At 64.0% G+C, this 57,671-nt stretch carries 54 protein-coding genes and 1 tRNA gene (1 of these 55 cut by a window edge); 2 read left to right on the top strand and 53 right to left on the bottom strand.

Annotated features, from left to right (window positions below):
• From COLINT_RS01385 to COLINT_RS01260, 26 genes are all read right to left on the bottom strand, one after another.
• Positions 1 to 1,010: the 5' portion of a DnaJ domain-containing protein gene (locus COLINT_RS01385; protein ID WP_006722516.1), read on the bottom strand. 94 nt of this gene lie to the left of the window's left edge; only the first 1,010 of its 1,104 coding nucleotides appear in the window; the start codon lies at positions 1,008 to 1,010; the stop codon falls past the left edge of the window.
• Between the two features lie 212 nt (positions 1,011 to 1,222).
• The gene (locus COLINT_RS01380; RefSeq protein WP_006722515.1) at positions 1,223 to 1,693 is read right to left on the bottom strand and encodes a deoxycytidylate deaminase; all 471 of its coding nucleotides are present in this window, start codon (positions 1,691 to 1,693) and stop codon (positions 1,223 to 1,225) included.
• An 85-nt stretch (positions 1,694 to 1,778) separates the two neighbouring features.
• Positions 1,779 to 2,975 carry a radical SAM family heme chaperone HemW gene (gene hemW / locus COLINT_RS01375; protein ID WP_039910235.1) on the bottom strand — a complete coding sequence of 399 codons (1,197 nt, stop codon included), beginning with the start codon at positions 2,973 to 2,975 and terminating at the stop codon, positions 1,779 to 1,781.
• A 265-nt stretch (positions 2,976 to 3,240) separates the two neighbouring features.
• Complete coding sequence (dusB, locus tag COLINT_RS01370; RefSeq protein WP_050750553.1) at positions 3,241 to 4,191, bottom strand: tRNA dihydrouridine synthase DusB; 951 nt, start codon at positions 4,189 to 4,191, stop codon at positions 3,241 to 3,243.
• A gap of 38 nt (positions 4,192 to 4,229) precedes the next feature.
• Positions 4,230 to 6,038 (bottom strand): translation elongation factor 4, encoded by a 1,809-nt coding sequence (gene lepA / locus COLINT_RS01365; protein WP_039910233.1) that lies wholly within the window; start codon positions 6,036 to 6,038, stop codon positions 4,230 to 4,232.
• 328 nt (positions 6,039 to 6,366) lie between these two features.
• Positions 6,367 to 8,001, bottom strand: coding sequence for a DNA repair protein RecN (gene recN, locus COLINT_RS01360; RefSeq protein WP_006722511.1), 1,635 nt, complete (start codon positions 7,999 to 8,001; stop codon positions 6,367 to 6,369).
• Positions 7,991 to 8,851, bottom strand: a complete 861-nt coding sequence (locus COLINT_RS01355) for an NAD(+)/NADH kinase (protein ID WP_006722510.1) — start codon at positions 8,849 to 8,851, stop codon at positions 7,991 to 7,993. The genes recN and COLINT_RS01355 overlap by 11 nt, the downstream gene beginning before the upstream one ends.
• Complete coding sequence (locus COLINT_RS01350) at positions 8,848 to 9,663, bottom strand: TlyA family RNA methyltransferase (protein WP_039910231.1); 816 nt, start codon at positions 9,661 to 9,663, stop codon at positions 8,848 to 8,850. Before COLINT_RS01350 ends, COLINT_RS01355 begins: the two co-directional genes overlap by 4 nt.
• Before the next feature lie 12 nt (positions 9,664 to 9,675).
• The gene (locus COLINT_RS01345; protein ID WP_006722508.1) at positions 9,676 to 9,939 is read right to left on the bottom strand and encodes an exodeoxyribonuclease VII small subunit; all 264 of its coding nucleotides are present in this window, start codon (positions 9,937 to 9,939) and stop codon (positions 9,676 to 9,678) included.
• A gap of 3 nt (positions 9,940 to 9,942) precedes the next feature.
• The gene (nusB, locus tag COLINT_RS01340; RefSeq protein ID WP_006722507.1) at positions 9,943 to 10,593 is read right to left on the bottom strand and encodes a transcription antitermination factor NusB; all 651 of its coding nucleotides are present in this window, start codon (positions 10,591 to 10,593) and stop codon (positions 9,943 to 9,945) included.
• Positions 10,594 to 10,596: 3 nt separating this feature from the next.
• Positions 10,597 to 10,956, bottom strand: coding sequence for an Asp23/Gls24 family envelope stress response protein (locus tag COLINT_RS01335; protein WP_006722506.1), 360 nt, complete (start codon positions 10,954 to 10,956; stop codon positions 10,597 to 10,599).
• Positions 10,957 to 11,028: 72 nt separating this feature from the next.
• Complete coding sequence (gene efp, locus COLINT_RS01330; RefSeq protein WP_006722505.1) at positions 11,029 to 11,592, bottom strand: elongation factor P; 564 nt, start codon at positions 11,590 to 11,592, stop codon at positions 11,029 to 11,031.
• A 53-nt stretch (positions 11,593 to 11,645) separates the two neighbouring features.
• Positions 11,646 to 12,776, bottom strand: coding sequence for a M24 family metallopeptidase (locus COLINT_RS01325; RefSeq protein ID WP_006722504.1), 1,131 nt, complete (start codon positions 12,774 to 12,776; stop codon positions 11,646 to 11,648).
• 36 nt (positions 12,777 to 12,812) lie between these two features.
• Positions 12,813 to 13,904 (bottom strand): dehydroquinate synthase/iron-containing alcohol dehydrogenase family protein, encoded by a 1,092-nt coding sequence (locus COLINT_RS01320; RefSeq protein ID WP_006722503.1) that lies wholly within the window; start codon positions 13,902 to 13,904, stop codon positions 12,813 to 12,815.
• On the bottom strand, positions 13,901 to 14,434 hold the full coding sequence (locus tag COLINT_RS01315; protein WP_006722502.1) for a shikimate kinase: 534 nt from the start codon (positions 14,432 to 14,434) through the stop codon (positions 13,901 to 13,903). The genes COLINT_RS01320 and COLINT_RS01315 overlap by 4 nt, the downstream gene beginning before the upstream one ends.
• A 7-nt stretch (positions 14,435 to 14,441) precedes the next feature.
• Positions 14,442 to 14,939 carry a YqeG family HAD IIIA-type phosphatase gene (locus COLINT_RS01310; protein ID WP_006722501.1) on the bottom strand — a complete coding sequence of 166 codons (498 nt, stop codon included), beginning with the start codon at positions 14,937 to 14,939 and terminating at the stop codon, positions 14,442 to 14,444.
• Between the two features lie 5 nt (positions 14,940 to 14,944).
• A complete protein-coding gene (mltG, locus tag COLINT_RS01305) occupies positions 14,945 to 15,955 on the bottom strand; it encodes an endolytic transglycosylase MltG (protein WP_006722500.1) in 1,011 nt (336 codons plus the stop codon).
• A 245-nt stretch (positions 15,956 to 16,200) separates the two neighbouring features.
• On the bottom strand, positions 16,201 to 16,629 hold the full coding sequence (ruvX, locus tag COLINT_RS01300) for a Holliday junction resolvase RuvX (RefSeq protein ID WP_006722499.1): 429 nt from the start codon (positions 16,627 to 16,629) through the stop codon (positions 16,201 to 16,203).
• 21 nt (positions 16,630 to 16,650) lie between these two features.
• Positions 16,651 to 19,305, bottom strand: a complete 2,655-nt coding sequence (gene alaS, locus COLINT_RS01295; RefSeq protein WP_006722498.1) for an alanine--tRNA ligase — start codon at positions 19,303 to 19,305, stop codon at positions 16,651 to 16,653.
• A 70-nt stretch (positions 19,306 to 19,375) separates the two neighbouring features.
• Positions 19,376 to 20,743 (bottom strand): AI-2E family transporter, encoded by a 1,368-nt coding sequence (locus tag COLINT_RS01290; protein ID WP_006722497.1) that lies wholly within the window; start codon positions 20,741 to 20,743, stop codon positions 19,376 to 19,378.
• Between the two features lie 51 nt (positions 20,744 to 20,794).
• A complete protein-coding gene (locus tag COLINT_RS01285; RefSeq protein ID WP_006722496.1) occupies positions 20,795 to 21,580 on the bottom strand; it encodes an RNA polymerase sigma factor SigF in 786 nt (261 codons plus the stop codon).
• Positions 21,570 to 21,956 carry an ATP-binding protein gene (locus tag COLINT_RS01280; RefSeq protein WP_006722495.1) on the bottom strand — a complete coding sequence of 129 codons (387 nt, stop codon included), beginning with the start codon at positions 21,954 to 21,956 and terminating at the stop codon, positions 21,570 to 21,572. Before COLINT_RS01280 ends, COLINT_RS01285 begins: the two co-directional genes overlap by 11 nt.
• Positions 21,949 to 22,512: a hypothetical protein gene (locus COLINT_RS01275; RefSeq protein ID WP_039910229.1), complete on the bottom strand. Its 564-nt coding sequence runs from the start codon at positions 22,510 to 22,512 to the stop codon at positions 21,949 to 21,951. The genes COLINT_RS01280 and COLINT_RS01275 overlap by 8 nt, the downstream gene beginning before the upstream one ends.
• Before the next feature lie 80 nt (positions 22,513 to 22,592).
• A complete protein-coding gene (locus COLINT_RS01270) occupies positions 22,593 to 23,918 on the bottom strand; it encodes a replication-associated recombination protein A (protein ID WP_006722493.1) in 1,326 nt (441 codons plus the stop codon).
• A 75-nt stretch (positions 23,919 to 23,993) separates the two neighbouring features.
• Positions 23,994 to 25,232: a deoxyguanosinetriphosphate triphosphohydrolase family protein gene (locus tag COLINT_RS01265; protein ID WP_006722492.1), complete on the bottom strand. Its 1,239-nt coding sequence runs from the start codon at positions 25,230 to 25,232 to the stop codon at positions 23,994 to 23,996.
• A 71-nt stretch (positions 25,233 to 25,303) separates the two neighbouring features.
• Entirely contained in the window at positions 25,304 to 25,762 is a 459-nt protein-coding gene (locus tag COLINT_RS01260; RefSeq protein ID WP_050750527.1) for a prepilin peptidase, read from the bottom strand.
• A gap of 60 nt (positions 25,763 to 25,822) precedes the next feature.
• On the opposite strand from COLINT_RS01260, the gene COLINT_RS01255 reads away from it, so the two are divergent.
• Positions 25,823 to 26,176 carry a hypothetical protein gene (locus tag COLINT_RS01255; protein ID WP_006722490.1) on the top strand — a complete coding sequence of 118 codons (354 nt, stop codon included), beginning with the start codon at positions 25,823 to 25,825 and terminating at the stop codon, positions 26,174 to 26,176.
• Positions 26,177 to 26,242: 66 nt separating this feature from the next.
• On the opposite strand, the gene COLINT_RS01250 is transcribed toward COLINT_RS01255, so the two are convergent.
• The 20 genes from COLINT_RS01250 to COLINT_RS01155 form a co-directional block, all read right to left on the bottom strand.
• Positions 26,243 to 27,517 (bottom strand): glycosyltransferase family 2 protein, encoded by a 1,275-nt coding sequence (locus COLINT_RS01250; protein WP_006722489.1) that lies wholly within the window; start codon positions 27,515 to 27,517, stop codon positions 26,243 to 26,245.
• Between the two features lie 132 nt (positions 27,518 to 27,649).
• Entirely contained in the window at positions 27,650 to 28,666 is a 1,017-nt protein-coding gene (locus tag COLINT_RS01245; protein WP_006722488.1) for an RluA family pseudouridine synthase, read from the bottom strand.
• Positions 28,666 to 29,337 carry a signal peptidase II gene (gene lspA, locus COLINT_RS01240; RefSeq protein ID WP_233418310.1) on the bottom strand — a complete coding sequence of 224 codons (672 nt, stop codon included), beginning with the start codon at positions 29,335 to 29,337 and terminating at the stop codon, positions 28,666 to 28,668. Before lspA ends, COLINT_RS01245 begins: the two co-directional genes overlap by 1 nt.
• Positions 29,338 to 29,426: 89 nt before the next feature.
• A complete protein-coding gene (gene ileS / locus COLINT_RS01235) occupies positions 29,427 to 32,255 on the bottom strand; it encodes an isoleucine--tRNA ligase (RefSeq protein ID WP_006722486.1) in 2,829 nt (942 codons plus the stop codon).
• A gap of 510 nt (positions 32,256 to 32,765) precedes the next feature.
• Positions 32,766 to 33,203: a 2-thiouracil desulfurase family protein gene (locus COLINT_RS01230; RefSeq protein ID WP_006722483.1), complete on the bottom strand. Its 438-nt coding sequence runs from the start codon at positions 33,201 to 33,203 to the stop codon at positions 32,766 to 32,768.
• 68 nt (positions 33,204 to 33,271) lie between these two features.
• Complete coding sequence (gene rpsT / locus COLINT_RS01225) at positions 33,272 to 33,532, bottom strand: 30S ribosomal protein S20 (protein ID WP_006722482.1); 261 nt, start codon at positions 33,530 to 33,532, stop codon at positions 33,272 to 33,274.
• Positions 33,533 to 33,720: 188 nt separating this feature from the next.
• Positions 33,721 to 34,692 carry a DNA polymerase III subunit delta gene (gene holA / locus COLINT_RS01220; protein WP_006722481.1) on the bottom strand — a complete coding sequence of 324 codons (972 nt, stop codon included), beginning with the start codon at positions 34,690 to 34,692 and terminating at the stop codon, positions 33,721 to 33,723.
• A 52-nt stretch (positions 34,693 to 34,744) separates the two neighbouring features.
• On the bottom strand, positions 34,745 to 37,108 hold the full coding sequence (locus COLINT_RS01215; protein WP_039910227.1) for a ComEC/Rec2 family competence protein: 2,364 nt from the start codon (positions 37,106 to 37,108) through the stop codon (positions 34,745 to 34,747).
• Positions 37,099 to 37,728, bottom strand: coding sequence for a ComEA family DNA-binding protein (locus tag COLINT_RS01210; RefSeq protein WP_233418309.1), 630 nt, complete (start codon positions 37,726 to 37,728; stop codon positions 37,099 to 37,101). The genes COLINT_RS01215 and COLINT_RS01210 overlap by 10 nt, the downstream gene beginning before the upstream one ends.
• Before the next feature lie 270 nt (positions 37,729 to 37,998).
• Positions 37,999 to 39,240 (bottom strand): tRNA uracil 4-sulfurtransferase ThiI, encoded by a 1,242-nt coding sequence (gene thiI / locus COLINT_RS01205; RefSeq protein WP_039910225.1) that lies wholly within the window; start codon positions 39,238 to 39,240, stop codon positions 37,999 to 38,001.
• Positions 39,241 to 39,525, bottom strand: coding sequence for a DNA-directed RNA polymerase subunit omega (locus COLINT_RS01200; RefSeq protein WP_039910223.1), 285 nt, complete (start codon positions 39,523 to 39,525; stop codon positions 39,241 to 39,243).
• Between the two features lie 6 nt (positions 39,526 to 39,531).
• On the bottom strand, positions 39,532 to 40,101 hold the full coding sequence (gmk, locus tag COLINT_RS01195) for a guanylate kinase (RefSeq protein WP_006722476.1): 570 nt from the start codon (positions 40,099 to 40,101) through the stop codon (positions 39,532 to 39,534).
• Entirely contained in the window at positions 40,102 to 40,410 is a 309-nt protein-coding gene (mihF, locus tag COLINT_RS01190; protein ID WP_039910222.1) for an integration host factor, actinobacterial type, read from the bottom strand.
• A 204-nt stretch (positions 40,411 to 40,614) separates the two neighbouring features.
• Entirely contained in the window at positions 40,615 to 41,340 is a 726-nt protein-coding gene (gene pyrF / locus COLINT_RS01185) for an orotidine-5'-phosphate decarboxylase (protein ID WP_006722474.1), read from the bottom strand.
• Entirely contained in the window at positions 41,334 to 42,242 is a 909-nt protein-coding gene (locus tag COLINT_RS01180) for a dihydroorotate dehydrogenase (RefSeq protein WP_084743352.1), read from the bottom strand. Before COLINT_RS01180 ends, pyrF begins: the two co-directional genes overlap by 7 nt.
• Before the next feature lie 11 nt (positions 42,243 to 42,253).
• Positions 42,254 to 43,024 (bottom strand): dihydroorotate dehydrogenase electron transfer subunit, encoded by a 771-nt coding sequence (locus tag COLINT_RS01175; protein ID WP_006722472.1) that lies wholly within the window; start codon positions 43,022 to 43,024, stop codon positions 42,254 to 42,256.
• A gap of 117 nt (positions 43,025 to 43,141) precedes the next feature.
• A complete protein-coding gene (locus tag COLINT_RS01170; protein WP_006722471.1) occupies positions 43,142 to 44,431 on the bottom strand; it encodes a dihydroorotase in 1,290 nt (429 codons plus the stop codon).
• Positions 44,415 to 45,359: an aspartate carbamoyltransferase catalytic subunit gene (locus COLINT_RS01165; RefSeq protein WP_006722470.1), complete on the bottom strand. Its 945-nt coding sequence runs from the start codon at positions 45,357 to 45,359 to the stop codon at positions 44,415 to 44,417. The genes COLINT_RS01170 and COLINT_RS01165 overlap by 17 nt, the downstream gene beginning before the upstream one ends.
• 3 nt (positions 45,360 to 45,362) lie before the next feature.
• Positions 45,363 to 45,947 carry a bifunctional pyr operon transcriptional regulator/uracil phosphoribosyltransferase PyrR gene (pyrR, locus tag COLINT_RS01160; protein ID WP_006722469.1) on the bottom strand — a complete coding sequence of 195 codons (585 nt, stop codon included), beginning with the start codon at positions 45,945 to 45,947 and terminating at the stop codon, positions 45,363 to 45,365.
• Between the two features lie 242 nt (positions 45,948 to 46,189).
• Entirely contained in the window at positions 46,190 to 47,218 is a 1,029-nt protein-coding gene (locus COLINT_RS01155) for an SGNH/GDSL hydrolase family protein (RefSeq protein WP_169302858.1), read from the bottom strand.
• Between the two features lie 335 nt (positions 47,219 to 47,553).
• On the opposite strand from COLINT_RS01155, the gene COLINT_RS01150 reads away from it, so the two are divergent.
• Positions 47,554 to 47,628 (top strand) — tRNA-Asn (locus tag COLINT_RS01150).
• A gap of 610 nt (positions 47,629 to 48,238) precedes the next feature.
• Here the strand turns inward: COLINT_RS01150 and rpoD are convergent.
• From rpoD to infB, 7 genes are all read right to left on the bottom strand, one after another.
• Positions 48,239 to 49,585, bottom strand: coding sequence for an RNA polymerase sigma factor RpoD (gene rpoD / locus COLINT_RS01145; protein ID WP_006722465.1), 1,347 nt, complete (start codon positions 49,583 to 49,585; stop codon positions 48,239 to 48,241).
• Positions 49,586 to 49,744: 159 nt separating this feature from the next.
• Positions 49,745 to 51,736 carry a DNA primase gene (dnaG, locus tag COLINT_RS01140; protein ID WP_006722464.1) on the bottom strand — a complete coding sequence of 664 codons (1,992 nt, stop codon included), beginning with the start codon at positions 51,734 to 51,736 and terminating at the stop codon, positions 49,745 to 49,747.
• The gene (ribF, locus tag COLINT_RS01135) at positions 51,726 to 52,784 is read right to left on the bottom strand and encodes a riboflavin biosynthesis protein RibF (RefSeq protein ID WP_006722463.1); all 1,059 of its coding nucleotides are present in this window, start codon (positions 52,782 to 52,784) and stop codon (positions 51,726 to 51,728) included. Before ribF ends, dnaG begins: the two co-directional genes overlap by 11 nt.
• The gene (gene truB / locus COLINT_RS01130) at positions 52,781 to 53,701 is read right to left on the bottom strand and encodes a tRNA pseudouridine(55) synthase TruB (RefSeq protein WP_006722462.1); all 921 of its coding nucleotides are present in this window, start codon (positions 53,699 to 53,701) and stop codon (positions 52,781 to 52,783) included. Before truB ends, ribF begins: the two co-directional genes overlap by 4 nt.
• Positions 53,702 to 53,800: 99 nt before the next feature.
• Positions 53,801 to 54,769, bottom strand: coding sequence for a DHH family phosphoesterase (locus COLINT_RS01125; RefSeq protein WP_006722461.1), 969 nt, complete (start codon positions 54,767 to 54,769; stop codon positions 53,801 to 53,803).
• Positions 54,770 to 54,806: 37 nt separating this feature from the next.
• A complete protein-coding gene (rbfA, locus tag COLINT_RS01120; RefSeq protein ID WP_006722460.1) occupies positions 54,807 to 55,238 on the bottom strand; it encodes a 30S ribosome-binding factor RbfA in 432 nt (143 codons plus the stop codon).
• Between the two features lie 84 nt (positions 55,239 to 55,322).
• On the bottom strand, positions 55,323 to 57,671 hold a 2,349-nt coding region (infB, locus tag COLINT_RS01115), incomplete at its 5' end, for a translation initiation factor IF-2 (protein ID WP_006722459.1).

Genomic DNA, 57,671 nt, shown 5'->3' with positions numbered 1-57,671 from the left:
CTGGCAAACACCTGCAAGCCGCGCTTCCACCACAGGCCACTGCGATGGAACACGTCGTCGGAAAGGACCATGACCAGGCCCATGACGAGCGGAATCGCGCACAGCAGCAAGAACATGGAGAACGTGCCCGAGAACGAGGAGAGCACCAGGAAGGGCGTTACCAAGCCGAGCGTGTAGAAGCCCGAGCGGGCACGGCCCTCGAGGCGCTCAGCACTCACGTGGGCGCGGCCGACCAGGTCGCCCGTCTCGCCGCCGTTGGTGCCGGCGTTACCGCGGCCCTTCATGCGGACCAGGTCGCCGTCGTGCGTGCCTGCTGGGAACTCGACCACGGCCTCGCCCTGGACGCGCGTGCGACCCTCGCCGCCGCACACCGGGCACGGATCGGCAACGACCTTGCCGGAGCCGCCGCATTCGGGGCACACCATGCGGGCCTGGCCCATGCCGAACATACCCAGGTCAACGGCGATGGAGCCGGTGCCGCCGCACGTAGGACACGCACGATGGTGCTCGGAGGCCACCGAGCCGGAACCGTGGCAGTTATCGCAGGATTCGTAGCGCGGGTACTTGACCGCGACGCGCGCACCGTCGCGCGCCTGCTCGCGGGAGAGCTTGACCTCTACGACCACGTCCGCGCCGATCGAGGGGTTGTATGCGGAGGCGCCGCGGCGGCGCTGCGTAGAAAAGCCGCCCATGCCGCCGAACGGGAAACCAAAGCCCCCAAAGCCGGTGTAGCCGCCGGAGTACCCGCCCGAGGCGGGTGCGGGACCGCCTGCGGCGACAAACGGGTTGCCCGAGCGCATGGCGTCGTACCGGGCGCGCTTCTGCTCGTCGGAGAGGACAGCGTAGGCCTCGGAGACCTCCTTGAAGCGCTCCTCGGCATCCGGTTCCTTGTTCACATCGGGATGCAGCTTGCGGGCCTTCTGCTGGAACGCCTTCTGGATGTCCTTGGCCGAGGCGTCCTTATCCACGCCGAGGATGGCGTAGTAGTCTTTATCGTTCATTCCTGCCATATGGCAAAAAACTCCCTGCTACGGCTGTATTCAGTGGGAGACATTATATCCCGATGACCACCCGGCACACCCACGGAGCGCCATCGGGCACCAAATGCCCCCAATGTGTAAATGGGGCGGGTGCAAACCGCACAATGTGCAATTTGCACCCGTCCCCTTTTACACGCGCGAGCACGCGACGGATCAATTTGTACCTGACCCCAATTGAGATGTTAGTCCTCGAGCTGGACCTGGCGATACGTGATGCCGCAGCGATCGAGGATGTTCTTGGAGATAAGGTTGTCCTCGGTGTCGCAGTACTTGTCGTCCAGGTACACAACCTCGCCGACGCCCGCCTGCACGAGGGTCTTGGCGCACTCGTGGCACGGGAACAGGGTGACGTAAACAGTCGCACCCGCCATGTCCTTGAGAGAACCACGGTAGTTGAGGATCGCGTTGGCCTCGGCATGAATCACGTAGTTGTGCTTGTCATGCAGCGGGTCGTCCGCGGTGCCCCAGGGGAAATCATCGTCGTTCAGCGCTGACGGCGTGCCGTTGTAACCCACCGAGAGGATGCGGTTGTTCGTATCGGCAATGCAAGCGCCCACCTGCGTGTTGGGGTCCTTGCTGCGCAGGGATGCCGCAACGGCGGCGCGCATGAAGAACTCGTCCCAGCTGATCACATTTTCGCGTTTACCGGGCATGGCGCTCTCCTCTCAAACGGTTTTGCACAGCATGGCGCAACCAGCGGCGGCGCGCAAGGGGTCCGCGGGAAATATGCCGATGCTGCTACTCGGCGAGGCCCCAGAATAGGCCGAACAACTCGTTGCCATCGAGCCAGCCGAGGTGGGTGGGCCTGAGCGCGTCCTCGTCCCACGTCGCGAGACCGGAGGAAATAGCGGTCTCGCAGGCCGCACGCAGGTCCGCCTCCGGAATACAGGAAGCAGCCCGTGCAAGCAGGTCGAGCGGGATGCCGTCGGTCATGCGGCAGGCGAGCATCAGGTCCTCAGCCATGGCCTCGCGCGGCGTAAGGTGCTCAGTGTCGAACTGCGTGCCCTCATTGTCGAGCTGGCGGTAGCGAACACGCCCCTCCTGCGGGGCACTCGAGGGGTTCGCGCCCGATGTGTAAAAGGGGTACGTCCCCAAATTACACATCTCGGAAGTGACAGGGATGTCAAACATGCCGGCGGCGGAGCGGCCGAGACCCAGATAGGGCTTACCGGTCCAATACGCAATGTTGTGGCGGCAGCGCTGACCAGGCTGGGCGTAGCTCGCGACCTCGTATCGCTCAAAGCCCGCGCCCGCTAGCTTCCCGGCGGCAAGGTCCATGCATGCGGCCTGGAAGTCCTCATCGGGGACCGCGATGCGACCCTGCTCCTCCAAACGCGCAAGCGGCGTGCCCTCTTCGAGCTGCAGGGGGTACACCGAGATGTGATCGGGCCGCAGCGTCATAAGGGTCTCGAGCGTACGGCCGAACGATTCGAGCGTCTGCCCGGGCAAGCCGCACATAACATCGCACGAGGTGGAAAAGCCAATTGCCTTGGCCTGGGCAATGGCAAGCATGGCCTGCTCAGCGGAATGAATACGACCGATGGCCTTTAGCTCGCCCGCATCAAGCGTCTGAACGCCGAGGGAGATACGCGTGACACCGGCCTCGCGCAGGGCCTGCGCGAGCTCGAGCGTGAACGACTCGGGATTAGCCTCGCAGGTGAACTCGGTAGGATCGCAATACCCACGCACGCGCTCGACCAGCGAAACAAGGCGCGCGCCAAAGATACTCGGCGTTCCCCCTCCGATGTAGACCGTCTCCACCTCGTCGAGCTCGCCCGCGGCACCGTATGTGTCGATCTGAGATGTGAGGGCGATGCAGTAGCGGTCCATCGCGGCGTCGAGCTCACAACCGCCCAAGGCGCGCGAGTCAAAATCGCAGTACAGGCATTTTGCCTTGCAAAACGGAATATGCAGGTACAGAGCGCGCGGCTTCACAAATAGCGACCCCCAAATCCAAGGTACCGATTGCGGATACTCAACCCTAGTTACCAAAACCCGAAGTTTATTTTGCATTTCCCCAGGATTCGGAAAAAATTCGTCGACTTTTGGTAATTAGTTTCGAACTATGCCAGATATCCGAAGAAACATACCCCGCACGAAGCGGCGGCTTGCGGCTCCCGCGGCGTACATGCGAGCCCGCGAGGCAAACCAGGGCAACGCCGCATCAAAAACTGGGCTCCAAAACTCCGGCAAGCAGGCGTCATCGGCCGTCCGCGTCAGGCCCCACCGCCAACTCGGCCTCGGCCTCGTCGAGCAGGGCCATGAATTCGTCGTAGGTTGTGCACTGCACCACGCGGCCACGCCACGCAGCGGCATGCGGCAGGCCCTTGAGGTACCAGCTCGAGAACGCGCGGCCGCGTGCCATGAACGGCTGCGTCTCGTGCAACAGCGTGAGATGTTCGCGCAGGGCCTCGATACGCTCGAGGGCGCCGCGCTCGGGCACCGGCACGCCGTCGAGGGCGAGCGCGCGGGCATCGCCGAACACCCAGGGATTCCCATACGTACCGCGCGCGATGAAAACGGCGTCGGCAGCCGTCTTGGCCAACATCCGCGCGGCGTCCTCCGCGGAGAACACGTCGCCCGAGCCAATCACGGGCACGCCCACGCGCGCGGCGACCTCATCGATGGTGGACCAGTCGGCCTCGCCGGTATACAGCTGGTTGGCAGTGCGCCCGTGCACGGCAACGGCGGCGGCGCCGGCCTGCTCCATGCGGGCGGCGAACTCGGCGGCCGTGTTCTCCCCCGCCGCAAAACCGCGGCGGATCTTGACCGTAACGGGCACGCGCGCCTCGCGCACGCATGCCTCCACCAGTGAAGCGGCAAGCTCGGGTTCCTTCATGAGCGCGGAGCCCTCGCCCTTGGTAATGACCTTGCGCGCCGGGCACGCCATGTTGATGTCGATGAGCGTGAGCTTGTCCCCCACGCGCTCCTGCACGGCGTTCACGGCAAACGCGAATTGCTCGGGCTTGGTGCCAAAAAGCTGCACGCAGATCTGCGGCTCCTCGGGCTCCGGTTCCACGAGCACCCAGGTCTTGGCGCTCTTATAGGAGAGGCCGGCCACGCTCACCATCTCGGTATAGGCCATCTCAGCACCGCGACGGCGGCACATGATGCGGTACGCCGCATCCGTGACGCCCGCCATGGGCGCCATCAGAAACGGCTGACGTTTGAATTGTTCGCGCAGGTCGATCAATCTTCGACCTTCAAAATGGCGAGGAACGCCTCCTGCGGCACCTCGACGGAGCCGATGGCTTTCATGCGCTTCTTGCCCTCTTTCTGCTTCTCGAGCAGCTTGCGCTTACGCGAGATGTCACCGCCGTAGCACTTGGCCAGAACGTCCTTGCGACGCGCCTTGACGGTAGAACGGGCGATGATCTTGTTGCCGATGGCACCCTGGATGGGCACCTCGAACAGCTGACGAGGGATGATCTCCTTGAGCTTGTCGCACAGTCCGCGGGCCAGGCCGTAGGCCTTGTCCTTGTGGACGATGAACGACAGGGCGTCGACCTCGTCGCCGGACAGCAGGATGTCGAGCTTGACGAGCTCGCTCATGCGATAGTCGGAAAACTCGTAATCCAGGGACGCGTAGCCCTTGGTACGGCTCTTGAGCTGGTCAAAGAAGTCGAGGATGAGCTCGGCGAGCGGGATGTCGAAGTGCATCTCCACGGACTTCTGCGACAAGTGGATCATGTCGGTGGTGATACCGCGGTGCTCGATGGCAAGCTGCATGACCGCGCCGGTGTACTCGGGCGGGGTGATGATCTTGGCCTTGAGATAGGGCTCCTCGATATGGTCGATGCGCGTGACGTCGGGCAGGTCCTGCGGGCTGCGGACTTCAATCATCTCGCCATCGGTCTTGTAGACGTGGTAGTCCACGCTGGGGCTCGTCGCGATGAGCGCCAGGCCGAACTCGCGCTCCAGGCGCTCCTTGATGACCTCCATGTGCAGCAGCCCGAGGAAGCCGACGCGGAAGCCAAAGCCGAGCGCCGCGGAGGTCTCGGGCTCCCAGACCAGCGAGGGGTCGTTGACGTGGAGCTTCTCGAGCGCGTCGCGCAGGTTCTCGTAGTCCTTGTTGTCAATCGGGAACAGGCCCGTGTAGACCATGGGCTTGGCCTCGCGATAGCCCTCCAGAGGCGCGTCGCAGGGATTGCCCGCGAGGGTGAGGGTATCGCCCACGTGCACGGCCTCAGGGTCCTTCAGACCCGTGACCACAAAGCCGACCTCGCCCACGCCAAGGGCGTCGAGCGCGAACTCGGCGGGACGGCGCACGCCGACTCCGTCGACGAGGAACTCCTCGCCGCCCTGCATCATGCGCAGATGGTCGCCCTTTTTGACCTGGCCGTCGAAGATGCGGACCGTGGCAACAACGCCGCGGTACTCGTCGAAATAGGAGTCGAGGATGAGGGCCTTGAGCGGCTTGTTGGCGTCGCCCTTGGGCGGGCTCACAAGGAACACGATGGCCTCGAGTAGGTCATGAATGCCCTCGCCCGTCTTGCCGGACACGCACACGGCGTCGTCGGCGGGGATGGCGAGCTCGTCCTCGATCTCGACCTTGACCTCCTCGGGATGCGCGGAGGGCAGGTCGATTTTGTTGATGGCCGGCACGATGTCCAGGTCTGCGTTCATCGCGAGGCTCGCGTTGGAGACCGTCTGCGCCTCGACGCCCTGCGTGGCGTCGACCACGAGGACCGCGCCCTCGCATGCGGCGAGCGAGCGGGAAACCTCGTAGGTGAAGTCGACGTGGCCCGGCGTGTCGATGAGGTTGAACTGGTAGGTCTCACCGTCGTCGGCGTCGTACATGACTCGGACGGCGTTGGACTTGATGGTGATGCCGCGCTCGCGCTCGATATCCATGGTGTCGAGCAGCTGCGACTCCATGTCGCGCTCCTCGACGGTGCGGGTGAGCTCGAGGATGCGGTCGGAAATCGTCGACTTGCCGTGGTCGATGTGCGCAACGATTGAGAAGTTGCGGATGTGGGAGGTATCAAAAGTATTCATGCTGACCATCTTACCTGAAATTGGCTGAGTCGGGTGCGTGTTTGCCGCTCGGTCAGGTCCTGCGCAAGACGAAGAGCCCACTGGGCTCTTCTTTGCGTGCGGAATCTACGGCAAACACGCACCCGACCCAGCCCCAAGGCTCGACGGTCGCGCATTCACAACGAGATTCCGCCTGGAAACCGCCAGTGAGCATAAGCTCAACGCAGCCCAGCGGGAACGTATAAGGTTCAGCGTAGATTCCGCACGAGCAGAAGGCCCCAGTGGGGCCTTCGTCGCGAGTCAGGACTGACCGAACGCCGAATCTTATACGTTCCCGCTGGGCGGACAGTTAGAGCCTTCCTGCTTCGGCGAGGAGTTGCTTGGCGTGGGCGAGGGACTCTTCGGTGGCGTCTCCGGAGAGGAGGCGGGCGATCTCGGCAATGCGGTCGGTGCCCTCGACGCGGATGAGGCTCGTCTCGGGGATGTCGGCCGCATCGTCGCGGCGCACCACGTAGTGGACGGAGCCCTGCACGGCCACCTGGGCCAGATGCGTGACCACGATCACCTGATGGGTGCGCGCCAGGTCTGCGAGCACCTGCGCGAGGGAGCGGGCCGTGGAGCCGCCGACGCCGGCGTCGACCTCGTCGAACACGAGCGTGTCGACGGCGTCCGCCTCGCCGAGGACCACCTTGGAAGCGAGCATGACGCGCGAAAGCTCGCCACCGCTGGCGATGCGGCGCAGCGGACGAGGCGTCATGCCGGCACCGCTGCGGTAGAGCAGCTCACAAGCGGTTGGGCCCTGGACGGTCCAGCGCTCACGTGCGAGCGGCTTGCTGTCCCACACGAGCTCAGCGCGGCCCATCTCGAGACGCGCCATCTGCTTGCCCACCTCGCGGCAAAAACGCGGCGCCGCAGCGTTCCTGCGTTTGGTCAGCGTCCGTGCGGCTTCGGCAAGCTCGGCCTCGGCGGCATCGCGGGCGTCGCAGGCGCGCCTCACGCGGGCCTCGGCGTCATCGACGAGCGAGAGCAGCTCGGCCGCCTCATCGCGACGGGCAAAGACGTCCTCCATATGCGGACCCCACTGGCGCAGCAAGCCCTTGAACGCCGAGTAGCGCTCCTGTGCGGCGGCCAGCTCCGCCGGGTCAAAATCGACCGAATCGCGGTATCTGCGCAGCTCCGCAGCCGCATCTTCGACCGTGATGGCAGCGCCGGAAAGCTGGTCGGCAAACTCGGAGAGCTTGACGTCGACGCGGGCCATGCGGGACAGCTCCGCGATGGCGGTATTGAGTGCATCGAGCGCGCCACCCTCGCAGGTCAGGGCCTCAGCGGCATCGTTGGCGCAGCATGCGAGGCTCTCCGCGTGCTCGACGCGGGGCAGGCGCTCCTCAAGCTCCTCGAGCTCGCCGGGCTTGGGATCGACATCGGAAATGCGCTCGAGGGCAAACCGCGCCTCCTCAAGACGGCTGCCCTGCGTGCGGCTCGCCTGCTCGACGCGCTCGAGCTCGCGCGCGGCCTCGTTCGCACGCGCAAGTGCGTCGCGATACGCGGCGAGTGCCTCGGCAACGCCCGCGCCGGCCCAGGCATCGACCATCCCAACATGGGAGGCGGGGTCGAGCAGTCGCTGGTGCTCGTGCTGGCCGCACAGGTCAATCAGGGGGCTCACGCGCTCGGACAGTTCGCGCACGCTCGCAAGCGAGCCGTCCACACGCACGCGGGAACGGCCGTCGGAACCTAGGCGACGCTGGATAACGAAGCCCTCCTCGTCGCGAGCGCCGCTGAACAGACGTCCCTCGACAAGCGCACCGTCGCTCCCCTCGCGAACCGTCGCGGAATCCGCACGCTCGCCCATCAGCAGCTTGAGGGCGGAAAGCAGGGCGGTCTTGCCCGCGCCCGTCTCGCCGGTGAGGACCGTGAGACCGGGACCGGGCACCAGGTCGGCGCATTTAATCAGCGCGATGTTCTCGACATGGATCTCATCGATCATTGCGCACCCCGTAAAAGACGCGGCTCACGGACGTGTAAAAGCTCTCCGGGCCGTAATCGAGCAGCAGGATGTCGGCATCGCCGCGACGCACGACGGCGCGCTCGACCTCGCCGGACGGCGTGATGAACTGGCCGTCGAGGGCAATGGTGGGGGCCGACGGGCGATCTTTGGACACGGATATCTCCACGACGTCGGACGGGGACGTGAGGAAGGCGCGGGCCTGGATGGTGTGGGGCGCGATGGGCACGCAGACCATGCCGGTGTACTCCGGGCTCACGATGGGGCCGCCGGCGGACAGGGCGTACCCCGTGGAGCCGGTGGCCGTGGAAACCACCACGCCGTCCCCGCGCAGGCGATCGATGTGATGGCCGGAAACGGTGATGTCGAACTCGACCATATCGGAGAGCGGGCCGCGGGCGAGCGCGAGGTCGTTCAGGGCAAAGCCGGTGCAGACCTCTTCCTCACCGCGTTCATTCACGCTCATGATCTCGCAGGCGAGCGTAGCGCGGCGGCTCACATGCAGCTCGCCGGCAAGCGCGTCGGACACAACCGAGAGGATGTTCTTGTCCTGAGGGCTCGCCGCGGTGAGAAACCCGAGGTGACCATAGGACAGGCCGAGGATTGGAATCTCGCGATACCCCACGGTGCGCGCGGCGCGCAGGAGCGTGCCGTCGCCGCCGAGGGAGATGACAAGGCCACAGCCCGCGAGGTCGGGGATCGACTCGATACCGGAGCGCTGGTCGGCGGCCCATTCGACCTCAAAGCCCTGTCGCGTGAGCCACAGCTCGAGGGTGAGGCCGCTCTCAACGGCCTCTTGCTTGTAGTAATTGGGGACGAGCAGGACCTTCATCGAGGAACCTCCGAATACACCAGCGCGTCGATGCGCGCGGAAACGGCAGATGCGTCCATCTCCTCACGAGATGCGGCGGATGCACCGCGTGCGCCCAGGAGGAAGAACTCGCGATTGCCCTTGGCGCCCGTGATGGGTGAGGCGCACAGCCCCAGCGGGGAAAGCCCGTTTTCGCGGAAGAGCTCGACCGCATCGGCAAGGACCCGCGCATGCACGGCAGGGTCGCGAACGATGCCGCCCTCCCCCACTTCGCCCTGCGGCGCCTCGAACTGAGGCTTGGCGAGGGTCAGGAAAGCGCCGTTGGGCGTGAGGAGATCGAGCACCGCAGGCAGGATCGTGGCGATGCTCGTGAACGACACGTCGCACACGGCCAGGTCGGCGCTCGAACGATAGCCGAGCTCGGGAACGTCCACAATGTTGGTGCGCTCGAGCAGGGTCACCCGCTCATCCTGGCGCAGCGACCAGTCGAACTGCGCCCGCCCCACGTCCACGGACAGGACATGGGCCGCACCGCGTTTGAGCAGGCAATCGGTAAAGCCGCCGGTGGAGCATCCAACATCCAGGCAGTTGAGGCCGGAAGGGTCCACTCGGAACGCATCGAGGGCGCCGGCGAGCTTGAGCCCGCCACGCCCCACATAGGGAATGCGCCCCTTCACGTGCAGTTCGATGCCAGGCTTGACCATCATGCCGGGCGAGCTCAAGCGCTCGCCGCCGGACGAAACCAAACCGGCCATCAACGTGCGCAGGGCATCTGCGCGATTCTCGCAGATGCCCTGGGAAATCAATTCATCATCCAAACGAACGCGTGCCACGTGGCGCCTTCCTTATGCCCCGCTCGGATCGGGGTCGGTCTCGGCCTGCTCGGCAGGCTGCTCAGATTGGGCCTCGGTCGCAAGCTCTGTATCGAGCATATCGGCCTCGCGCGGGGACAGCTCGAACGAATCGACCATGTCCACGGCGCGGGAGCCGAGCTCAATCGCCTCGTCGAACAGGTCGAGGCTGCGCTCGAGGGACGTGTCCTTGGAGCGGACCTGGGCGATGATCTCGTCCAGGCGCTCGGTGATCTCGTCGAAGTTGCCCTCGGCCATGCGCTACTCGCCGGCCTCGGCGTCGAAGGGATCGTTGAAGATGTGATCGAGGTCGTCCTCGGCAAAGCCGTAGTCGTCGGCCTCGAAACGAGCACGGGCCTCCTCGGCGGCGCGGGCGGCCTCTTCCTCGGCTGCCAGGCGCTTGGGGTCGATCTCGAACCACAGGGCGGCCAGGCAAGCGGCCTCAGCATCCTCGGCAGTGATGGTGCAGGCGACGTGCTGCAGACTCGGCAGGTGACGATCACGCACGATGCGACCGAGCACGCCGTTCACAAAGCCGGCGGACTCATCGGTGCCATAGGCCTTGGCGATCTCGACGGCCTCGTTGATGACGACGGCTGCGTCGAGCGTGTCGGCGACCTGGAAGTACAGCTCGTAAACGGCTGCGCGAAGCAGGTTGCGATCGGCACCCGGCATGCGCTCGAGGGTCCAGTTCGCGGAGACGGCGCGAAGCGCGGAGTCGATACGATCGCGGTTGGCGGAAACGCCGCGCGCGATCTCGATGGCGTACGGTGCCAGCGGACCCTTGGACAGGGTGTAATCCCCTGCCAGGACGTCCTCGACGGAGACTTTTCGCATCTCGGACTGGAACAGGATCTGCAGCGCCTGGCTGCGGGCGAGCGTGCGCCCGCGATTGACTTTGAGACTTGCCACGCGCTACTCCTTGGGGAAGACGAGGCTGTCGATGCAGATGTTCACGCACTCAACCTCAACGCCGACCTGGGCGTCGATGGCATTGGCGACGGCGATGCGCACGGCCTCGGCCAGGGGCTTGAACGGATAGCCGAAGAAGACCGTGAGGTGCACGGTCAGGCGAAGTTTGTCGTCGACCACCTCGGCCTCGACGTCCTCGCCCATGGGCACGGACTTGGTGGAGAACATGGAGACGAGGTTGGTGGCGAGGTCCTTCACGCCCACGGACGCGATGCCCTCGACCTCCTCGACGGCGCGGGAAACGATGGCGGTCAGCACCTCGGGCGCGATACCGATGCCGGCGATGGTGATCTCTTGCGACATGCCCACTCCTTTACGTGGTAAGCGCGCGGCCTCATGCGGGCCGCGCGACGGACGTGCACTGGATGAGAGCGGTTAGAGGCGCTGGACGAACTCGCCGGTGCGGGTGTCGACCTTGATGCGCTCGCCCTCGTTGAGGTACATGGGGACCTGAACGACCGCACCGGTGTCGATGGTGGCCGGCTTGGTGGCACCCTGGACGGTGTTGCCCTTGGCGCCCGGGACGGTCTCGACGACCTCGGCCTCGATGAACATGGGCGGGTTCACGCCGAGCAGCTCGGTGTCGGCGTAGAGCAGCTGGGCGTTGTCGTTCTCGCGCAGCCACTTGGAGTTATCGCCGATGAAGTCGGCCGGGACGGCGATCTGCTCGTAGGAGGTCATGTCCATGAAGTAGTAGTTGTCGCCGTCGTTGTAGAGGTACTGCATCTCGTTGGTAATGAGCTGCACGCTCTCGAACTTGGAACCGGCGTTGCAGGTGTTCTCAACCACGCGACCGGTCTTGAGGTCCTTGGTCTTGTAGCGGACGAAGGCGCCGCCCTTGCCGGGCTTGACGTGCTGGAACTCGACGATGGTGTAGTACTTGTCCTTGATCTTGAGACCCATGCCGTTGCGGAAGTCGGCGGTGGTGATGGAAGCCATGGCTTGCCTTTCTGTAGAAGAATCGAACTTAGGAATTATACTCGCAAAACGACCTAGCAGTCGATGACGACCAGCTCGTGCGTAGAGGTCGTGAAGGGCTCGTACCCGTCCTTGGTGACCACGCCGTAGTCCTCCAGGCGCACGCCGCCCACGCCGGGCAGGTAGATGCCGGGCTCAACGGTGATGACCGCGCCCTCCTCCACGATGTTGCTCTTGCGGCCGAAGACCGGAAGCTCGTGGATGTCGATGCCCACACCGTGGCCGAGGCCGTGCCCGTAGTACTCGCCGTAGCCCGCGTCACCGATGATCTTCTTGGAGAGCAGGTAGATGTCGTGGCCGTCCACGCCGGCGTGGATAGCTGCGACGCACTCCTCGTGCGTGCGGCGGACGATGTCGTAGATCTCGCGCTGCTTCTCGCTCGGCTCGCCCACGCAGACCGTGCGGGTCATGTCGGACTTGTAATCGCGGTAGCCCGCACCGTAGTCCATGAGGACGAAGTCGCCCTTTTCCACCACACGGTCGCTGGAAATGGCGTGCGGGTTGGCGGTGTTGGGGCCGGATGCGACGATGGAGCCGAAGGCCAGGTCGTCCGCGCCGTGATCGAACATAAAGGTCTCGAGCTCGGTACGGAGCTGCTTCTCGGTGAGGCCGGGACGGATGAACTCGCACATATGGGCGAATGCGGCGTCGGTGATGGACTGCGCGTGGCGCATGAGCTCGATCTCCTCGGCGTCCTTGATGGCGCGCATGAGCTGGAGGTCGCCGTGCATGAGCGGGAGGCTCGCGCAAATCGAGCAATCCTCAAGACCGCGCTCGATACCGCGGAAGAAGTTGATGTGCATGTCGTCTTCGACGGCGACAACGCGGCTCTTAGTGGAGCGGGCGTGCTCGGCAACCCAGCGGGGCATGTCGATCTCGTCCATATCGAGCTTCCAGGGGCTACCGGCCGGCATGTTCTCCTCGAAGGAGTTGAAGTAGCGCGAGTCGGTGTGCAGGAAGCACTCGTCGGCCGTGACGAACGCCACGTGCGGGTACTCGCCGGTGTAGTCGAAGACGCGCATGGCGCCGGTGAGCCAACGCAGGTTGGCCTCGTCGCGCACGACCACGGCATCGTAGCCACGCTCGGCCATGAGGGTGCGCAGGCGGGCGATGCGCCCAGCGGGACCGTTGAGGATTTCGGACATATCGGTTCCTTTCTCGCGAAAGATGTGTAAACAGGCCTACTCGGGTTTGCGTGAGGCGATGAACGCGCGCGCATGGCGCTCAAGGACCTCGTCGTCGATGGACGAAAGGCGGATGACGCCGGGGTACTTGGGCAGCGCGAGCTGGAAGCGGTTGGCGACGCGGAAGCGCTCGGCGCGAAGGGCCTCGATGAACGCAGCGGGATCGATGTCAAACGACAGCTCGCCGATGCCGAGATCCTCGAGGTGATCGTCGAGCGCAAAGACTTCATCGACCGAGAAGTCACAAGCGTCGATGGCCAAGCGGGCCTCGAAGCGCATGCCCTCGGCGAGGAGCAGGTAATACGGGTGCGCGCCCTCGCCCAGGCACGCAGACAGGGCGCGGGCGGTGGTATGGCCGAACAGCAGGGCACGACGAGCAGAGGGGCTCACGGACTTGGCGATGTTCAATCGTGCGGTGAGCGTAGTGGAAAGCGCATCGGACAGCGACGTCTCGTTCTTTTCGACGATGCCGCGAACGGCAGTGCCAAGGCTATCCCAGCAGGCTCGGCTCTCGGAGAGATACGCACCGCACATGAGCGCATAGCCCAGGCCATTCTCCTCGATCGGGTAATCGCCAACCAACGCGAGGTCGCACACGACGAGCGAGACCTCGGGCTCGAGGCTGACGAGGGAACCCCCTGAAACAGAGAGGGGCGTCATCTGCGTGGAGCAGCGGATCATGGCATCGAGCGTGGTGGGAACGAGCGCGCACGACACGCCGCCGCACCACGTGCGGGAAATGTAGCTCGCCAGGGAGCACACCTCGTCGCCACCCACGCCCACGATCAGGTCCTCGGCGGTGATACCGGCCGCGGAAAGCTCGGCATACTGCGCAAGTGCGGTCTCGGCCTCAAGCGCATCGGAGGCCGCGACGCATCGAACGGCAGCGTTGAACCCGCTGTCGACGAGCGCGCGACGCACGGTCTCGATATGGACGGGATCGATGTCATCGGAGCTCAGCACATAGGCGCGCGAGGGCTTGCCAACCGCACCGGAGAGGAACTTGGGAAGCTCATCGAGAGCCCCGAAGCCAAGGCGGACATCGGTGCTCCTCGAACCGAAGGAAAGCAACTTGCGACGAATCGTCATATAAGACCACGCTCCAAGAGAAGCTCGGCAACGGTATAGGAAACCTCGGTGAACGAGGTGCCGCGGATATCCACGGTGAGGTCTGCGGCGCTTTCGTACAGCGGGCGCCTATGTTCGAGCAGCCGGGCGGCATGCTCGGCGCTGCGAAAATCGGGTCGGGTGTCGGAGCGGCGGATCTGGCGAAGCGAATCGCCGATGTCGCCCTCGAGGTAGACGCAGAAGCCCATTTCGTGGATGAGCTCGATGTTGCGAGGGGTCTCGACCACTCCCCCGCCGCAAGAGACGAGCAGGCTGCGCTCGGAGGCGAGGCTCTCGAGGGCCTCGGTCTCGAGCGTGCGGAAACGCTGCTCGCCCTCGGCCTCGAAGATTTGCGAGACCGTCTGGCCGCACTTGCGCTCGACGAGGCGATCGGTGTCGACGAAACGCCGATGGAACATACGCCCGAGGTTGCGTGCGAGCGTGGACTTGCCCGCCCCCAAGAACCCGACGAAGAAGATATGGTCGCATCCGCGCTTCACGGTAGAGGTCATGACAGCGTTACTCCTCGCAGGGAACGCCGCGCAGCGCCATGCGCTCGAAGATGCGGAAGATCTGCGTGTACCACAGATCGGCGGTGGACTGCGGCTTGACGAGGATGGTGGTCACGCCGGCGAGCTTGCCGCCCCACACATCGGTGTAAAGCTGGTCGCCGACCATGACGGCCTCCTCCTTACGGGCGCCCAGGCGCTTCATGCCCGCCGCGATGGCGAACGGAAGCGGCTTACAGGCGAAGGAGATATAGTCCATGCCGAGCTCGCCCGCGGAGCGCGAGACGTGACTCACATGCCAGTTGTTGGAGACCATGATGAGCTCGAAGCCGAGCTCACGGGCGTGATCGAGCCAGGCTGCCACGGATTCGGGCGCACAGGTACGGTCGCGCGGAACGAGGGTGTTGTCGCGATCGAGCAGGATCGCGCGTTTACCCGACGCCCACAGGGCATCGAGGTCGATGTGCTCGACGCACGTGATGTAGCGGCTGGGGGAAAAGATGCTCATAGGCGCTACTCCCAGGACTTTTGATGATCGTCGTAGGTCTCGGAGAAGAACTCCTCGTCCTGCGTGATGAAGAAATACAGATCGTTGGAATCGGTGGGATTCAACGTGGCGCTGATGGCCTCCGCAGACGGAGAGCAGATCGGCGTTGGGGGAAGACCGGCGTTCTTGTACGAGTTGTACGGACTGTCGATAGTCTGGATGTCGTTGGCGGTGACCTCGCCACCCGTCACGTACATGAGCGTGGCATCGCTTTGCAGGTACGGACGCCCGGCGAAGTCGCCCTTACCGGCAAGGCGGTTCAGGAACACCGACGCGACGTGAGATCGCTGCTCCGCGTGAAGACCCTCGCGCTCGACGATGGAGGCAAGATCGAGCAGCTGATAAGCAGTGAGCTCGACGCCGAACCTCGCCTTGATGGAAGCCAGACCGGCATTGAAATCTAACGCGTCGAGGACGTCGACCTGGAACTGGCCGAGCATGGCGCGGATGATCTGGTCGGCGGTCGGCGTGCCCTGGAACGTGTACGTCTTGGGGAACAGGAAGCCCTCGAGGGAGTCGTCAGCGGCATCGGAGAGGAACGCGAAATCGGCAACGTAGTTGGAAGCCTTGGCCTGCGCGATGAAGTCGTCGGCGGGGATTCCGTAAACCTCCTCGACGATGCGGGCGGTCTGGGCAACGGTCTTGCCCTCGGGGACCGTGAGCTTGACGCCCTCGACGTTGGGACCGGCCACGAGCTGCTTGACCACGGAGATGGGGTCCTGCAAGGTCTCGAAGCGGTACTCGCCGGGCTTGAGCTGCATCTCGGCGCCGAGTTTCTTGACGGCGGCGTAGTACTCGCCGGCGTCCTCAACGACGTGGTTCTCGACCAGGGTCTGCGCGATGACGTCGCCCGTCGCGCCCTCGGGGATGACGACGTTCACGGGCTGTCCGGCCTCGATGGCCTCACCCGAACCGCCGAGCACGCGCGGGAACACGAAAACGGCCGCCACGGCAACCACGGCTATGGCGATAAGCACGCCGAAGATGGACGGGGAGCTTGGAGCGCTTGGCTGCAGCCTGCGCGTAGACGGGGTGCACGCCACCGGAGCGGCCGTGCGCGCGAGCTTGGGACGGCGCCTGAACGCGCTGAGGACGCGGCGCCGCCCCACGAGCGGGTCGCGGGGCGTTCGCTGCGGGGCGCGGGGTCGGAGCCGGGGCGTTCGTGCGGAATCGCTTGCCGGCGGGACGCTGGTCCCACTGATCGCGATGCGAGCCGTAGTCGTTAGCCACGATCGTCCTTTCGTCCATGGGAATCGAGCCAGGCCTGCAGGAACAGGGAGGCGGAAATCATATCGACCTTACCGCGCATCTGTTTCTCGTTCAAACCCTGTTCGCGCAGGATGCGCTTTGCCTCGGTGGACGTGAGGCGCTCGTCGATGAATTCGAGCGGAAGGCCGGTCGCGGCGGCAATACGGCCGGCGACCTCCCGAATGTGCTCGGCTTGTGGGCCCTCCTCGCCCGACATGGTCTGCGGCAGGCCGCAGACCAAGACATCGGGCTCATGGTCTTCCAAGATCATACGGAAGGAACGGGCCATGCCCTCCACCTCGCACGCGGGCAGGACCTTGAGCGGCATGGCCACGCGACCGGTGCGGTCGGAGACCGCGATGCCGGTGCGCGTGCCGCCGATATCGAGGGCAAGAGCTACCACGTGCTACCTTCCTGCCGTTTGTTACGCGCCGAGCGCGGTGCGAGCGGCCTCGAGAGCCGCCGCGACGCCCTGGGCGTCCTTGCCGCCGGCCTGGGCCATGGTGGGCTTGCCACCGCCGCGGCCATCGACCAGCGGGGCGATCTGCTTGATGACGTTTCCAGCATGGAAGCCAGCGGAAGCCGCGTCATCGGTAGCGGCGGCGATGAGAGCGGGCGTGCCCTTCTCGGTCACCGTAGCGAGGACGCAGGCGCAAGCGCCGGAGACCTTCTGGCGGATGGTGTCCCAAACGTTGCGGAGGTCGGAGGCCTCGAGGCCGGCGAGCTCAGCCACGACGAGCTTGTAGCCACCCATGTCCTGGGCGTTCTCGATGGCGGAGGAAATGGCGTCGGAACCGCCGCCGGTGAGCGCCTTCTTGAGCTTCTGGTTGGACTCGCGAAGCTCGGCCTGCAGGGAGGAGATGCGAGCGGGAACCTCCTCGATGCGGCACTTGAGCTGCGAAGCGGCAGACTCGGCGAGCGCGGCGCGCTGCTCGAGGTAGGCAATGGCGCCGGTAGAGGTCACAGCCTCGATGCGACGGACATTGGAGCCGGTGGAAGACTCGGAGACGATCTTGAACAGACCGAGCTCGGCGGTGTTGGCCGCGTGGGTGCCACCGCACAGCTCGCGGGAGAACGGCTCGTCCTCGGCGCCGATGGAGACGACGCGGACAGTGTCGCTGTACTTCTCGCCGAACAGGGCGACGGCGCCGGAGGCCTTGGCCTCCTCGATGCCCATCACGCGGGTGACCACGGGCTTAGCGGCGAGGATCTGCTCGTTCACGAGGTCCTCGACGGCACGGATCTGCTCGGAGGTCATGGCCTCGAAGTGGGTGAAGTCGAAACGCAGGGCCTCTGGAGAGACGAGCGAGCCGGCCTGGTTCACATGGTCTCCCAGGACCTCCTTGAGGGCGGCGTCGAGCAGGTGGGTCGCGGTGTGGTTGCGCGCGAGCAGGCCACGGCGGTTGAGGTCGTAGCCGGCAAAGACGGTGTCACCCTCGGAGAGCTTGCCGATGAGCTTGCCCTCGTGGACATACAGGCCGCCCTTGGAAACGGTGTTGGAGACGAAGAACTGGGCGTCGGCGGTGTCGATGAGGCCGTGGTCGCCCAGCTGACCGCCCATCTCGGCGTACAGCGGGGTGCGATCGAGCACGACGGAGGCCTCGGCGGCGTTCTCGGCGGACGCCACGCGCTCGCCGTTCACGACGATGGCGAGAACATGAGCGCCCTCGATGCTCTCCTCCTCGTAACCGGCGAACTCGGTGGCCGGGAGCTGGTCGGCGAGCTCGGTCCAAACGTCGTTGAAGGAACCCCAGGCGTCACCCTTGGCGGCGGCGCGGGCGCGGGCCTTCTGCTCGGCCATCTCGGCGTCAAAGCCGTCGATGTCGACGGCATGGCCGGCAGACTCGGCGATCTCGACGGTGAGGTCGATCGGGAAACCGAAGGTGTCGTGCAGCATGAAGGCGGCCTTGCCGGAGAGCTGCTCGCCCTCGCCCAGGGCACCGAGCTGCTCGTCGAGGTAGACGCGACCGTTGTTGAGCGTGGTGGAGAAGCGCTCCTCCTCGGCGTTCACGATGCCCTTGACCAGGCCGGCGTTCTCGACGAGGTTGGGATAGGCATCGCCCATGACGTCGTTCACCGCATCGATGAAGCGGCCGAGGAACGCGTCCTCGATGCCCAGCAGGCGGCCGTGGAACACGGCACGACGCAGCAGGCGGCGCAGGACGTAACCACGGCCCTCGTTGCCGGGCAGGACGCCGTCGGAGATGAGGAAGTCGACGGAGCGGGCGTGGTCGGCGATGATGCGCAGGGAGCGGGAGGCGCCGGTGTACTCGTTATCGACGTAGGTCTTACCGGAGATCTCCTCGCCCAGCTTGATGAGGCTCTGCATGACGTCGCCGTCGAAGAAGGAGCTCTTGTGCTGCATGATGGCGGCCATGCGCTCGAGGCCCATGCCGGTATCGAGGTTGCGGTGGGGCAGCTCGGGCATGGAGCCGTCCTCCTGGCGATCGAACTGCGTGAACACGAGGTTCCAGAACTCCAGGAAGCGATCGCAATCGCAGCCGGGGGCGCAGTCGGGGCAGCCGCAGCCGACCTCCTCGCCGAGGTCGAAGTAAATCTCGGAGCAGGGACCGCAGGGGCCGGTGGGGCCGGCAGCCCAGAAGTTGTCGTCCTCGCCGAGGCGGGTAATGTGGTCCTCGGGAACGCCGAGGGCGCGCCAGACGTCATGCGTCTCGTCGTCGTCAGTGAAGACGGTGAAGTGCAGACGCTCCTTTGGAAGCTTGAAGACCTCGGTGATCAGCTCGTAGGCCCAGGTGCATGCCTGCTCCTTGGTCACACCGCCAAAGGCGAAGTTGCCGAGCATCTCGAAGAACGAGGCGTGACGGCCGTCGGAGCCGATGATGTCGATGTCGTTGGTACGCACGCACTTCTGGCACGAGCAGGCACCGATCTCCTTCATGACCTTCTTGCCCTGGTAGTACTCCTTGAACTGGTTCATACCGGCGTTGGCGAGAAGCAGCGAGGGGTCGTCGGGGACGAGGGACGAGCTGGCATACAGCTTGTTGCCACGCTCCTCGAAGAAGTTGAGATAGGCCGAGCGAATCTCGGCAGTAGACATGGTGGGATAGTCAGCGGCCATGCGTAAACTCCCTGGGTTCAATTCGCGTCCCCACCTAGGGGGAACAGTTTCCAAACCCAGCTATTATACGTTAACGCACGTCGTCAGTTGTGTCGGTTTCCTCGGGTTTCTTAGCATCCTCCACCCGCTCGTGCGCGGAGAAGGGCATCTCAAAATCGATGAGCTTCGCCCAGGGATTCTCGAGCTCGGGCTTGGGCAGCGCCTCGGCCTCGGGCACCGAATCGCTCGCAAGAATCTGCGAGTCGGCGACGAAGGTGTCGTCGCCCAGCGCGTCGAACGCGGGGACGGGACGTCCCTGCGCGTCGCGGAACGGGGCGCCGCGAAACAGCGCACCCTCATACGAGACGATCTGCTCGCCGGTACGGGTCTCGAAATAGAAGATGAACAGCGACTTGATGACCGCCACGAGCGGCAACGCGACGATCATGCCGATCGCCCCGCCAAAGGTGGAACCGACCACGAGAGCCGTGAGCGAAAGCACGGGATGGACCTGCATGGTGGACTGATTGATCTTGGGGGCGATCACGTTGTCGGTGATGTTTTGCGAGAGCATGGCCATGACCATGGTCCAGATAGCCATGATCGGGCTGTACACCAGGGCGATGAGCGTCGCGATGATAGCCGAGATCGAAGGGCCGACCACCGGAATGATGTTCAAAATGCCCGAGAGGATGCCCATCGTGATGGCATAAGGGTGGCCCACGATCATGAATCCGACGAACGCCAGGAATCCCTGGATCATGGAGTTGATCAGGGTCGAACGCAGGTAGCCGCCCACGGAACGGCTGAGCACCGCGACCATGAGGCGATAATCGTCGGCCTTATCCTCGGGCAGGATGCGGCAGATCTCCTCGTTGATGCGCGGATAGTCACACGCGAGCCAGAACGCCAACACGAATCCAAGGAAGACGGTGAACACCATGGAGGCGATGTTATTCACCATGGGCACGATACCGTCGCGGACCGCGGAGAGCAGGCCCGAGAGCGCCTGATTGATCATGTCCTGCGCGGAGGCGAACAGCGACTCGATATTCACCACATCGTTCAGGTGCTCGACGATGGCGAATTTGTTCTCCATGCGCATGGCCCAGGAACTCAGGGCAGCGAGCTTGGCGGGGGCGTCGCGCAAAAGGTCGATCAGCTGACCGGTGACCATAGGGATCACCAGGGCAAAGAGCAGGACAAAGCCCACGATGACGACGAGCAGGCCGATGAGGGCGCCACCGGCGCGCGGCAGACCGCGCCGCTCGAGGAAGTTCACGATCGGGGAGGCCATGAAAGCCGAGATCGCACCAACCGAAAGGAAAATCAGGACGTTGGACAGGGACCCGATGAGCTGGAACACCACCGCGCAGATGATGATCACTCCGATGACGATCCAAATGTTCAAAAACGTCGTGCGCATGAGGCGCTCGGTGCGGGCGGTGTCGTGCTTCATGATTCCCCTTATGCATCCGGCGCATCGCCGAAGATGGCGCGACGGCCGGGTTTAACCGGTCATGACCCCTTCGGGGTCGATCTTATCCTGGATCTTCTTGAGCGTCCGGCGCAGCAGGCGGCTGACCTGGACCTGGGAGATGCCGAGCTTCTCGGCGATCTCGATCTGCGTCATGCCCTTGAGGAAGCGCATCTCGATGACGTCACGCTCCCTCGGGGAGAAGCTCGCAAGCGCCTCCTCGATGATGATACGGTCGTCCGTGAACGCGAGATCGGAATCCTCGGTCGCATAGCGATCGATGACCGACGGGGTGTCATCGTCGTCGGCGCCAGACGGGGCCTCGAGGGAGACCGAGCTGTACGCAGAGGAGGACTCCATGGCCTCGAGGACCTCGTCCACGGTCGCGTCGAGGTAATCGGCGATCTCGGCGATGGTCGGAGAGCGCTGCAGCTGCGAGGTGAGCGTGTCTGTGGCCTGGTTGACCTTGGCCGAAAGCTCCTGCAGGCGGCGCGGCACGCGGACCGACCAGCCCTTATCGCGGAAATGGCGCTTGATCTCGCCCATGATGGTGGGTGTGGCGAAGGTGGTGAACTCAAGCCCGCGACTAGGGTCAAAACGGTCGATCGCCTTGAGCAGACCGAGGTACCCGACCTGAATCAGATCGTCGATGGGCTCTCCCCTGTTCTTGAATTTATTTGCGATGAAGCGCACGAGATTCAGATGGGACATGACGAGCTTCTCGCGCGCGTCCATATCCCCTTCCTCCTTGAATCGGCGGAAGAGCTCGCGGGTCTTCTCCTTATCCCAAGCGCTCTTACCCGAGGTCTTAGAGGTCATCGACGTCCGCCTTCACTTCGAGCACGAGACGGGCGGGAGTCTCGACCTTCTGATAGACATCGCAGACGGAGCCGAGGATCAAATCGGCGTACGCGGCGGTGGGATCGTCGGCAGAGGGCTCCGCAAAGGCATCCGCCTCGAGGGTGAACGTCATGGCCACGCGCGTGGAGTCGACATCAAAATCGATGGTGAGGGTCTCGTCGGGCGAAGTGGCACACGCGTAGATAAAGGCCTCCTCGGCAGCCATGCGGATATCCTCGACGCACTCGACCGACATGGAGGAGAGCGTGGCGACGTTCGCCGCGGTCATACGGACGAGACGGGCCAGATCGGGGTCGCACGAAACGACGAGAGAGATGGCAGTGGGGTTATTCATTGATGGTCTCCTCGCCGGGGTTGTAGGTGAAGTAGATGCGGGGCTCGGCCTGGGGCTCGCCCTCAGGCGCGGGCGCCTCGGCAGGCTGGACCGCAGACTGGGCAACGGGCTCGTCATCGTGCGCGGGCGCGGGTTTTACGGCCTTGGGGGCTGCGGCCTTGTGGCCGCGGTGGAGCAACCTTTGGACCTTACCGGATGCGGCGTCGGCAAGCTCGGTGACGGCGTTAGAAGCGCTACTGGCGGCACCGCTCACGGCGGAGACATCGCGCAGAACGCCATTGACCTCGATCAAATCGGCAGACAGCGCCTCAACGGCGACGGTTGCCTGCTTGAGCAGCGGCTCGACCTGGGCAACTGCGGGCTGAAGCTCATCGACGACGCCGTCGAGCTTGGCTACGACAGGACGAGCCTCCTCGATAGTGCTGTTGACCTGCTCCACCGTCTTGTCGAGCGAAGCCACGACGTCGCGGGTGCGACGCAAGGTAAGCGCGAGCTCCGCGACGGCCCAAACGCCGACCAAGGCGAGCACGACAAGGACGATCTGCATAGGTTCCATGGATGCCTCCATTGCAAACGAGCGACACACGTAAGGTTGATGATACCCCACAAGGACCGGGCGCAAACAAGGCCCAAACCCTAGCGCGGCTTGTTCTCCGCCCGCCATTGCTCCCAACCGCGACCGCTGGGCTGCCAAAACACCCCGCGTTCCAGGCCCTCGGGCAAATAGCGTTGCTCCACCCAGCCCTGGGGGTAATCGTGCGGATACTTGTAGTCGCCATATTCGTCTGAACCGGGGCGATGACGGTCGCGCAAGTAGCTGGGAACCTCACGTTGCCCGCTTGTGCGAACGTCGGCCAGAGCGGCGTCGATGGCGGCCTCGGCAGCATTCGACTTGGGCGCGAGGGCGTTGTAAATGGCGGCCTGTGCAAGGTTGATGCGGCACTCCGGATAGCCGATGACCTCAGCCGCCTTAAATGCGGCCTCGGCCACAAGGAGCGCGGTGGGGTCGGCATTGCCGATGTCCTCACTCGCCTGGATCATGATGCGCCGGGCGATGAACTTGGGGTCCTCCCCCGCGTCGATCATGCGGGCGAGCCAATACACCGCCGCGTCGGGATCGCTGCCGCGCATGGATTTGATGAAAGCCGAGATGATGTCGTAATGCATGTCGCCGGACTTGTCGTACGACAGGCCGCGGCGCGGATTGGCTTGCTTCACATCTTCGAGCTCGATCGGGATGGGAGATGCGGAATCGGCCGGGGCTTCGCCCTCGCGACCGGGCCTGGTAAGGGCGATCTCGCTCGCCAACTCGAGCGTGGTGAGCGAACTGCGCCCGTCGCCGGCGGCGAGCGTGCAGATCGCGCGAATAACCTCATCACTGGCGCTGAAGCGCCCGTCGAGCCCCTCCGGTGCGCTCAGAGCACGGCGGACCAGGCGCTCGACGTCCTCATCGGCCAGGTGCTCGAGCTCCACGACGCGGCTGCGCGACAGCAACGCTGAGTTCACCTCGAAGTACGGGTTCTCCGTCGTGGCGCCGATCATGACGACCGTACGGTTCTCGACCGCGTGGAGCAGGGCATCTTGCTGGGAACGGGAGAAGCGATGGATCTCGTCGATGAACAAGATGGTGCGGCGGTCGAACATCATGAGGCGGTGCTTTGCCTCATCGATCTCTCGGCGCAGGTCCTTGACGGTGCCCGTAACGGCGGAGACCTCCACGAACTCGCTCTTGGTGTGCGAGGCGATGATATGCGCCAACGTGGTCTTGCCCGTACCTGCGGGTCCGTACAGAATCACACTGGAAAGCACGTCGTGCTCGATGGCGGATCGAAGCCAGGAGCCCGGGCCCACGGCCTTCTTCTGACCCACGTAATCATCGAGCGTCGACGGGCGCATGCGAACCGCAAGCGGTGCGTTCTTGAGCTGTTTTACGCGCTCGTTGCTGGAAAATAACGTGTCCATGGGCCTTCTCCGACGATCGTTCATTCAAACAAGAGTGTATCAAACGACCAGCCCTATTCAAACACCTGTTCGTATTCACTCGTTGATGTAGGTGCGCTGCGGAAAATCGAGCTCGGGGAACAGCGTACATGCGAGCTCGATGAAGTAGCCGTCCGTCATGCTGGCAATATAGTCGATCACCGTCTGGTCAAAGTCGCTCGACCAATCGTACGTGCGGCCGTAATGCGCAAGCGCTTTGTCGATCCTGGCAATGTGGTGCCTAAAGATGGTGCTATGCTCGTCATGCGCCTTGAGGTCGCCGAGGAAGTGCTCGTACATGAGGCTGAACGCCCGTGCCATCATGTCCTTGCGCTCCTCCTCGATCGCGACGGAATGGTAGATCATCGCGTAGTTCTCACGCTTGGCACGGCGAATCTCCTCGAAGAGCTCCTCGCTCATCTCGATACGGTCCTTGCCGTAACTATGCTCGACGATATCGATCGACGCACGCGTTAGGATCCACGAGTTATACCGGCCGCCCATACCGTCGGCAAACGCGCCCTCATCCACAAGACCCGCCTCGATGGCGTCCTGGCGGTCGCGCCCGACATAGGCGATGATGTCGGAGATGCGGACCACGCAGGCCTCGAGCGTCATGGGACGAAGCGTCTTCACGTAGTCGAAATCGCTCGCATAGCAACGATCGACGACTGCGTCGAACTCCTCAAATCCACTCAAGCCGGACAGCTCGAAAACGCGCTGCTCGTATTCGCCGTTATGGCAGAGCACTCCGTCGAGGGTCTGCAGCGAGAGATTCCTGCCGTACAGCCCGTCCAGGACGCGGACGGAATGGACGTTGTGGAAAAACGAACGGCCGGTCCGAGCCTCGCTGATGTCGTTCAACAACGCCTCCCCCGTATGTCCGAAGGGCGTATGACCGAGGTCGTGCCCGAGACCGATCGCCTCGATGAGATCGCAATTGAGGCCGAGTGCGCGACCGATGTCGCGCGCGATACGGGCCACGAGCTGCACGTGCAGGCCGCGACGGGACAGATCGTCGTTGCTGCGGAAGCTGAAGACCTGCGTCTTGCCGTTATAGCGGTTATATGCGGGAAGATGCAAGATCTTCTCGGTGTCGCGAACATAGGAGGGGCGCCAGATGCTGTTGCGATCGGCCGGGCGGTCCTCCCTGCGGATCACGTCCTCATCGAATGCACGGTAGGGATTGACCCATCCCCGTGCGCGGTCGTCCTCCATACGCTCGACGAGCGCATGGGACAGCTGGTCGGGCATGGAATTTAGGCGGTCGAACAAGGTGCTCTCGGTCGTACTCATGTGCTCATCCAATCTCTCACGATTTCATGCGCTTATAGTCGCATACCGAGAGGACAAAACACGGTCCAGTTTCACGGAAGCAAAGAAGCGAGCGGGACGAGCGCACACCCAATGGCGACGAACGGCAGCAGCGGCAGGGCGTCTCGTCGCGCCAGCAAGCCGCAAACGGCGAGCAGGCACAATCCCAAGATAAACGAAGCAAGCGCATAGAGCGGGTCGGCCAACATGAGCGCGGCGAGGAACTTGACGTCTCCCCCACCGAGCCCTGCGGCTCCGCTGTGCATGCGGCGCCAAAGGGTCTCGGTCGCAAGCAACAACGCCATCACCGCAACGGCCGCCAATGCATGCCAGGCAAAACCGCGGATGCCGCCATACATCAACCCAAAGATGGCGCTCGTGGCCGCCAACAAGACCGAAAGAGCATGCGGGAACCGTCGCTCACGCGCATCGATAAAGGCGGCCGCCGCAATCTCGCCCGCAAGGATGACCGAAACGAGCATGTCGAGGACGGTCGACAGTTGCGTGGGCATGACCGCCTCCTTCACCATCGGTATAATGGGTTAAAAACCGCGAATGCAAGCGAGGACACCATGGAAGCACCCTCTTTTGATTACAGCAAGATAGCACCGAACGCCCCCGAGGATACCGATCTCGTTTCGCGCCAGCCGTTGATCGAGAGCGCCAGCGCGTCCACCGCGAATCAGGCGAACGATTCGAACTTCGCCTACATCCTTACCGGATGCGTCTTGGGCGGCCTCGCCGTGTTCACCATCGCGTTCCTGTGGTTGGCCTTCGGCGTCATGCAGTCCGCCGTAACCGCCCCCTACATGTACGACCACATGGAGGAGTCCCACACCGATTCTTGGGATGACTATTCGAGCGAGCTCGAGGAATTCGAAGACCAGCTGTGGGACGAGTACCACAGCAGTCATCGCAACGCGTAGCGCCCGTCCGAACAAGCTTAAGACCGAAGGACCCCGCCGCCCATCATCGGGCCGCGGGGTCCTTCGCTACTTTGCGCCGTCGAGCACCTCGTCCAGCGTGACGCTCACATCGTGCGGCGTGGGCACCCAGTCGACCTTGAGGAACAGGGCGGCCACGGTAAGCGGCACGTAGGTGAACATGAACAGCGGGAACGTGAACAGGTTGGTGAAGATGCGCCATTTCTGCGGGCAGTGAATGTGCTTCCACTCGGTGATGGTGGTGGACAGGCCCATCACGAAGAACGTGCCGTACATGTAGGCGAGCATCATGATGATCGACCCGATCGCCATCTCTATCTCGGCATCCGTGGCCAAGAAGCCGTGGCTCAAGCTGCCTACCGCGATAAACGTCACGTTGACAAGCAGGCACATGAGGGTCAGCAGCATCGCCGGACCGACGACCATGAGCATGTCGTAGGCCGCAAACCGATGGAACTTGCCGATGGACTTGAACATATGGCGTCCGTAAGTGAACAGCACCTGGTAAAAGCCCTTTGTCCAACGCATGCGCTGCTTGATCGAGGCCTTGAGCGTGACCGGCTGTTCATCGAAGAACTCGGCCGGCGCGTATCCGATCCGAACGCCGTGGATGGCGCAGAACGTCGAGAACTGGATGTCCTCGGTCAGGGTATGGAAATCCCAGCCTTTCATGCCCTCGATGAGCTTGGCGCTCACCAGATACCCCGAGCCCGACACGGCGCAGGAGGTATGGCAGATCATGCGTGCGTTGTTGAGATAGCGGGCCTCGCGGATGAACCAGGTCGCATAAGCCGAGGAGATCCAGCTGCTGCCGAAGTTCTTGGAGTTGCGGTAGCTCGTGAGCGCGAGATAGCCCTGGTCGAACGCATCGTTCATGATGGTGACGTAATCACGGGAGAGCAGGTTGTCGGCGTCGAAGATGAAGAACGCCTCGTGCTTGCCGGGGTACTCACGAAGGATCCGATCGAATCCGTAATCCATGACCCAGCTCTTGCCCTTACGCGAGAGGTCGTTGCGCTCGTAGACGATGGCCCCCGCCTCGCGCGCGGCCTGGGCGGTGTTATCCGTACAGGCGTCGGCCACCACAAAGACGTCGATCAACTCGGACGGATAATCCTGGTCCTTGATCGATTTGACCAGGTTGGCGATGACCGCCTCCTCGTTATGGGCGGCGATGAAGAACGCATAGGTATGCTGCTTCTTCGCCGGGGGAATCTTCACCTGGCCGCGAATGAGACCGATGAAGAAGAAAACCACCTGATACAGGAAGCAGACAGAGAACACCAGACCGACGATGGTGTTGAAGATGACAATCGGAGTCAAAGCATCTCCCGAGACGAAGGGTGCAGACCGTTCAAGTGTACGCCACTGGATGGGCCTTATGGCATCCGGCAGGATATGAACATGACTGAGGCGGGTGCACCACGCCGATGAACAGCGGGCGCGCCCCCAAACTCAGTCCTCGAGCAAGCCGAGTTGCGGAACGATGACATCGCCCGCGGCCGTGCGGCCGAGCGAGCGATCGTGCAGCTCCTCGAGAGCGGCGGCCAAGTCCCAGGGCAGCTCGTCGCGACAGTTCACGACCTCACCGGTGATGGGATGCTCGAACTGGACGCTCCACGAATGCAAGAACTGACGATCGAGGTCAAGGTTCATGCGCCCGTTGCCCTTGCCGTAGAGCGGGTCGCCCACGAGCGGATGGTGGATATGGCGCATGTGCACGCGAATCTGATGGGTGCGTCCGGTGTAGAGATGGCACTCGACGAGCGTGTATCCCTCATCTCCACGCGCGGGCTCGAAGCGCTCGAGCACTTGGAAGGTGGTGATGGCCTGACGGGCAAATGGATCGTCGGATACGGCCATCTTCACACGGTCGCGCGTGGACCGCGCGATGCCGGTGTTGATCGTGCCCTCATCCATCACGATCTCGCCGTGGACGAGCGTGATGTAGCGACGGTCGAGCGTGCGCGTACGAATCAGATTCTGCAGGGCGCGCTGGGTCTCGTCATCCTTAGCCGCGAGCATAAGGCCAGACGTGTCGCGGTCGAGCCTGTGCACGATGCCGGGACGATCCTCGCCCTGGACGGTGCCAAGGTGCTCGATCCCGCAATGGTAGACAAGTGCGTTGGCCAGGGTGCCGTCCTCATGTCCATGAGCGGGATGACACACCAGGCCGCGCTGCTTGGACAGCACAAGGAGATGGTCGTCCTCATAGCGGATGTCGAGCGGAATGGCCTGAGGCACGATCGCCCCCGGCTCGCGCACCTCGGGAAGCTCGATGGAGATGCGGTCACCCTCGCAAACGACCTGCTTCTTGGACAGACATGTCTCACCGTTGACGGCAACGGCGCCGGCCTCGACCAGCTTCGCACAGGCAGAGCGTGAGGGACAGGCATCCTGGGCCCCCAGATAGGCGTCGAGGCGCTCACCGGCCGCCTCGGACGGAACGAGCAGATGCACGTCGGCTGCCATTACGCATCACCGCCGTCAGCGGGGACGTCCTCGCCCTCCGGGCGTGCAGTATCTCCGCCCTGCGCATTGGAAGCGGCACGCGCGCGACGGACACGCTCGGCGCGACGCTTCTCGCGACGCGCTACCGCGGCCTCATCACGGGCGTTCAGCTCAGCCGTCGCATCGACCTTTGCCGCGGGCGAAAGGAACATAAAGCCCACGAACGCGAAGAAGACGCCGACGCAGATACCGATATCCGCGACGTTGAAAACCGGGAAGTCGATGAAATCGGTGGCGATGAAATCGACGACATAGCCGAGCATCAGGCGGTCGATCGCGTTGCCAAGCGCTCCTCCGGCCACAAGGCCCAACCCGAGCGTCTCGAGTTTGGAGACCTGACGGGTGCGAGTCAGGTACTGCAGGATGGCGACGATCACAAGGGCCGCAAAGGCGACGAAGATCAGGCCCATGCCCTCGCCGAGGCTGAAGGCAGCGCCCTTGTTCGCCACAAAACGGAAGCTCAAGATCCCCGGGATCACGGAGACGCTCTCCCCCGTCACCATGAGGGTGTTCTTCACGAACACCTTCGTGACGTAGTCGAGAGCGAGCGTTGTGACGGCGGCGATCAACGCCACGCAGGCACGCCACGATAGAGACGGCCAGAAGGCCGCTTCTGTCTTCTTGTCTGCCACGTCGGCCCCTTTCATCAGAGGCTCGGGAGGGGTCAAGCGCCCCGCCCGAGCCTCGGCATGTTCAATTCGCATGCTTCGCGAGCAGGAGATTAGGCCAGCGCGGCGGCGCAGCGGTCGCAGATGTGCGCATGCTCGCCATGGACGCCCGTGCTCTCGCGGAAGTTCCAGCAGCGGTCGCAGGCCTCGCCATGCGCACCCTCGATCTCAGCGGTAAACTGATCGCCCTCGGCCAGCTCCACCTCGGAGACGATGTAGAACTCGGCAAGGTCAACGGCCTTGTCACCGGTGAGCAGGGCGAAAGCCTCTGCCGGGGCGGTCGCCTTCACGCGAACCTGCTGGCTCTTGGTAAAGGTGCCCTCGGCGCGCGCGGCCTCGATGGCCTTGGTGACGACGCTGCGGAGCTCGAGCGACGCCTCGAGGACGCCGGCGAACTCGTTGGCCTGCTCGAGCGTGATGGGGCTCTTGTACCAATCGAGAAGGGCCGCGTACTCCTGGTTGTCGCGGCAACCGGCGGGAGCGAACTCCATGGCCTCATCGACCGTGTAGGACAGAATCGGCTGCAGGTCGCGCATGAGCATGGAGAGCAGCTCGGCCACGACGGTCTGCGCGCTGCGCATCTCGTGGCTGCCGGGCCTCTCGCAGTACAGGCGGTCCTTCAGCGCGTCAAGGTAAACGTTGGAGAGCTCGGTGACCACGAAGTCGTACAGCGTGCGGTACGCGCGGTTGAACTCGAAGCCCTCGTAGGCGGCGTCGACCTCGGCCTGCACCTGCGTAAGGCGGGCGAGCATGAGCTTGTCGAGCGGCATGAGCTCGTCAAAGGCCACACCGTCGGTCGTGGGCTCGAACTGGCCCTCGAGCACGGACAGCAGGAAGCGCAGGGTGTTGCGGAAGCGACGGTACGCGTCGGAGGTGCGGGCGAGGATCTCGTGGTCGCAGGCGACATCGGTGGAGGTGTCCACGGAAGCAACCCACAGACGGATGATGTCGGCGCCCATCTCGTCGCAGATCTTGTTGGGGTCGATCACGTTGCCGAGCGACTTGGACATCTTGCGGCCCTGGCCGTCCAGGGTGAATCCCTGGGAGATGACGGCCTTGTACGGAGCGATGCCGTTGGTGCCCACGGAAGTCAGCAGCGAGGACTGGAACCAGCCGCGGTGCTGGTCGGAACCCTCGAGGTAGACGTCCGCCGGATACTTGAGCTCGGGGCGGTACTCGCACACGGCCTTCCAGGACACGCCGGAGTCCCACCACACGTCGAGGATGTCGCGATCGGCCTTGAGGTGATGGCCGCCGCACTTGGGGCACACGCAGGCGTCGCCGAGGTAGGACTCGGGAGCATCGGTGAACCAGGCGTCGGAGCCCTTCTCATGGAACAGAGCGATGACCGCGTCGAGCGTGTCGTCGTTCATGATCTTCTCGCCACAGTCGGCGCAGGTGAAGGACGGAATCGGCACGCCCCAGTTGCGCTGACGGGAGATGCACCAATCGGGACGCTGCTCCACCATGGCGCCAATGCGGTTGACGGCGTGCTCGGGATACCAGGACACGTGGTTGCGCACCTGGTCGAGCGCCTGCTCGCGCAGGCCGGTCTTGTCCATGGAGACGAACCACTGATCGGTGGCACGGAAGAGCACCGGGTTCTTGCAGCGCCAGCAATGCGGGTAGCTGTGGGTGATCTTGACCTCGGCCACGAGCATGCCGCGGTCGCGCAGGAACTGGATGATGTGCGGGTTGGCCTCGTCGGTGTCCATGCCGGAGAACGGGCCGCCGGCACCGAACTCGTCGCCGTTGTAGAAGCGGCCGTCGTCGTCGACGGGCATGCAGACGTCCATGCCCTCCTTCATGCAGACGTAGTAGTCGTCCACACCGTGGCCGGGCGAGTTGTGAACGATACCGGTACCGTCCTCGGTGCCCACGTAGTCGGCCAGCAGGGCGACGCCCTCGACACCGTCGAAGACAGGCTGCTTGTAATGCAGGTGGTCGAGCACCTCGGCGGGCACCTCGTAGGGCTTACCGTCGACCATCACGGGAGTGACATCCCAGCCGGCGATGCCGCAGACCTTCTCGGCGAGGTCCTTGAGCATGATCTCGGCGCGGCCGTCGTGCTCGATGGCGGTATAGATCGCCTCGGGCTTGAGAGAGACCGCCTGGTCCGACGGGATGGTCCAGGGCGTGGTGGTCCAAATCACGAAGTCGACCGGGCCATCGAAGGACTCGAGACCGGCGGGCTTGCTCGTCAGCTCGAAGCGGACGTAGATGGACGGGCTCGTCTCGTCGGCGTACTCGATCTCGGCCTCGGCGAGCGCGGTGTGGCAGTGCTTGCACCAATGCACCGGCTTGTGGCCGCGGTACACCATGCCGCGGTCGAACATGGCCTTGAAGGCCTCGATATCGGCGGCGTCATGCTGATGGTAGAGCGTGAGGTAGGGGTTGTCCCAATCGCCCAGAACGCCCAGACGCTTGAAGCCCTCGCGCTGCAGGTCGATGTTCTCGACGGCGAACTTGTTGCAGAGCTCGCGGATCTCGGCCGTGGAGGCCTGGTTGAACTTCTCGGTGCCCATCTGGGTCTCGACCTTGTGCTCGATAGGCTGGCCGTGGCAGTCCCAACCGGGCACGTACGGGGTCTCATAACCCTGCATGGCCTTGTAGCGGTTGATCATGTCCTTGGCGATCTTGTTCATCGCGTGACCCAGGTGGATGGGGCCGTTGGCGTAGGGAGGACCGTCGTGCAGGACGAACTTCTCGTGGCCCTCGTTCTTCTTGAGCATGAGCTCGTACACGTGGTTCTGCTGCCAGCGCTTGAGACGCTCCGGCTCGCGCTGCGCCAGGGCCGCCCTCATGGGGAACTTGGTCTTGGGCAGGTTCATGGTCTGCTTGTACTCGTTTGCCACGAATACCCCTCTCTGTTGTGGGCGCATGAAAAAAGCGCCCGTCCTAGCTCAAGCTGGGACGAAGCGCCTATGAATGCGGGAAGCAGACCCGCGTGCGTTTCGCTATACCACCCAGCTCAAAGGTTCGCGCGATCGCGCTCCCCTCGTACTCGGCTGGTCTGTCACGACGACCATCCCGGCGACGCCTACTGGGCGCGAACGCGCCGTTGGGGCCGCGGCTCCGGGGTGATATTCGATGCGGCCGCACGCACCCGGATCGCAGCTCCCCGGGCTCTCTTCGCCGTGCGGGTCCGACCTACTCGTCCCCATCAACGCCTGTGAGTCGACATGATAGCACGGGCGGAGCGCCCAGAGGGCGAAACTCACAGCCCGACCACGTCGAGCAAACGATCATGTGGCCCTGCGCCGCAACGCCACGCTAAATCAGCGCAAAACGTTCCCCAAAACGTACACTTATTTTGCAAAACCCCAGGATTCGGATTTCAAAGTGTACGTTTTGGGGAACGTTTTGCCCCAATATACCGGCATTCGGTGAACTCAGACGTCGGCCACGTCCACGATTCGCACTCCCCCGCGCTCAAGGGTCTCCGCGAACAGCCCTTGACCGGGAATCAAGCGACCGGTGAACGTTCCATCGTACACCTCGTGCACGCCGCAGCTCGGGCTACGTGACTGCAGGACGGCGGCGGCCAGCTCGCCCGACTCGATATGCGGTTTAAGCCGCGTCATCTCAGCGGCAACGCCCGCACGGTATTCGGCATCGACGCTGACTCCGCAGTTGTTCACAACCTCCCCGTCAACGATCTCCGCGGGAGGACGAGGTGTGGGAAGACCGCCCGCCACCTCGGGACATACCGGAATGATCTCGATCTCGGGATGCTTTGCCAGCTCCGAGAGCAAACGTTCGCTGCGGTTATTGCCGCCGCTGTATTTGCAGTTCTCGCCCAGAAGGCAGGCGCTTACCGCGATTTTCATGGCACCTCCTATGCAAAACGGGCCCCGCAAGCGGGACCCGTTAAAGAACAAGCTATGTTCGCGATACCTTAGAGGGTGTTCACGAGCTTCTGGATGCCGGACTTGCGGTTGGCAGACTGGTTCTTGTGGATGACGCCCTTGGCGACAGCCTTGTCCAGCTTGCGGTAGGCGGTGGTGGCAGCAGCCTGGGCAGCGGTCTTGTCGCCAGCCTCAACGGCGGCCTTGACGTGCTTGATAACGGTCTTGAGCTCGGAGCGGATCGCCTTGTTGCGGACGCGAGCAACCTCGCTGGTGCGGATGCGCTTCTTCTGAGACTTGATGTTTGCCATCGGGTTCGGTTCCTTTCGGGTACTTACAAGGTCTTACTATCCGGCCTCTGAGACACGGTTGTTGAGGTCATACGGGCGAGTATTTTACACGCGCAACCCAGCTCACGCAACAGAAATCAAGCAATATGTGCAGGTTGCGCGGGATTATTCACAAGTTCACCCACCAACTCGCCACAATGACCGAGGATTTACCTGCCCCGGCGCTGCTGGGGGCGGCACATGCCCATGACCCACATCTGGAGCGCCAGCTCGCCGTCGCGCGACCCTTTCAGCGCCAACTCGACATCAACCGCCGAGGACAGTGCCTCGAGCAGCTCGTCCATCTTCCATCGACGGGCCCATGAGGCGTGGTTCTTGACCTGCCAGGTCTGGACGCCCAGGGCAGAGGCCAGCTGCCCGGCCTGCCCGCGGGCATCGAGGGACTTCGCGATGATAAGCTCGCGCAGGCGCGTCACCAACAATGACCAGATTCGGACCTCGCTCTTGGCCGGCTGCAGCTTGAGCAGTTCAAGCGAACGGGTAAGGTCGCGGGCGGCCACCGCATTGAGAAGCTCCCACGGCTTGACCTCGGCGGTACGCATGACATGCCGTTCGACGTCGGCGAGCGTGATCTCGGGGCCGTCGATCATCGAGGCGAGTTTCTTAAGTTCGTTGTCGAGCATGCGCATGTTCTCGCCAGCGCGAGAAACCAGGGCCTCGGCGGCGGGGATGCCCATCGCCTTCCCGTGTGCCTGCGCCATCTTCGCCACGCGGGGTGGAAGCTCATACGCCTTCATGGGAGCACAGGAGATGACGGCCTTCGCCCCAAGTTTTGCGATCGCCTTGTAGAGCCTCGTGTTCTTCGCAAGCGTTGTGGCAACCACCAAACACACCGTCGTGGGAGAGGGATTGGCAAAATACTCCACCAACGGCTCGCTCACCGCCTTGGGCAGCTTGTCACAGTTTCTCAAAATGACCAAACGGAACTCTGACCCCATGGGGAAGGTGTTGAGGGAGGCAATGATGTCGTCGATCTGCGGGTCCTTGGCCATATCCCGTTCATCAAGGTTGAACGCAGCCATGCCGGACGCATCCAAGCGCGCCTTCATCTTCTCGATCGTGTGCGAGCTCTTGAGCTCGTCGGAGCCCACGACGAGGTATCCCGGCAACAACTCCGCCATATGTGCAGCCCCTCTCTCACCGGTCAACTGACGTCTCAGTATAGCGAAGCGCTCAGCGCTGCGTTCGAAACCGAGGATACGGATGCCCCGGCGTCACATGAATATCGCCTACGTCCTTAGTGCACAAGAACATCGATCCCGACGCCTCGACCATGCGCACACATGTGGGATTGGGGTGCCCATAGCGATTCCCCTCGCCGGCACTCGCCACGCAAAGCTCCGGCAGCAGCGAGTCAAGCGCCTTGGCAGATACCGAAACGCGGGACCCGTGATGCCCGAGCTTCAAGACATCGATATCGCCCACTTCCCCCATATACGATTCGAGTTCATCCCGCTCGGTATCACCGGTCAACAAAACGCGAAGGCCCCCGCGTGCCCCCTCATAGGAAACATCCAGCACCGCCGAGTCTGCGTTCTCGTCGCCACGAACCCCGGCATCCGGCCAAATAAGCTCACAGACGAAGGAGCCGACCCGCACCGCATCGCCCTCGCGCAGCTCGCTCACGGCGGGCCCATCGGACAATTCCGCCGGAATATGGTCCGCCGCACCATCCGCAACGTACAGCCGATCGACCCGCACACCCTCGAGAACATCGGGAAGGCCGCCCCAGTGGTCCTTATCCCAATGCGTGATCACAACACCGTCGAGCCCAAAGACATGATTGCGCGCCAGGGCCGTCCGAGTCGCCTCCCCTATCCCCGCATCAACAAGCAGCGTCGACGGCCCGTCGCGTATCAAGATCGCATCTCCCTGCCCGATATCAAGCACAATGACCTCGGGAGGAGCAAAGCGGGTCCAATAGGAAACATGCACGACGATACAGGCGAATATGAGGGCGAGCGCGAGAACAAGACGCTTCGGCATGACGGGCTTCCAGCGAACATACACCAGGAGTGCCGCACCGTAAGCGATCGGCGCTACTACCCACGACGACTCTACCGAAACGAGCGCAAACGGAATGCCCGCACACACCTGCGCGAAAAAGACGGATATGCGCGCAAGGCCGTCGGCGGGCGTCAGGGCGAATTCGGCGATGGCCCCGGCTGCGCCGGACACACCCGTAACCTGGGCAAGCATGTCAGATATAGTTGCCACCCCCGTGCCAAGCAGTCCGGTCACAAGCAAGCCGCTCATGGCCGGGCCGACAAGCAGGTTCGCCAGCGGCGAAACGAGCGACACCTCGCCGAACACCGGCAAAGTCAACGGCAGCGTGGCCCATTGGGCCACCAACGTAATGGACAAGGCGTCCGCAATGGGCGCGGGGACATGCAGAGCGCATAGATGGTGCCGGACATAGGGGCCGAACAGGATAATGAACAGCACACTCGCAACCGAAAGCCGAAATCCAAGGTCATAAACGGCACCAGGATCGACGGCGACCAGGGCGGCCACCGCGATCGCAAGTCCCGAAGGCGCATGCGCTCGGCGATGGCCCATGATCGCCGCCGATGCGATCGCCACCATGCAAACCGAGCGGATCGCAGAAGGGGCTCCCCCGGTGAACACCATGTACGCAGCCATAACGAGAAGCATGACCAGCTGCTGCGCTCCTTTTGAGAGCCCCGCATGGCGAAGCGCTCGCTCAAGCATGGCCGCGATATAAGCGAAATGGCTTCCCGAAACCGCCACGAGGTGCGTGAGCCCGCAAGCGGAGAAATCGGCCTGAGCTTCCGACTGGTTGAGCTCCGTCGTCCTACCGCACACCGTCCCGGCAACCAGCGCCCGATAATCGCTCCCTCCCGCGTCGAGAACGCGCAGCGCTCGGACCCGAAGCGACCCAATCGACACGCCGCGCGCCTCGGTCCCTTGCTCCAAGATCGACACGATACGGGCCGAGGCGACCTCCCCTTTCGCAAATCGGCTTCGCGCATAGTCGGAGTCATCAAGCGCTTTCACGCGACATACGGCGCGAACTGAAGATCCATTCTCAAGCTTCGCGTCACTCAGGACGCGAACCGGCCCAAGGCGCTTTCCCGTATCGACGTCGACCATGAGAGCGGTCGATGAGAAACCCCGCTCGCCGGCAGAAGGATCGCCACGAATGAGCAGGGCGCACGCCCCGCCGCCCGCACCAAGGACCGCGTGACTCCCCGCCCGCCATCTCAACAGCCAGCCGGTTGCGGCGACGCAGCCGATCAAGACACCCATGCCGGACATCGCAATCGGGCGAGCGATGGAGCCGAAGCGACCCGACCCTCGCAAACGGCGAGCGAGGGTGAACGCCAAGACGGACATCAAACTCAACGCCAAAGCGCCGGGCCAGGACACCACGTCGCCGCAATCGTGCAGTCGCCACCCCGCCTCGAGCATGAGCAGCGCCGATGCGCATACGCCCGCTGCGAGAAACGCCGTGGGCGGAACATACGGACGAACCGGCAAATCCCTGCCGCTACCCACCATGCCCATCACACGCATATCGAGCTTTTGAGCTTTTCGAACTTCTTCTCGCCGATGCCACTCACGCGCATGAGATCCTCGATGGTCGAGAACGGGCCGTTCGCGTCGCGATCCTCGACGATGGCGCGTGCGGTCGACGGCCCCACCCCTGGCAACGCGTCAAGGTCCGATTCCGAGGCGCGGTTGATGTCGACGGGCCCGTCGGCAGTGGCGGCCCCCTGCGCAGACGCTCCGACATCGGGAGCCACGGCGCCCGAACCACCACCGCCCGCCTCCCCCATACGCGGTACATACACCTGCTGCCCGTCTTGCAGCTTTGCGGCTCGATTGACGCGAGCCGCATCGGCATCTGCGGCAAACCCACCGGCAGCTTCGATGGCATCCCCCACTCGCGAATCGGCCTGCAGGGTCACAAGGGAAGGAGCGCCTACGGCGCCAGCAACATCAACTACGATGACCTCTTGCTTCTCCGGTTTACTCTCAGATCCCGAGACGCCGTCATCCGAAGCAGCGTCGTCATATTCGACCTCTGCCGCACCTCGCTCCGAACTCCCAGTATCCGAACGCGTGACCAGAACTCCCCCGTCACCGGCACCCGCCGCCCCGAGGGCCCCCGTCACTCCCGCTCCAAGGGCCATGATCAAGAGAGCCGCGACAACCGCCCCGATCACTAGCACCACCGGCCGCTGCCTCGCATAGAGCCTGCAACGTCTTGCCCATGTCATTCTCTCCTCTTGCACTTGTGCCATATGCGCACCTCCCCTCATCAAGCATCGCAAGACGGGAGGCGCGAGGCACCGACAATATGAAGTGGCGCCGGTCGGTCTGTATGGCAATCTGGCCGCAACCTGTCCATCGTGGGCAGATTGCGGCCAGATTTAGAGCCAGATTATGGGGAGGCGTGTGGATTACTCGGCGGTCTGGTAGCGAATCTCGATCTCGCTGTGGCGTTCGCGCATGCAGCGGGGGCGCTTATACACCGGCGCCTCGAAATCGACGTACTCGACATGGGAGACCAGGTAATCGATCATCGCCTCATGATCGAACATCTCCCATGCCTCGTGAACCTCATCGAGCTTCGCATGGGTCTCGGGACGACGCGGCATGAACAGTGTGCAGCAGTCGGGCGCGGTCTCGCACGAGATCTCGTACGTGCCGATCCGCTTTGCGCGCTCGATGATCTCCTGCTTGTCCGAGCCGATGAGCGGCCTGAACACCGGGATATCCACGACCTCGTTGACGGCCATGATGTTCTCGAGCGTCTGCGACGCGACCTGGCCGAGCGACTCGCCCGTGACGATGGCCTTGGCGCCCTCGAGGCGCGCGATGCGCTCCGCCACCGAGTACATGACGCGACGATACATGATCACGCGCAAATCGGACGGGGTCTTCATCGAGATCTCGCGCTGGCAATCGCCGAACGGGACGACGTACATGCGGCCGATCTGAACCGCAGGCGCGAGTTGCTCAATGATATCGCGGCACAGATACTCGCTCGTATCGGCCGTCTGGGGACGACCGGAGAAATGGATCGGCACCACGACGGCGCCGCGACGGGCAAGCTGCCAGGTTGCGACCGGAGAATCGATACCGGAGGATAGCAGCGTCACGACTTTGCCGGCGCTGCCCTGCGGCAGGCCGCCCACGCCGCGCATGCTGCGGGCGTATACATACACGCTGCCCTGGACGACGAGCACGTGCACACAGGCATCGGGCTCGCGCATCTGGACCTTCTTCTCGGGATACGCGAGGCAGAGCGCCTCGCCGACCTGACGGTTGAGGTCCATGCTCGTGAGCTCGTAGTCCGTGTTCGAACGGCGCGCGGCGACCTTGAAGGTCTCGAACGGCCCGAACTCGGCGAGCGCATCGATCGCAGCGCGGCAATACTCATCGGGCTCACGGTTCGTGTGGAACGCCAGCGAGCAGCGGGCGACGCCCGGAACCTGGGCGATGAGCGGCATGGCGCGCTCAGCCTCGCCCTTGGTGGAGAAGGTGACGAGGATATGGCCGGAGATGCGCGTCACGCACGAAGCGGAAAAGGCGGCCAAGGCCGCCTTCAACGAATCCATGAGGACGCGCTCGAACCGCGTGCGGTTCTTGCCCTTGAGCCCTATCTCGTGATAGTGCACCAGGCATACGCGACTTGCCAATTAGGCCTCCTGGGGGTCGATGTGGCCGAGGGCGGCCTCATAACGCTCGTGGTCGTAGGAGATGGTGCCATCCACGATCTCCTCCATGGCCATGGAGATGGTGTCCTTGCCGGACAGCATGACGGTGAGGTCATCGGTGTCCTGGACGGCGAGGACGCGGCTGTGCTGGCCGCGCAGCATGTTGTTGATGTCGCTGGCGCGCTGGGACGCGAGCGAGGAGAGCAGGAACCTATTGTGGTCGGTCTTCTCCAGCAGGTCATCAATGGCAGGCTTCACAACAGACACTTCGGATCAATTCCTTTCGTGACGGTGCAGTACGGCGATGAGTTCCTCCGTGGCGCGCTCGAGATCGTCGTTCACGATGATCTCGTCGTAGCGGTCACGCAGGGCCATCTCGCCTTCGGCGGTGTGGAGACGGAGCTCGAGGGACTCGGGGGTCTCGGAGCCGCGGCCGAGGAGGCGCTCGCGCAAAACATCGAGCGACGGGGGCTCGATGAAGATGAGCACGGCCTCAGGGAAGCGCTCCTTGACGGCCAGGGCGCCCTGGACGTCGATCTCCAAGATGAGGGACTGGCCGGTGGAGAGGTTGCGATCGACCTCGCTGGCAAGGGTGCCATAGCGATGGTCGTGCACCTGTGCCCACTCGATGAAGTCGCCGGCCTCGATGCGGGCCGAGAACTCATCTTCGGACAGGAAGTAGTAATTCACGCCGTCCACCTCGCCGGCGCGCGGGCTCCTCGTGGTAGCGGAAACCGTCAGGCCCAGGTTGGGAACCCGGTCACGCACACGCGCGACAAGAGTGCCCTTTCCTGCGCCTGACGGCCCGGAAATCACAAAGAGCTTTGACTCGCTCTGGCCCACTTACTTGGTGAGCTGCTCGAGGAGCTGCTCGCGCTGACGGACGCCGAGGCCCTGAACGCGACGGGTGGCGGAGATGCCCAGCTCGTCCATGATCTTGGTGGCCTTGGCCTTGCCATAGCCGGGGAGGGACTCGATGAGGGTGGAGACCTTCATACGGGAAGCGATCGGGTCGTCGGAGTTCAGGACGGAATCCAGGGACACCTCGCCCTTCTTGATCTTCTCACGGAGCTCGGCACGAGCGTGACGGGCGGCAGCGGCCTTCTCGAGAGCGGCCTTGCGCTGCTCATCGGTGAGCTGAGGAAGCGCCATTTGAACCTCCATAAAACTAGGCATCTTCTAACTGCGTTCGGGGTGCAATACGTGCTTTTACGTGCATGTTTGAACCTTCAACGGCAATCTAGGGTAGTCCATGCTCTGCCAAATTGCAAGATATCGAGCCAAAATCGGCGTCAAAACCCCTGCATAGAGGCCCTATAGAGGAAAGAAGCGCAGGTAGACACCTGCGCTTCATCATTATTTCACGTTCTCACACAGCTCGGCGACGATGGCCTCGTACGCCTCGACCGGGTCGTCGGCTCCCGTGATGGGACGGCCAACCACGATGTGGCTCGCGCCGCGGGCGATGGCCTGCGACGGCGTGGCGACGCGTGTCTGGTCACCGAGCTCGGCGCCCACGGGACGCACGCCCGGCGTGACGATGAGCGCGTCGGGGCCCAACAGCTCACGCATGCCTTGCGCCTCCACCGGGGAGCACACGATGCCGTCGATGCCGTTGGCCTGCGCGAGGGACGCCAGACGAGCGGCCTCCTCGGCAACCGGGGACTCTACGCCGATCTCGGTGAGCGAGTCCTGGCTCATGCTTGTGAGCACGGTGATGGCGACGAGGTTGGGGCGGTTCCCCCGCACCTCCGCGGCCGCCTCGGCACCCTCGCGGCACGCCGCGAGCATGGCACCGGAGCCCAAGCCGTGCACGGAGAGCAGGTCGGCGCCGGCGAGTGCCGCGGAGCGGGCCGCGCCACGCACCTGATGCGGAATGTCGTGGAACTTCAGGTCGAGGAAAACCTTGAAACCGCGCTCGTTGAACTCACGGACGATGGAGGGACCCTCGGCGTAGAACAGCGTCATGCCGACCTTCAGCCAGGAGGCATGACCGGACAACGCATCGGCAAGCTCGATGGCGCGGTCGCGGTCGCAATCGATCGCGACGATGATGCGGTCGCGGGCATCGGTCTCTAGCATTCGAAGGCTCCGATCAGCTCGTTGATGTCCTTGACTCCCTGGCTCTCGGCCCAGGCCTCGAGCTCGTGCAGGATGCGCACGGACGCATCGGGCTCGACGAAGTTGGCCATGCCCACGGAAACGCAGCAGGCGCCCGCGAGGATGAACTCGGCCGCGTCCTCACCCGTCATGACGCCGCCGACACCGCAGATCGGGATATCGACCGCATTGGCGGCCTCCCAGACCATGCGGACGGCGATGGGGTGGCACAGCGGGCCGGACAGACCGCCCGTGGGCTTGGAGAGCCTGGAGCGGCGCGTGCGCACGTCGATGGACATGCCAGGGATGGAGTTGATGACGGTCAGGCCGTCGGCACCCTCGGCCTCGAGGGCACGCGCGATCTCGGGGATGCGCACGGGAGCCATCTTGACGAAGAGGGGCTTGTCGGTCACCTTGCGGCAAGCGCGCATGACCTCGGAGGCACCTTCGGGGGTGGAACCGCAGGCGGCACCGCCGGCAGCGATGTTGGGGCAGCTCACGTTGATCTCGTATCCGGCGGCCCAGGGGCACAGCTCCACGAACATCTCGAGCGCGCGGACGTACTCCTCGGTGGAGTGACCGGCGACCTGGCAGATGACCTGCGTTCCCTTGGCGGTGAGGTCGGCCAGCCACGGGCCAGACTGCTCGGCAAAAGCCGCCACACCGGGGTTCTGCAGGCCCACGGAGTTCATCATGCCACCGGGGACCTCGGCCATACGAGGCGCGGGGTTGCCCGGCCAAGCCTCCGCTGCGCAGCCCTTCGTGGTGATGGCACCGAGCTGACTCACATCCATGAGCTCGCTGAACTGCCAGCCGTACCCGAACGTGCCGGAAGCGGTGTTGATGGGGTTTTTCATCTTCACGCCGCCGAAGTCGACGGCCATATTCACCTGGCTCACCAGACCACCACCTTGGTCGCATCAAAGACCGGTCCGCACATGCAGGCACCCTGCATGCCGTCGGTCGTCTCGACATTGCAGGTGCTGCATGCACCAAAGCCACAGCTCATCATGCGCTCGAGGGAGGCCTCGCAGTACACGCCCGCCTCGGCCGCAGAGGCAGCAACCTTGCTCATCATGACGCCGGGACCGCAGGTTGCCACGTAGTCGTACTCGTGAGAGGAGAGCAGCTCAGAGGCGGACTCGGTGCAAAAACCGTGCAGGCCGGCCGTGCCGTCATCGGTCGCCACGCAGACCTCGCCGGCGCCCAGCGCCTCGAAGTCCTCGACGCCGACGAGCTTGGCTGCGGTGGCGGAGCCCACGCACGCATCGACCGCGACACCCGCCTCGGCGAGCTCACGCGCCAGGCACAGCACCGGGGGAACGCCGATGCCGCCGCCGACCACGAGCACGCGGCGGGCACCCTCGGGGACGCGCCAGCCGTGGCCGCCAGGGCCGAGCAGGTCGCTCGTGAAGCCACGGCCCCACTCGGACATGCGCTGCGTGCCCTTGCCAACGACCGCGTACCAGATCTCGACGGTGCCGCGCTCCGGATCGGCGGCGACGTAGCTCAGCGGCACGCGCAGCAGCTCACTCGGGTCGCCCGGAACGCGGATGTTCACGAACTGACCGGGCTTGAGCGCGGATGCGAGACGCGGGGCCGAAATGACGAGCGAGAAGATGCCGTCGGCGATCTTCTCGTTCGAAATGACCTCGAAGTCATGCATGCGCGCAGGCGAAGGATTCGGCATATATGCTCCCCTCCCCATGCGAGGCATGGTTGATTGACAATGCCGCACGGGCAGCGCGCGAAAACGCGGCCCGTGCGGCGCTCGAAGCTTATGTTAGCAAACGACGCCGTTGGCGAGCGTGCGCTTGCCACCCACGAACACGTCGGTGGCACGACCGGTGAGCTCGACGCCCTTGAAACCGGAGTTCTTGGCGTGGCTGGCGAAGTCGTCCTCGGAGACGGTCCAGACCTGGTCGGCGTCGAAGACGGTGAGGTCGGCGACAGAGCCCTCGGCGATCTTGACCTGGTCGAGGCCCAGGATCTTACGGGGCTCGGTGGCCATGAGCTCGACCATGCGACCGAAGGTGATCTTGCCGGTCTTGACCAGGTTGGTGATCACGAGGCCGAGTGCGGTCTCGAGGCCGGTCATACCGAACGGGGCGAGCTCGAACTCACGGGACTTCTCCCAGTCGGAGTGCGGGGCATGGTCGGTGGCGATCGTGTCGACCGTGCCGTCGATGACGCCGGCGATGAGCGCCTCGGCGTCCGCAGCGGTGCGCAGCGGCGGGTTCACCTTGAAGCAGGTGTTGTAGGTGCCGTCGATGGCGTCCTCGGTGAGGAACATGTGATGCGGGGTGGCCTCGCAGGTCACGGGCAGGCCCTTGGCCTTGGCGGCGCGGACCATCTCCAGGCCCTTGGCGGTGGAGATGTGCTGGATGTGCAGCTTGGCACCGGTGAGCTCGGCGATCATGATGTCGCGCATGATCTGGAGCTCCTCGCCCTCCGCGGGCCAGCCGAGCAGGCCGAGGCGGGTGGAAACGGCGCCCTCGTTGATCTGGCCGTCGCCGACCAGGTCGTTGTCCTGGCAGTGGCTCATGAAGACCTTGCCGAACATCTGGCCGTAGTCCATGGCACGGCGAAGCATGCCGGCGCCCTGGATGCCGTGGCCGTCATCAGTGAAGGCGACGCAGCCGTGCTCGACCATGTTGCCCATCTCGGAGATGATCTCGCCCTTGAGACCACGGGTCATGGCGCCGGAGGGGTACACGCGGCAGTGGCCCTTGGCGGCGGCGACGGATTTGATGTACTCGACCACGACGCCGTTGTCGGTGACGGGGTTGGTGTTGGGCATGGAGCACACGCCGGTGAAGCCACCCTTGGCGGCAGCGGCGGTCTCGGACTCGATGTCGCCCTTGGCCTCGAAGCCGGGCTCACGCAGGTGGACGTGCATATCCACCAGGCCGGGAACGAGGTACTTGCCGGACAGGTCGACGACCTCGGCACCCTCGTGGCTGAGGTTCTCGCCGACGGCGGCGATCTTGTCGTCCTCGACGAGGACGTCTACACGTCCGTCAAGCTCGACAGACGGGTCGACGACGTGGGCATTCTTAAGAAGCAAGGCCATTATCGGCACCTCCAAGCAGCAGATACAGGGCAGCCATGCGCACGCAGATACCGGCGTACACCTGGTCGAGGATGACGGAGCGCTCCGGGTGATCGGGCATGTAGGAGTCGAACTCCACACCGCGGTTGATCGGGCCGGGGTGGCACACGATCGCGTCGGGCCTCATGAGACGCTCGCGGGCCTTGGTGAGACCGTAGAGCTGGTGGTACTCGCGCTCGCTCGGGAACGGCGCGCCCTCGAGGCGCTCGCGCTGAATACGCAGCATGTAGACGACGTCCAGGTCCGGCAGCACATCATCGAGGCTGTTGGACACGTGATCGGCACCCAGGATGTCGGGGCGGGGCGGCATGAGGGTGTTGGGACCCACGGCCGTGACCTCGGCGCCCATGATCTTGAGCGCGGGGATGAGGGAGCCGCAGACACGGGAGTGACCGATGTCGCCCACGACGCCGACCTTCAGGCCGTCGAAGCTACCCTTGCGCTCCCAGATGGAGTACAGGTCGAGCAGGGCCTGGGTGGGATGGCCGTGCTTGCCATCGCCGGCGTCGATGACGACGGCAGGGCTGGCCTGGGACACGATGTAGGGGGCGCCGGCGTGCTTGTCGCGCACGACGATGCAGTCGATCTTGTAGGCGTCGAGCGTCATGACGGTGTCGATGAGGCTCTCGCCCTTCACCGTGGAGGTAGAGGAGCCGCCGAAGTTCAGCGTATCGGCCGACAGGCGCTTCTCGGCCAGCTCGAAGGAGCTGCGGGTGCGCGTGGAGGGCTCGTTGAACATGTTGACGATGGTCTTGCCCTTGAGGGTGGGGACCTTCTTGATGGTGCGCTCATTGACCTCGGAGAACGCCTTGGCGGTCTGCAGGATGGTCATGAGCTCGGAGTCGGAGTACTCCGAGATATCGATGAGGTGCTTGTGGTTGTTGAACACTGCCTACTCGCCTCCCAGCGGAGCGGAGCCCACACGGGCGCCCTGCTCGACGTTCGTGATCTCAACGGTGGTGCGGCCGTCGACCTCCTCGAGGTAGAGGCGCACATTCTCCTCATGGGAGGAGGGGACGTTCTTGCCCACGAAGTCGGGGCAGATCGGAAGCTCGCGATGGCCGCGGTCGACCAGGACGGCCAGCTCGACGCGACTAGGGCGACCGAGGTCCATGAGGGCGTCCAGAGCGGCGCGGATGGTGCGACCGGTGTAGAGGATATCGTCGACGAGCACGATGCGCTTGTTGTCCAAGTTGAACGGGACGTTCGTGGCGTGGACGGCCGGTGCGAAGTTGGTCAGGTAATCGTCGCGGTAGAAGCTGATGTCCAAGCTTCCCAGGTCGACGCGCACCCCCTCGATCCGCTCGATCTCGTCCACGAGCTGTTTGGCGAGCAAATCGCCGCGGGTCACGATGCCGACGAGCGCGAGGTTCTCAACGCCCTCGTTCTTCTCGACGATCTCGTGAGCGATACGGGTGATCGCGCGGCTGACCGCGGTCTCGTCCATGATGACCGCCTTCGGTGAAGACATGCCCATCAAACTCCTTCCTTGCCTCTTCGACGCCGGCGCGGTGCCGCGTCAAAAAATAATGCCCGACCGTTCACGCACGGCACGAGCATCCCACGAGGACCCGAAGCGATCGGGCTATGTTCTCCTTGCGGGTATCTCGTACCACGTTTAAAGGTCTTGTTCATTGTACACGCATCCCCCGTGGCAAGGGCCTGAAAAAACACGCACCGCCCCAATCTTCACAATGGGGCGGTGCGCGTGGTCTTTGGCTAGCGTCCGTCCTTCGGTCCGCGACAGGCTATCGTCCAGCGGGAGTCGGTCGACTCGTCCATGGGGCACCCGTGGCAATGGGCGCGTCCACATGTCCGAACGGCGCGCGGTGCATCCCCGATGGATGCAGGCATCTCAGAAGACCCCTCCATCCGCGCGATGACCATGTCTGAGATCTGACGCATGCCGAAAGCCGACGGATGGCACCCGTCCACCGCGTCGTATTGGATGCCGTACGCCCGCACATCGGCGACATGCGCCCCCGTCTCTCGAGCCGCCTGAACGATGGCGCGGTTGTACGCATCCAGCTCAATGCCGCGCATTTGATACTTGTAACAGCGCTCCGCCTCGCTCGGGGACGTTGCGGGGCACAGCGTCAGGCACCAGACCTCGGACGAGGGCGCGAGGCGATGGATCGAGACGAGGACATCTCGATACGCAGAAGCGAACCGATCCAGTGCATCGGGGCCGACAACCCATTCGACGGAGCGCTCGCCCGCAAGGTCCTCGGGACGCGCTGACGCGGAAAGCGACCTGCCCATCACCTGGCTGCGGCCACCGCCCCAGCCGTAGTCGTTAATACCCATGTACACGAGGACGACATCGGGGCATTCGCCCTGCGCCCCGAGCAGCGAAGCGATGCGCTTCTCGCTATTGCCCGCAGGGAAGCCGTATCCCTCGACGACGGACCCGGAAAAGGAGGAGTTGGCTACCAGGCGGCCGTCGAAGTGATCGATGACTCTCCCCCACCATGTGTCTTGGGGGCTTTCGACACCATCGACGTGAACCTCGCCCTCATAATGAACCCGCCAGCCCTCGGGAACCCAGCCCATGAGCGTACTGATGGAATCACCCAGAACGGAGAAGCCCCGCCCCCTCAGGCGGCTGCTTACCGAGCGAGACACATTGGCCTCAGTTTCATTGGCGCAATTGACGCCAGCGACCCCCTTGGCAGACGAGGCGGCCTCGGCGCATCTGACAGTTCCGGAAACGACAGATTCCTCGGTGCTCATATGATCAGGGCTCATGGTGGTCCTCTCCCTCATGTCCTTCTGCAACGTCCGGCCGTCCCTGGCGACAAGGAGCTCTCCGCCGCAAAGCAATACAACGGCCATCTCACCCTCGAGGCGCTCGGGCACATTTGCGGCATTTCGATCGGCAGGCCCGCTCAATGATAGTCTTCCGAGGTCTCTTGACCCGATTTATTCGGGCAACGGTACATCTGACCTGCAAGTTTGATCACTCTAAAACCGGCAGCGGGCAAAATCTAAAAAATTTTGAAATTGGGGCTTGCAACGATTCCCTCCATCCGTATAATAAATTTCGTTGCTTGCGAGCAGACAGCCAAAAGCAACTTTACAATTCCTCGATAGCTCAATGGTAGAGCCCGCGGCTGTTAACCGCGTTGTTGTAGGTTCGAGTCCTACTCGAGGAGCCAGAATTTTCAGACCCGCTTCGGCGGGTCTTTTTGTTATGCATTGAATGAGCCCCACTCCCTCTCTTTTGCTATGCAGGGGTTGAGCCTCCCCTCGATTGATCAGCGGTGCAGCAATACATGAACATGGCCATCGCTCGTATCGAATGACCAACAGCACTGAGCGACCGCCCGCTCCGAGCCGCCATCTGCGCCGCATTAAGGGCCCGTCGATTGGGAGCCATGAACTTATGCATGATTTGGGTGTACACAAATGGAGGGTTTGAACGACTCGTGCATAACCTCCATTTCATCGACGCATCTACCTGCGGGTTTGTTAAGCTCGGAAATGTAAGCTCTAGCTAACCGTTCACAAGCTCCAATCGTTCATAACCTCCAAGCCTGCGCGGTCCCGCAAGGACACTCGCGTCATCGCTTGCGTGCCTGGCCACACGTCCCGACAGGCCGGACGGCCCCGAGGAGCCGCACGGCCCAGCAATCCGCACGTCCCAACCAGCCACAAAAAATGGCCGCCGACACAAGCCGGCGGCCAAAAAGGCTCGCTATATAAACTGGCACTTGCGGATCCCGAACGCTCGCAAACCCGAGTGCCCACGCGACCCGTGTGCGGCGTTTAACAGTTCTCGAGATAATCCTTGAGCTTGCTCGAACGGCTGGGGTGGCGCAGCTTGGCCAGCGTCTTGGACTCGATCTGGCGGATGCGCTCGCGCGTCACGCCAAACTCGCGTCCAACCTCCTCGAGCGTACGGGGATGACCGTCCTCAAGGCCGAAGCGCAGCTCGATGACCTTGCGCTCGCGCTCCGCAAGTCCGTCGAGGACCTGCGTAAGCTGCTCCTGCAGCATCGAGAAGCTGGCGGCGTCCGCGGGGACGACAGCCTGCGCGTCCTCGATGAAGTCGCCCAGCTGGGAGTCCTCCTCCTCGCCGATGGGCGTCTCGAGGGACACCGGCTCCTGGGAGATCTTCTGGATCTCGCGCACGCGGTCGGCGCTCATATCCATCTCGGCGCCGATCTCCTCCGGGGTCGGGTCGCGGCCGAGGTCCTGAAGCAGCTGGCGCTGCACGCGCACGAGCTTGTTGATGGTCTCGACCATGTGGACCGGGATACGGATGGTACGGGCCTGGTCGGCGATTGCGCGGGTAATGGCCTGACGGATCCACCACGTGGCGTACGTGGAGAACTTGAAGCCCTTCTCGTAGTCGAACTTCTCGACCGCTCGGATGAGACCGAGGTTGCCCTCCTGGATGAGGTCCAGGAAGAGCATGCCGCGACCGACGTAGCGCTTGGCGATGGAAACGACAAGACGCAGGTTGGCGGAGATAAGGGCCTGCTTGGCATCGAGGCCGACCTGCTCGACGCGCATAAGACGACGCATCTCGGCGCGGGTCAGCTCAATTTCGCCGGCCTCCTGCTTCTCCAGCTTATCGGCGGCGTCGAGACCAGCCTCGATCTTCATGGCGAGGTCGACCTCCTCGGCTGCGGTCAACAGGTCGACCTTGCCGATCTCCTTGAGGTACATGCGCACCGGGTCGCCGGTGAGCATGACCGTGGAGGCATCGATGCCGCGGGCGCGGGAACGGCTGCGCGTGGTGCGGACGGTGCGGGCCTTCTTCTTGGATTTGGTAGACGCCATCTCGGCATCGGCCTGACGGGCCATCTTGAGGTCATGGTCCTCATCGCTCTCGTCACCGTCGAGGTCGTCGTCATCGTGCGACACGTCGCGGTCATCGTCATCCACGATCAGCTCGGAGTCGTCATCCTCGGTGGCCGAGACGATCTCGACGCCGCGGTCGCGAAGGAACTGGTAAATGGAGGACAGCTGTGCATCAGTGACGTCGACGTTCTTGAGGACGATCTGGATCTCATCCTCGGTGACGGAACCGGCCTTGGATCCCAGGTCGAGCAGCTTCTCGATGGTTGCGTCCAGAGCGGAACCGGTGCTTGCAGACTTTTTCGGCACAGATGCTCCCTTCTTAGCACATAGGATTCACTACTTTACCACGCTTCTATACCCGTCTGTCAGAAGAAATTGCAGCATCCGAGCAGATTCTATGCATGAACGCGGTTTTGGGACGCCGCCGTCGATCGTGACGCCCGATCATGATGCCCCTCAAACTCCCTATTCCCTAAACGGGTCGGCGATGCCCTCGACGGCCTGCTCGAGCTCACGGATGCGCGCGGCGTCTCGCGTCGCCTGGATCGCGAGCTCCCTGCGTTCATCGGACGACATGGACCGGTTCGAACGCAGACGCGCCTGGGCCGTCTTCATGCGGCGGCGCGTCGTGTATAGCTCGAGCGTATCGAGGAGGAACTCGATGTTGGTCTCCGTCGGGTGCTTGCTCGTAGCGGAGAGCAGACCGGAACCGACCAGCTGCGCGGCCTCGGGGCAGACGGTGCGGGCGGCGGCCATCGCGTCGGCGGGCGCGGTCCCCTCGGGCGTCGCCAGAATCGACCAGGCGATGGTCTCGCTGCGGGCGTCGACCCATTCGACCTCGGTGATGCGCTCCGCGTAAACGCGGAAGCTGTCGGGATACGTAGTCAGCAACGTGAGCAACTCGTGTTCGCAGGCGAGCTGCCGGCGTTCGAGATCGGTGAGCAGCCCGTTACCGGCATCGGGACCGGCATCGGCCTCCGTGGGGACCGGCGCCCCCTGAACCGGGTCCTCCACAGGCTCGTAGTCGTAAGGGACCTCCTCGTAGGGAACCTCGTCATAGCCGGACGGGGCAGGCGCGGGAGCACCTGCGGCCTGCTGGGTGTCGGGAGACGACTGGGCGCGCTCGCGCTGCTTCTCACGACGACGCGCGGTCTCCTCGCGCTGCTGCACCTCTCGGAACACCTTGCCGGCGCTTGCGCGGATCGTATCGACATCCAAACCGAGTCGATCGGCGATCTGCATGTAATAGCTATCGATCATGTAGCTCGCACGCAACGGATAGATGAGCTCGAGGGCCGAACGCATCGCCTTGGCGCGGCCGCCCGGGGTGGAGATATCGCTTTCCTCCTCGAGCTTGCCAAAGACGAAATCCATGAGCGGAATGGAATTGTCGAGCAGCTCGCGTAGGGCCTCTCCCCCATTGGCGCGGACGAAGTCATCGGGGTCCTGGCCGTTGGGCAAGATCACACAGCGCAGGTCGAGGTCGTCCTTCTCGATGAACTGGACCGCGCGTCGCGCCGCCTTCTGCCCGGCGGCATCACCGTCGAACATGTAGACGATCTTCTTTGTGAAGCGCATGAGCGTCTTCACGTGATTCTCGGTCAGCGCGGTGCCAAGTACCGCCACGATGTTCTCGATACCGGCCTTCCAGCAGCTCATAGCGCTGATATAGCCCTCGACGACGATCGCCTCGTTGTTGTTGACGATATGGTCCTTAGCCCAGTTGAAGCCGTAAAGATTCTTACCCTTATGGAAAATCGGCGTCTCGGAGGAATTGAGGTACTTGGCGTTGGTCTTTTCCTTGTCGAGCGCGCGCCCGCCGAACGCGATGCAACGCCCCTGCTCGTCGAAAATCGGGAACATCACGCGGTCGAAGAAGCGGTCGACCAGACCGCCGCCGCGGCTCCTGAAGGCGACGTTGGCGTCGATCATTTCCTGGGGCGTGAAGCCCTTGGACCCAAGATGGCGGACGAGCATACCGTGGCCCGGCGCGAAACCGAGGCGGTACTTGCGACAGGTCTCAGCATCGAGCTCGCGCTCCTTGCAATAGTCGCGGCCGCGCGCGTCCTTACCGCGCATCAGCAGCGTGTGGTAGAAGGAGCAGGTTTCCTCGCATACCTCGACCAGGCGGTTCCGCTTGGTGCCGGAACGCTTGAAGGAATGGTCCTCCTCGAGTTCGATGCCGGCGCGGTCGGCGAGGTAGCGGATGGACTCGGGAAAGCTCAGTCCCTCGCGCTTCATCACGTAGGTGAAGGCGTCGCCGCCCTCACCGCAGCCGAAGCAGTGCCACACCTGGGTGGCGGGTATCACGTGGAAGGACGGGGTTTTCTCCCCGTGAAACGGGCAGCATCCCCACAGGTCGGTGTTGCCGCGGGGCCTGAGCTCCACGGTCTCCGACACCAGGGCCACGAGGTCCGTGGCGTCCCGCACCTTGTTCTTGTCATCCTCAGAAATCACGCGCGATCCTTACCGGCGATGCGCCGAACTGTTCACGTACCGTTTCAATGTCGCGGTTGACGGCCTCGATGAGCGCGTCGACCGATTCGAAAGAATGAGAGGGCCGCAGGAGGCGGTCGAAGGCGATGGCGACCTTCTTGTCATACAGATCTCCCGAGAACCCGATGAGATTCGCCTCCAGACGGGCTGATTTAACCGAGTCGGCGAACATCGGGGGCACGCCGGCGTTGATCGCGGCGGGCCATACCGCACCGTCGACCTCGGCAAAACCGGCGTATACACCGTCGGCGGGCATCTGCGCATATCCGGGGACCTCGACATTTGCGGTGGGGAACCCCATGCCCGTCCCCTGCCCCCTGCCGGGACCGACCTGACCCCGCAGCATGGGGCGACGGCCGAGCAGGCGGCGTGCGGAGTCGACGTCGCCGCGAGCGATGAGCGAGCGGATGCGCGTCGCCGTGATGGGTGCGTCACCGTCCAAGATCAGGTCATGCCCCGTCACCGCGATACCCTTCTGCGTTCCCCAATCCGCGATGATGGGAACGGTCGAGGCCCCGCGGGCGCCGAGCCTGAAGTCACTTCCCACGTGAATGGCGCGAATGTCGAGATACGGGGCGAGCACGCCCTCGAAGAAGGCCACGTGATCGAGGGCGGCGAGCTGGCGGGTGAACGGGACCACGGCCACGCGCACACCGATCGAGGTCAACGCACGCAGCCTCCCATCCATAGAAGTCAGCTTGGGAGCGGGATGAGCGCTCACCACCTCATCGGGATCCGGGTCGAACGTGACGGCGACAGCAGCCACGCCGCGTTCACGCGCATCGTCGATGGCATGGCGGAGCAGATCGGCATGACCACGATGCACGCCGTCGAACGCGCCTATGGCGATGACACACGACAGTGGTCCGTCAGCGGGGGCATCGGCCGCTCCGCCGACGTTCAGCACCGGCGCGTCGTCCCCCATCCCAGCGCACAGGAAATCGGCTGCGAGCTCTTCCACGGCGGGCATAACACCCTTGCGGCGGGTCTGACCGTCAGGCGAAATCATCTCCGCGCCCCCTCAACACCCTGGGGAAAGACCGTCTCCATACGGACACGACCGCCTTCTACAAGGCCGATGGCACGCAGCTGGCCGCCATGGACGAGCGCGATGCCGCCCGCCGCGTCGCGTGCGGCGCAAGCGATGGCCTTGCCGTTGAGCACGTCGGCAAGCTCTGCGTCGGACAGCTCGCGCGCGGGGTACCCCAAAACGCTCGCGGGGTCCAAGGCGGATGCTCGAGCGAGTTCTTTGTGAAGATCCTCGACATGAAGGCACGACCCGATGCCCACCGGACCGGAGGCGGTCCTTCGCAGGTCGACGATATGCGCCGCGTTTCCAGCGGCGCGCCCGATATCGCGCGCCAATGCCCGAATGTAGGTGCCCTTGCTCACATCGAAGGACGCGGTCCACACGGCGTGGCCGTCGACCCCGTCGATGGAGACCAGGTCGGCCGAATACACCTCGATCGTGCGTGCGGGCAGCTCGACATCCTCGCCTGCGCGGGCACGCTTGTAGGAGCGAACACCGTCGACGGAGATAGCCGAAAACGCCGGCGGGACCTGGTCGAGCTCGCCCACAAAATCGGCGAGCAGCTGCTTGGCGAACATCGGAGACAGCAGGTCGTCGCTCATGGGGGCCGTGCGGGTCACCTCGCCCTCGGCGTCATCGGTCGTGGTCTCGGCTCCGAACATGATGCGCGAAAGATATCGCTTTCGGTCGAGCGTGATCCGACCGAGTAGGCGCGTCGCCTGACCGACGCCGACGATCATCACGCCCGACGCCAGTGGGTCGAGCGTGCCCGCATGGCCGACGCGACGCTCGTTGAGCGCACGACGTACCTTGGACACCACGTCATGCGAGGTGATGCCCACGGGCTTGTCGATTGCGAGAAGAAGATTCAGTTCGCTGGGCTTGCGCTTTCCCATGCTGTCCTCTCGTATGTATGCGGGAAGTGGCGCCCTCCGCCGGCCGCCGGGCAAATTGCCAGACGGCCGGTCGGGACGGGTACCCCTGTCCGTGAATGTCTATTGCAAAAGCGCCTCGAGCTTGGGCAGCACGACTTGCGCAGCCTGCTCCACCGTCCCCTTGAAGGTGAAGCCCGCAGCCGCGGCATGTCCTCCCCCGCCGAGCTCGACGGCGATACCGGAAATGTCGATGGAACCCTTCGAGCGCAGGTTTCCGCGCACGGAGCCCGGCTCGTCCTCGCGCAGGAACAGGCACAACTCTGTGCCGCCGACCTGGCGAACGATATCGATCAGACCATCGCACTCCGCGGGCTTGACCCCGCACGAGCGAAGATCGTCCTCATACGCATAGCTGAAGGCCACACGACCGCCGGCACGGCCCTCGATACGACTCATGACGATCGACTCGAGGTGCAGGTACTCCAAACGCTGGCTCTGATACACCTCGAGCGCGATGCGCGCCGGCTGTGCACCGGCGTCAACCAAGCGCGAGGCGCAGGCGAAGGCGGAAGGGTTCGCATTTTGGTACTGGAACCTGCCGGTGTCGGTCACGACACCGGTGAGCAGGCACGTGGCGATATCGGGGGTGCACGGCCAACCGGCGGCGTTGAGCAGTTCCTCGACGAGGACCGCCGTGGCGGCGGCCGACGTCACGCGGACCGTCACATCGCCGAACTCCTCGCACGTGGGATGATGGTCGATGACCACGCGACCGTGGGCACGCTTGGCGACCGCGGCGGAGTCGGCCAGTCGGCCGAGAGTGGGAACGTCGACCGAGATGAACACGTCATAACGCTCATCGTGACGCACGGCGGGCTCGAGCTCGTCGGCCCCCGCAAGGAAGCGGTAGACGCGCGGGATCGAGCCGTCATCGGCGAGCAGCAAGTCGACCTTCTTGTCGGGGAACTGGGCCCGAATCGAGGCGCCGAGCCCCAGCAAGGACCCGAGCGCATCGCCGTCGGGATTCGTGTGACCGGAGATCGCGATGGTCCGGGCGTTTTCGACGTACTCGATGACGCCCTCCCACATGTCGGGAGTGGTGGACCGACCGGAGCACGGCGAGGTGCTACTGTTCATCGACATCTTCCTCATCGGAATCCGTATCCTCGCCCTCGGAATCGGCGAGGGGGTAGCCGAACTCGTCCTTCTCGACCGAAAGCGTCGCGGGGACGTTCTCGAGTGCTCGCGAGATGGCCTCGGCCTCGTCGGTCGAGCGGTCGATCTGGAACGCGAGCTCGGGGGTGACGCGCCAATCGAGAGCGCGGGCGAGCAGGCTGCGAATGCGACCCTTGGCGGCATTGAGCGCCTCGAGGACCTCTTCGTAGCGGTCGCCGTCGCAGCTCACGTACACACGGGCGAAGGAACGATCCTGCGCCACCTCGACGCCGGTGAGCGTGACGAGGTCGAGGCGCGGGTCGGCGATCTCGAACAGGAGGATGTAGCCGAGCTTTTCGCGCAGCTGCTCTCCCAGTCGGCGAGTCAGCGGGGTCTGCTTCATGTCTCTCTCCTTTAGATGCAGCGCGAACGGCCCTGAGGGCCGAAAGCGGCCCACGCCTTTTGGCGCGAGCCGCACGAGCGGTCGTTACTCGGTACGAGCAACCTCGACGATCTTGTAGGCCTCGAGGATGTCGCCGACCTTGATGTCCTGGAACTTCTCGATGCCCAGGCCGCACTCGTAGCCCCTCTTGACGACGTTGACATCGTCCTTGAAGCGACGCATGGAGCCGAAGGAGCCGTCGAACACCACGACGCCGTCGCGCACGACGCGAACCTTGTCGTCGCGGCTGATCTCGCCCTCGGTGACCATACAACCGGCGATGGTGCCGGCCTTGGGCACGCGGAAGGTGTCGCGGACCTCGGCGGAACCGGTCTGGACCTCCTCCTCCGTGGGCTTGAGCATGCCGATACGGGCGGCGTCGATGTCCTCGATCGCCTTGTAGATGATGGAGTACGTCTTGATCTGGACGTTCTCGCGCTCCGCGGCGTCGCGGGCCTTGGGCTGCGGGCGAACGCCGAAGCCGATGATGATGGCGTTGGAGGCCATGGCCAGCGTGACGTCGGTCTCGGAGATGGCGCCGACGGCGGAGTGGATGATGTTGATGCGGACCTCGGACTGGTCCATCTTGCCGATGGAGTCGGCGAGGGCCTCGATGGTGCCCTGGGCGTCGGCCTTGACGACCAGGTTGAGCTCCTTGAGCTCGTTCTGGCTCATCTCGTCGAACAGGGTCTCGAGCGTGACGTGCTTGACCTTGTTCTGCTCTTCGATGCGGGCCTTGAGGGCGCGCTGCTCGGCGAGGTCGCGGGCGTCACGGGCGTCCTCGAAGACGCGGAACTCGTCACCGGCGGCCGGGACGGAGTTGAGGCCCAAGATCTCGACGGCGTCGGAGGGACGGGCCTCGTCCTTGTGGTTGCCGTGCTGGTCGAGCATGGCGCGGACGGAGCCGTAGCTCTGACCGGCCACGATGGTGTCGCCCACATGCAGGGTGCCGCGGGTGACGAGCAGCGTGGCGACCGGGCCGCGGCCGCGGTCGAGCTTCGCCTCGATGATGTTGCCAGAGGCGAAGGTGTCCGGGTTGGCCTTGAGCTCGAGGACGTCGGCCTGAAGCAAGATGGTCTCGAGCAGGTCGTCGATGCCCTGGCCCTTCTTGGCCGAGACGTTGACGAACATGTTCTGGCCGCCCCACTCCTCGGGGATGATGCCGTACTCGGTCAGCATCTGGCGCACCTTGTCGGGGTTCGCCTCGGGCTTATCGCACTTGTTGACGGCGACGATGATCGGCACGCCGGCAGCCTTGGAGTGGTTGATGGCCTCGATGGTCTGCGGCATGACGCCGTCGTCGGCGGCGACGACCAGGACGACGACGTCCGTGATCTTGGCGCCACGGGCACGCATGGCGGTAAACGCCTCGTGACCCGGGGTGTCGACGAAGGTGATCTGGCGACCGTTGATGGTGACCTCGGAAGCGCCGATGTGCTGCGTGATGCCGCCGGCCTCGCCGCTCCAGACGTTGGTGTGGCGGATGGCGTCGAGCAGGCTGGTCTTACCGTGGTCGACGTGGCCCATGACGGTGACCACGGGCGGGCGGGACTTGAGGTCCTCGGGCGCGTCGTAGAAGCTGAAGGAGTTCTCCTCCTCGGCGGTGACGATGCGCACCTGGCGGCCCAGGTCGTCGGCGACGAGCTCGACCAGGTCGTTGCTCATGGTCTGCGTCATGGTGAGCGGGGTGCCCAGCAGGAACAGGCGCTTGATGATGTCGTTGGCGGAAACCTCGAGAATCTCAGCGAGCTCGGCGACGGTCACGCCCTCGGAGACCTTGACGGCGTCGAGGTCCTCGGGGTTGATGCCCTGTGCGAGCGCCTCCTCGATCTTGCGCTCCTCGGCTGCAGCGGCGGCCTCGGCTGCACGCTTCTCCTTGCGCTTCTTACGACGGCCGGAGGACTCGCGAGAGGCCTCCTCGACGGCCGCGCGAGCGTCAGCCAGGACCTTCTCGCGGCTGTACTCCTCGGCCTCACGGGCCATGCGGGCGTAACGATCCTCGCCCTCGTGATTCTCATGGGAAGCGCCCTTGCGGCCCTTCTTGCCCTTGCCGGCCTTGTCGGGCGAGGGCGGGAAGTTGTCGGGCATGTTGGCGGCCGGAGCGGAGCTGCGGCGACGGGTGCGGGCCGGAGCGTCCGTGGTGGCGGCGCCGTTCTGACCGGCGTTGCGACCGCCGCGACGACCGCCGCGATCGGAGCGGGAGTCGGACGCGGGCTTGGCGGCCTCGGCGGCCTTCTTCTCCTTGAGGACGACCTCCTGCTCGGCGATCTGGTCGAGCAGGGAGCGGAACCTCATGCCGGAGTCGGACGCGGGGACGGCGCGGCGCTTGGCCTCGAGCTCGGCCTCACGGGCGGCCTTCTCGGCCTCCTCCTTGGCGCGGCGCTCGGCCTCCTC

The sequence above is a fragment of the Collinsella intestinalis DSM 13280 genome (assembly GCF_000156175.1).
Taxonomy (GTDB): Bacteria; Actinomycetota; Coriobacteriia; order Coriobacteriales; family Coriobacteriaceae; genus Collinsella; species Collinsella intestinalis.
Note: the sequence above shows the minus strand (reverse complement) of the source record. Positions and strands in the feature narration are given on the sequence as shown.

Excerpts from the sequence above, each read along its gene's own strand:
- COLINT_RS01265 (WP_006722492.1), bottom strand. The coding sequence starts at position 25,232 with ATGAGTACGACCGAGAGCACCTTGTTCGACCGCCTAAATTCCATGCCC.
- mihF (WP_039910222.1), bottom strand. The coding sequence starts at position 40,410 with ATGGCGCTTCCTCAGCTCACCGATGAGCAGCGCAAGGCCGCTCTCGAG.
- rbfA (WP_006722460.1), bottom strand. The coding sequence starts at position 55,238 with ATGAAGCAGACCCCGCTGACTCGCCGACTGGGAGAGCAGCTGCGCGAA.
- COLINT_RS01355 (WP_006722510.1), bottom strand. The coding sequence starts at position 8,851 with ATGAAGGTCCTGCTCGTCCCCAATTACTACAAGCAAGAGGCCGTTGAG.
- COLINT_RS01345 (WP_006722508.1), bottom strand. The coding sequence starts at position 9,939 with ATGGCCGAGGGCAACTTCGACGAGATCACCGAGCGCCTGGACGAGATC.
- pyrR (WP_006722469.1), bottom strand. The coding sequence starts at position 45,947 with ATGGGCATGTCTTCACCGAAGGCGGTCATCATGGACGAGACCGCGGTC.
- recN (WP_006722511.1), bottom strand. The coding sequence starts at position 8,001 with ATGATCGATGAGATCCATGTCGAGAACATCGCGCTGATTAAATGCGCC.
- COLINT_RS01175 (WP_006722472.1), bottom strand. The coding sequence starts at position 43,024 with ATGCATGACTTCGAGGTCATTTCGAACGAGAAGATCGCCGACGGCATC.
- COLINT_RS01285 (WP_006722496.1), bottom strand. The coding sequence starts at position 21,580 with ATGACCTCTAAGACCTCGGGTAAGAGCGCTTGGGATAAGGAGAAGACC.
- alaS (WP_006722498.1), bottom strand. The coding sequence starts at position 19,305 with ATGGCCGCTGACTATCCCACCATGTCTACTGCCGAGATTCGCTCGGCC.
- COLINT_RS01255 (WP_006722490.1), top strand. The coding sequence starts at position 25,823 with ATGGAAGCACCCTCTTTTGATTACAGCAAGATAGCACCGAACGCCCCC.
- ribF (WP_006722463.1), bottom strand. The coding sequence starts at position 52,784 with ATGATTTCGCCTGACGGTCAGACCCGCCGCAAGGGTGTTATGCCCGCC.
- COLINT_RS01125 (WP_006722461.1), bottom strand. The coding sequence starts at position 54,769 with ATGTGGGAGGGCGTCATCGAGTACGTCGAAAACGCCCGGACCATCGCG.
- efp (WP_006722505.1), bottom strand. The coding sequence starts at position 11,592 with ATGGCTTCCATCACCACCGCCGACTTCCGCAACGGCATGGGTCTCAAG.
- rpsT (WP_006722482.1), bottom strand. The coding sequence starts at position 33,532 with ATGGCAAACATCAAGTCTCAGAAGAAGCGCATCCGCACCAGCGAGGTT.
- COLINT_RS01170 (WP_006722471.1), bottom strand. The coding sequence starts at position 44,431 with ATGGCCTTGCTTCTTAAGAATGCCCACGTCGTCGACCCGTCTGTCGAG.
- dusB (WP_050750553.1), bottom strand. The coding sequence starts at position 4,191 with ATGGCGCCCATGGCGGGCGTCACGGATGCGGCGTACCGCATCATGTGC.
- ileS (WP_006722486.1), bottom strand. The coding sequence starts at position 32,255 with ATGCGCCCACAACAGAGAGGGGTATTCGTGGCAAACGAGTACAAGCAG.
- holA (WP_006722481.1), bottom strand. The coding sequence starts at position 34,692 with ATGGCGGAGTTGTTGCCGGGATACCTCGTCGTGGGCTCCGACGAGCTC.
- COLINT_RS01180 (WP_084743352.1), bottom strand. The coding sequence starts at position 42,242 with ATGGCCGTCGACTTCGGCGGCGTGAAGATGAAAAACCCCATCAACACC.
- COLINT_RS01380 (WP_006722515.1), bottom strand. The coding sequence starts at position 1,693 with ATGCCCGGTAAACGCGAAAATGTGATCAGCTGGGACGAGTTCTTCATG.
- COLINT_RS01325 (WP_006722504.1), bottom strand. The coding sequence starts at position 12,776 with ATGTCCGAAATCCTCAACGGTCCCGCTGGGCGCATCGCCCGCCTGCGC.
- COLINT_RS01260 (WP_050750527.1), bottom strand. The coding sequence starts at position 25,762 with ATGCCCACGCAACTGTCGACCGTCCTCGACATGCTCGTTTCGGTCATC.
- COLINT_RS01315 (WP_006722502.1), bottom strand. The coding sequence starts at position 14,434 with ATGACCTCTACCGTGAAGCGCGGATGCGACCATATCTTCTTCGTCGGG.
- COLINT_RS01245 (WP_006722488.1), bottom strand. The coding sequence starts at position 28,666 with ATGGCAGCCGACGTGCATCTGCTCGTTCCGTCCGAGGCGGCCGGTGAG.
- pyrF (WP_006722474.1), bottom strand. The coding sequence starts at position 41,340 with ATGCTAGAGACCGATGCCCGCGACCGCATCATCGTCGCGATCGATTGC.
- COLINT_RS01335 (WP_006722506.1), bottom strand. The coding sequence starts at position 10,956 with ATGTCGCAAGAGATCACCATCGCCGGCATCGGTATCGCGCCCGAGGTG.
- COLINT_RS01270 (WP_006722493.1), bottom strand. The coding sequence starts at position 23,918 with ATGGACACGTTATTTTCCAGCAACGAGCGCGTAAAACAGCTCAAGAAC.
- COLINT_RS01290 (WP_006722497.1), bottom strand. The coding sequence starts at position 20,743 with ATGAAGCACGACACCGCCCGCACCGAGCGCCTCATGCGCACGACGTTT.
- COLINT_RS01280 (WP_006722495.1), bottom strand. The coding sequence starts at position 21,956 with ATGAATAACCCCACTGCCATCTCTCTCGTCGTTTCGTGCGACCCCGAT.
- COLINT_RS01210 (WP_233418309.1), bottom strand. The coding sequence starts at position 37,728 with ATGGCCCTTGGAGCGGGAGTGACGGGGGCCCTCGGGGCGGCGGGTGCC.
- COLINT_RS01310 (WP_006722501.1), bottom strand. The coding sequence starts at position 14,939 with ATGAGCATCTTTTCCCCCAGCCGCTACATCACGTGCGTCGAGCACATC.
- truB (WP_006722462.1), bottom strand. The coding sequence starts at position 53,701 with ATGGGAAAGCGCAAGCCCAGCGAACTGAATCTTCTTCTCGCAATCGAC.
- lepA (WP_039910233.1), bottom strand. The coding sequence starts at position 6,038 with ATGAATACTTTTGATACCTCCCACATCCGCAACTTCTCAATCGTTGCG.
- COLINT_RS01230 (WP_006722483.1), bottom strand. The coding sequence starts at position 33,203 with ATGAAAATCGCGGTAAGCGCCTGCCTTCTGGGCGAGAACTGCAAATAC.
- COLINT_RS01275 (WP_039910229.1), bottom strand. The coding sequence starts at position 22,512 with ATGGAACCTATGCAGATCGTCCTTGTCGTGCTCGCCTTGGTCGGCGTT.
- COLINT_RS01320 (WP_006722503.1), bottom strand. The coding sequence starts at position 13,904 with ATGACGATTCGTCGCAAGTTGCTTTCCTTCGGTTCGAGGAGCACCGAT.
- COLINT_RS01155 (WP_169302858.1), bottom strand. The coding sequence starts at position 47,218 with ATGAGCCCTGATCATATGAGCACCGAGGAATCTGTCGTTTCCGGAACT.
- COLINT_RS01215 (WP_039910227.1), bottom strand. The coding sequence starts at position 37,108 with ATGCGTGTGATGGGCATGGTGGGTAGCGGCAGGGATTTGCCGGTTCGT.